The 55,873-nt window shown below is 44.1% G+C and carries 61 protein-coding genes (1 of these 61 only partly in view); 40 read left to right on the forward strand and 21 right to left on the reverse strand.

Annotated features, from left to right (window positions below; all coding sequences use genetic code 11):
• Nucleotides 1–2,032: the 5' portion of an ExeM/NucH family extracellular endonuclease gene (locus QWZ13_RS09965; RefSeq protein WP_290281641.1), read on the reverse strand. Its footprint begins 503 nt before the window's first position; the window shows 2,032 of its 2,535 coding nt (coding positions 1–2,032); its start codon is at nt 2,030–2,032; its stop codon lies beyond the left edge, outside the window.
• Here QWZ13_RS09965 and QWZ13_RS09970 point away from each other — a divergent pair.
• From QWZ13_RS09970 to QWZ13_RS10035, 14 genes are all read left to right on the forward strand, one after another.
• The gene (locus tag QWZ13_RS09970; protein ID WP_290281642.1) at nt 2,001–2,171 is read left to right on the forward strand and encodes a hypothetical protein; all 171 of its coding nucleotides are present in this window, start codon (nt 2,001–2,003) and stop codon (nt 2,169–2,171) included. The genes QWZ13_RS09965 and QWZ13_RS09970 overlap by 32 nt on opposite strands.
• Nucleotides 2,172–2,303: 132 nt before the next feature.
• Nucleotides 2,304–3,788, forward strand: a complete 1,485-nt coding sequence (locus QWZ13_RS09975) for a SulP family inorganic anion transporter (protein WP_290281643.1) — start codon at nt 2,304–2,306, stop codon at nt 3,786–3,788.
• Entirely contained in the window at nt 3,788–4,663 is an 876-nt protein-coding gene (locus QWZ13_RS09980) for a universal stress protein (protein ID WP_290281644.1), read from the forward strand. The genes QWZ13_RS09975 and QWZ13_RS09980 overlap by 1 nt, the downstream gene beginning before the upstream one ends.
• Nucleotides 4,664–4,809: 146 nt before the next feature.
• Entirely contained in the window at nt 4,810–5,295 is a 486-nt protein-coding gene (gene iscR, locus QWZ13_RS09985) for a Fe-S cluster assembly transcriptional regulator IscR (protein ID WP_290281645.1), read from the forward strand.
• On the forward strand, nt 5,295–6,446 hold the full coding sequence (locus QWZ13_RS09990; protein WP_290281646.1) for an aminotransferase class V-fold PLP-dependent enzyme: 1,152 nt from the start codon (nt 5,295–5,297) through the stop codon (nt 6,444–6,446). Before iscR ends, QWZ13_RS09990 begins: the two co-directional genes overlap by 1 nt.
• Nucleotides 6,447–6,494: 48 nt before the next feature.
• Nucleotides 6,495–7,934 carry a Fe-S cluster assembly protein SufB gene (sufB, locus tag QWZ13_RS09995; RefSeq protein ID WP_290281647.1) on the forward strand — a complete coding sequence of 480 codons (1,440 nt, stop codon included), beginning with the start codon at nt 6,495–6,497 and terminating at the stop codon, nt 7,932–7,934.
• Between the two features lie 57 nt (nt 7,935–7,991).
• Nucleotides 7,992–8,741, forward strand: a complete 750-nt coding sequence (gene sufC / locus QWZ13_RS10000; protein ID WP_215999323.1) for a Fe-S cluster assembly ATPase SufC — start codon at nt 7,992–7,994, stop codon at nt 8,739–8,741.
• On the forward strand, nt 8,742–10,019 hold the full coding sequence (gene sufD / locus QWZ13_RS10005; protein WP_290281648.1) for a Fe-S cluster assembly protein SufD: 1,278 nt from the start codon (nt 8,742–8,744) through the stop codon (nt 10,017–10,019).
• The gene (locus QWZ13_RS10010) at nt 10,016–11,233 is read left to right on the forward strand and encodes an aminotransferase class V-fold PLP-dependent enzyme (RefSeq protein ID WP_290281649.1); all 1,218 of its coding nucleotides are present in this window, start codon (nt 10,016–10,018) and stop codon (nt 11,231–11,233) included. Before sufD ends, QWZ13_RS10010 begins: the two co-directional genes overlap by 4 nt.
• Nucleotides 11,234–11,281: 48 nt before the next feature.
• Nucleotides 11,282–11,674 (forward strand): HesB/IscA family protein, encoded by a 393-nt coding sequence (locus QWZ13_RS10015; protein ID WP_290281650.1) that lies wholly within the window; start codon nt 11,282–11,284, stop codon nt 11,672–11,674.
• Complete coding sequence (gene sufT / locus QWZ13_RS10020) at nt 11,674–12,201, forward strand: putative Fe-S cluster assembly protein SufT (protein ID WP_215999327.1); 528 nt, start codon at nt 11,674–11,676, stop codon at nt 12,199–12,201. The genes QWZ13_RS10015 and sufT overlap by 1 nt, the downstream gene beginning before the upstream one ends.
• A gap of 23 nt (nt 12,202–12,224) precedes the next feature.
• On the forward strand, nt 12,225–12,647 hold the full coding sequence (locus QWZ13_RS10025; RefSeq protein WP_215999328.1) for a SufE family protein: 423 nt from the start codon (nt 12,225–12,227) through the stop codon (nt 12,645–12,647).
• A 28-nt stretch (nt 12,648–12,675) separates the two neighbouring features.
• Nucleotides 12,676–14,232: a putative bifunctional diguanylate cyclase/phosphodiesterase gene (locus QWZ13_RS10030; RefSeq protein WP_290281651.1), complete on the forward strand. Its 1,557-nt coding sequence runs from the start codon at nt 12,676–12,678 to the stop codon at nt 14,230–14,232.
• Nucleotides 14,207–14,332 carry a hypothetical protein gene (locus tag QWZ13_RS10035; protein ID WP_290281652.1) on the forward strand — a complete coding sequence of 42 codons (126 nt, stop codon included), beginning with the start codon at nt 14,207–14,209 and terminating at the stop codon, nt 14,330–14,332. Before QWZ13_RS10030 ends, QWZ13_RS10035 begins: the two co-directional genes overlap by 26 nt.
• Here QWZ13_RS10035 and QWZ13_RS10040 read toward each other — a convergent pair.
• A complete protein-coding gene (locus QWZ13_RS10040) occupies nt 14,329–14,457 on the reverse strand; it encodes a hypothetical protein (RefSeq protein WP_290281653.1) in 129 nt (42 codons plus the stop codon). The genes QWZ13_RS10035 and QWZ13_RS10040 overlap by 4 nt on opposite strands.
• 27 nt (nt 14,458–14,484) lie before the next feature.
• On the opposite strand from QWZ13_RS10040, the gene ndk reads away from it, so the two are divergent.
• The 5 genes from ndk to hisS all read left to right on the forward strand — a co-directional run bounded on the left by ndk (nt 14,485) and on the right by hisS (nt 19,405).
• Complete coding sequence (gene ndk, locus QWZ13_RS10045; RefSeq protein WP_215999330.1) at nt 14,485–14,910, forward strand: nucleoside-diphosphate kinase; 426 nt, start codon at nt 14,485–14,487, stop codon at nt 14,908–14,910.
• A gap of 142 nt (nt 14,911–15,052) precedes the next feature.
• Nucleotides 15,053–16,213 carry a dual-specificity RNA methyltransferase RlmN gene (gene rlmN / locus QWZ13_RS10050; RefSeq protein WP_215999331.1) on the forward strand — a complete coding sequence of 387 codons (1,161 nt, stop codon included), beginning with the start codon at nt 15,053–15,055 and terminating at the stop codon, nt 16,211–16,213.
• Complete coding sequence (locus QWZ13_RS10055; RefSeq protein ID WP_290281654.1) at nt 16,210–16,986, forward strand: tetratricopeptide repeat protein; 777 nt, start codon at nt 16,210–16,212, stop codon at nt 16,984–16,986. The genes rlmN and QWZ13_RS10055 overlap by 4 nt, the downstream gene beginning before the upstream one ends.
• Nucleotides 16,987–16,998: 12 nt before the next feature.
• Nucleotides 16,999–18,114 (forward strand): flavodoxin-dependent (E)-4-hydroxy-3-methylbut-2-enyl-diphosphate synthase, encoded by a 1,116-nt coding sequence (gene ispG, locus QWZ13_RS10060; protein ID WP_215999333.1) that lies wholly within the window; start codon nt 16,999–17,001, stop codon nt 18,112–18,114.
• A 40-nt stretch (nt 18,115–18,154) separates the two neighbouring features.
• Nucleotides 18,155–19,405 carry a histidine--tRNA ligase gene (gene hisS, locus QWZ13_RS10065; RefSeq protein ID WP_435407403.1) on the forward strand — a complete coding sequence of 417 codons (1,251 nt, stop codon included), beginning with the start codon at nt 18,155–18,157 and terminating at the stop codon, nt 19,403–19,405.
• Here hisS and QWZ13_RS10070 read toward each other — a convergent pair.
• A complete protein-coding gene (locus QWZ13_RS10070; RefSeq protein ID WP_290281656.1) occupies nt 19,373–19,537 on the reverse strand; it encodes a hypothetical protein in 165 nt (54 codons plus the stop codon). The two genes, hisS and QWZ13_RS10070, sit on opposite strands and share 33 nt — an antisense overlap.
• On the opposite strand from QWZ13_RS10070, the gene QWZ13_RS10075 reads away from it, so the two are divergent.
• From QWZ13_RS10075 to der, 3 genes are all read left to right on the forward strand, one after another.
• Nucleotides 19,520–20,152: a YfgM family protein gene (locus QWZ13_RS10075; protein WP_290281657.1), complete on the forward strand. Its 633-nt coding sequence runs from the start codon at nt 19,520–19,522 to the stop codon at nt 20,150–20,152. The two genes, QWZ13_RS10070 and QWZ13_RS10075, sit on opposite strands and share 18 nt — an antisense overlap.
• A complete protein-coding gene (locus QWZ13_RS10080; RefSeq protein ID WP_290281658.1) occupies nt 20,152–21,303 on the forward strand; it encodes an outer membrane protein assembly factor BamB in 1,152 nt (383 codons plus the stop codon). Before QWZ13_RS10075 ends, QWZ13_RS10080 begins: the two co-directional genes overlap by 1 nt.
• A 95-nt stretch (nt 21,304–21,398) precedes the next feature.
• Entirely contained in the window at nt 21,399–22,790 is a 1,392-nt protein-coding gene (der, locus tag QWZ13_RS10085; protein ID WP_215999336.1) for a ribosome biogenesis GTPase Der, read from the forward strand.
• Nucleotides 22,791–22,840: 50 nt separating this feature from the next.
• Here der and xseA read toward each other — a convergent pair whose 3' ends face one another.
• Together xseA and QWZ13_RS10095 are read right to left on the reverse strand one after the other, a co-directional pair.
• Nucleotides 22,841–24,181, reverse strand: coding sequence for an exodeoxyribonuclease VII large subunit (gene xseA, locus QWZ13_RS10090; RefSeq protein WP_290281659.1), 1,341 nt, complete (start codon nt 24,179–24,181; stop codon nt 22,841–22,843).
• Nucleotides 24,162–24,341 (reverse strand): hypothetical protein, encoded by a 180-nt coding sequence (locus QWZ13_RS10095; RefSeq protein ID WP_290281660.1) that lies wholly within the window; start codon nt 24,339–24,341, stop codon nt 24,162–24,164. Before QWZ13_RS10095 ends, xseA begins: the two co-directional genes overlap by 20 nt.
• A 23-nt stretch (nt 24,342–24,364) precedes the next feature.
• Here QWZ13_RS10095 and guaB point away from each other — a divergent pair, with 23 nt between their 5' ends.
• The 4 genes from guaB (at nt 24,365) to QWZ13_RS10115 (ending at nt 29,302) form a co-directional block, all read left to right on the forward strand.
• Entirely contained in the window at nt 24,365–25,834 is a 1,470-nt protein-coding gene (gene guaB / locus QWZ13_RS10100; protein ID WP_215999338.1) for an IMP dehydrogenase, read from the forward strand.
• An 87-nt stretch (nt 25,835–25,921) separates the two neighbouring features.
• Nucleotides 25,922–27,499, forward strand: a complete 1,578-nt coding sequence (gene guaA / locus QWZ13_RS10105; protein WP_215999339.1) for a glutamine-hydrolyzing GMP synthase — start codon at nt 25,922–25,924, stop codon at nt 27,497–27,499.
• A gap of 105 nt (nt 27,500–27,604) precedes the next feature.
• Nucleotides 27,605–28,069 (forward strand): tRNA adenosine(34) deaminase TadA, encoded by a 465-nt coding sequence (gene tadA / locus QWZ13_RS10110; protein WP_290281661.1) that lies wholly within the window; start codon nt 27,605–27,607, stop codon nt 28,067–28,069.
• Between the two features lie 57 nt (nt 28,070–28,126).
• Nucleotides 28,127–29,302: an MFS transporter gene (locus QWZ13_RS10115; RefSeq protein WP_290281662.1), complete on the forward strand. Its 1,176-nt coding sequence runs from the start codon at nt 28,127–28,129 to the stop codon at nt 29,300–29,302.
• 15 nt (nt 29,303–29,317) lie between these two features.
• Here QWZ13_RS10115 and QWZ13_RS10120 read toward each other — a convergent pair whose 3' ends face one another.
• Nucleotides 29,318–30,814 carry a glycogen synthase gene (locus tag QWZ13_RS10120; RefSeq protein ID WP_290281663.1) on the reverse strand — a complete coding sequence of 499 codons (1,497 nt, stop codon included), beginning with the start codon at nt 30,812–30,814 and terminating at the stop codon, nt 29,318–29,320.
• 40 nt (nt 30,815–30,854) lie between these two features.
• Nucleotides 30,855–31,028: a hypothetical protein gene (locus QWZ13_RS10125; protein WP_290281664.1), complete on the reverse strand. Its 174-nt coding sequence runs from the start codon at nt 31,026–31,028 to the stop codon at nt 30,855–30,857.
• A 200-nt stretch (nt 31,029–31,228) separates the two neighbouring features.
• On the opposite strand from QWZ13_RS10125, the gene QWZ13_RS10130 reads away from it, so the two are divergent.
• The gene (locus QWZ13_RS10130; protein ID WP_290281665.1) at nt 31,229–31,675 is read left to right on the forward strand and encodes a hypothetical protein; all 447 of its coding nucleotides are present in this window, start codon (nt 31,229–31,231) and stop codon (nt 31,673–31,675) included.
• Nucleotides 31,676–31,720: 45 nt separating this feature from the next.
• Here the strand turns inward: QWZ13_RS10130 and QWZ13_RS10135 are convergent, their stop codons facing one another.
• The 3 genes from QWZ13_RS10135 to QWZ13_RS10145 form a co-directional block, all read right to left on the reverse strand.
• Complete coding sequence (locus QWZ13_RS10135) at nt 31,721–32,503, reverse strand: hypothetical protein (RefSeq protein ID WP_215999345.1); 783 nt, start codon at nt 32,501–32,503, stop codon at nt 31,721–31,723.
• A 110-nt stretch (nt 32,504–32,613) separates the two neighbouring features.
• Complete coding sequence (locus QWZ13_RS10140; protein WP_290281666.1) at nt 32,614–32,964, reverse strand: hypothetical protein; 351 nt, start codon at nt 32,962–32,964, stop codon at nt 32,614–32,616.
• Nucleotides 32,954–33,142 carry a hypothetical protein gene (locus tag QWZ13_RS10145; RefSeq protein WP_290281667.1) on the reverse strand — a complete coding sequence of 63 codons (189 nt, stop codon included), beginning with the start codon at nt 33,140–33,142 and terminating at the stop codon, nt 32,954–32,956. The genes QWZ13_RS10140 and QWZ13_RS10145 overlap by 11 nt, the downstream gene beginning before the upstream one ends.
• Here QWZ13_RS10145 and QWZ13_RS10150 point away from each other — a divergent pair.
• The 3 genes from QWZ13_RS10150 (at nt 33,105) to QWZ13_RS10160 (ending at nt 35,667) form a co-directional block, all read left to right on the forward strand.
• A complete protein-coding gene (locus QWZ13_RS10150; RefSeq protein ID WP_290281668.1) occupies nt 33,105–33,959 on the forward strand; it encodes an esterase/lipase family protein in 855 nt (284 codons plus the stop codon). The genes QWZ13_RS10145 and QWZ13_RS10150 overlap by 38 nt on opposite strands.
• Before the next feature lie 37 nt (nt 33,960–33,996).
• Nucleotides 33,997–34,605, forward strand: coding sequence for an NUDIX hydrolase (locus tag QWZ13_RS10155; RefSeq protein ID WP_290281669.1), 609 nt, complete (start codon nt 33,997–33,999; stop codon nt 34,603–34,605).
• A 66-nt stretch (nt 34,606–34,671) separates the two neighbouring features.
• Complete coding sequence (locus tag QWZ13_RS10160; protein ID WP_290281670.1) at nt 34,672–35,667, forward strand: DUF4062 domain-containing protein; 996 nt, start codon at nt 34,672–34,674, stop codon at nt 35,665–35,667.
• Between the two features lie 12 nt (nt 35,668–35,679).
• On the opposite strand, the gene QWZ13_RS10165 is transcribed toward QWZ13_RS10160, so the two are convergent.
• The 8 genes from QWZ13_RS10165 to rsxA form a co-directional block, all read right to left on the reverse strand.
• Nucleotides 35,680–36,558: a DegV family protein gene (locus QWZ13_RS10165; protein WP_290283329.1), complete on the reverse strand. Its 879-nt coding sequence runs from the start codon at nt 36,556–36,558 to the stop codon at nt 35,680–35,682.
• A gap of 135 nt (nt 36,559–36,693) precedes the next feature.
• Nucleotides 36,694–37,329 (reverse strand): endonuclease III, encoded by a 636-nt coding sequence (gene nth / locus QWZ13_RS10170; protein ID WP_290281671.1) that lies wholly within the window; start codon nt 37,327–37,329, stop codon nt 36,694–36,696.
• 2 nt (nt 37,330–37,331) lie between these two features.
• A complete protein-coding gene (locus tag QWZ13_RS10175) occupies nt 37,332–38,042 on the reverse strand; it encodes an electron transport complex subunit E (protein ID WP_290281672.1) in 711 nt (236 codons plus the stop codon).
• Nucleotides 38,042–38,725 (reverse strand): electron transport complex subunit RsxG, encoded by a 684-nt coding sequence (gene rsxG / locus QWZ13_RS10180; protein WP_290281673.1) that lies wholly within the window; start codon nt 38,723–38,725, stop codon nt 38,042–38,044. The genes QWZ13_RS10175 and rsxG overlap by 1 nt, the downstream gene beginning before the upstream one ends.
• Complete coding sequence (locus tag QWZ13_RS10185) at nt 38,722–39,744, reverse strand: RnfABCDGE type electron transport complex subunit D (protein ID WP_290281674.1); 1,023 nt, start codon at nt 39,742–39,744, stop codon at nt 38,722–38,724. The genes rsxG and QWZ13_RS10185 overlap by 4 nt, the downstream gene beginning before the upstream one ends.
• Nucleotides 39,741–41,363 carry an electron transport complex subunit RsxC gene (gene rsxC / locus QWZ13_RS10190; protein ID WP_290281675.1) on the reverse strand — a complete coding sequence of 541 codons (1,623 nt, stop codon included), beginning with the start codon at nt 41,361–41,363 and terminating at the stop codon, nt 39,741–39,743. The genes QWZ13_RS10185 and rsxC overlap by 4 nt, the downstream gene beginning before the upstream one ends.
• The gene (gene rsxB, locus QWZ13_RS10195) at nt 41,360–41,959 is read right to left on the reverse strand and encodes an electron transport complex subunit RsxB (protein WP_290283330.1); all 600 of its coding nucleotides are present in this window, start codon (nt 41,957–41,959) and stop codon (nt 41,360–41,362) included. Before rsxB ends, rsxC begins: the two co-directional genes overlap by 4 nt.
• Before the next feature lie 2 nt (nt 41,960–41,961).
• The gene (rsxA, locus tag QWZ13_RS10200; RefSeq protein WP_215999356.1) at nt 41,962–42,543 is read right to left on the reverse strand and encodes an electron transport complex subunit RsxA; all 582 of its coding nucleotides are present in this window, start codon (nt 42,541–42,543) and stop codon (nt 41,962–41,964) included.
• A gap of 217 nt (nt 42,544–42,760) precedes the next feature.
• Between rsxA and QWZ13_RS10205 the strand changes: the two genes are divergently transcribed.
• On the forward strand, nt 42,761–42,886 hold the full coding sequence (locus tag QWZ13_RS10205) for a hypothetical protein (RefSeq protein WP_290281676.1): 126 nt from the start codon (nt 42,761–42,763) through the stop codon (nt 42,884–42,886).
• A 5-nt stretch (nt 42,887–42,891) separates the two neighbouring features.
• Here the strand turns inward: QWZ13_RS10205 and metG are convergent, their stop codons facing one another.
• Nucleotides 42,892–44,955, reverse strand: coding sequence for a methionine--tRNA ligase (gene metG, locus QWZ13_RS10210; RefSeq protein ID WP_290281677.1), 2,064 nt, complete (start codon nt 44,953–44,955; stop codon nt 42,892–42,894).
• A 185-nt stretch (nt 44,956–45,140) separates the two neighbouring features.
• Between metG and apbC the strand changes: the two genes are divergently transcribed.
• Nucleotides 45,141–45,941, forward strand: a complete 801-nt coding sequence (gene apbC, locus QWZ13_RS10215) for an iron-sulfur cluster carrier protein ApbC (RefSeq protein ID WP_290281678.1) — start codon at nt 45,141–45,143, stop codon at nt 45,939–45,941.
• On the opposite strand, the gene QWZ13_RS10220 is transcribed toward apbC, so the two are convergent.
• Entirely contained in the window at nt 45,934–46,212 is a 279-nt protein-coding gene (locus QWZ13_RS10220; protein ID WP_290281679.1) for a hypothetical protein, read from the reverse strand. The two genes, apbC and QWZ13_RS10220, sit on opposite strands and share 8 nt — an antisense overlap.
• On the opposite strand from QWZ13_RS10220, the gene QWZ13_RS10225 reads away from it, so the two are divergent.
• Nucleotides 46,205–47,608: a mannose-1-phosphate guanylyltransferase/mannose-6-phosphate isomerase gene (locus QWZ13_RS10225; RefSeq protein ID WP_290281680.1), complete on the forward strand. Its 1,404-nt coding sequence runs from the start codon at nt 46,205–46,207 to the stop codon at nt 47,606–47,608. The genes QWZ13_RS10220 and QWZ13_RS10225 overlap by 8 nt on opposite strands.
• 74 nt (nt 47,609–47,682) lie before the next feature.
• The gene (locus tag QWZ13_RS10230) at nt 47,683–47,982 is read left to right on the forward strand and encodes a hypothetical protein (RefSeq protein ID WP_290281681.1); all 300 of its coding nucleotides are present in this window, start codon (nt 47,683–47,685) and stop codon (nt 47,980–47,982) included.
• A 53-nt stretch (nt 47,983–48,035) separates the two neighbouring features.
• Here the strand turns inward: QWZ13_RS10230 and QWZ13_RS10235 are convergent, their stop codons facing one another.
• Nucleotides 48,036–48,173 carry a hypothetical protein gene (locus QWZ13_RS10235; RefSeq protein WP_290281682.1) on the reverse strand — a complete coding sequence of 46 codons (138 nt, stop codon included), beginning with the start codon at nt 48,171–48,173 and terminating at the stop codon, nt 48,036–48,038.
• On the opposite strand from QWZ13_RS10235, the gene QWZ13_RS10240 reads away from it, so the two are divergent.
• From QWZ13_RS10240 to QWZ13_RS10265, 6 genes are all read left to right on the forward strand, one after another.
• A complete protein-coding gene (locus tag QWZ13_RS10240) occupies nt 48,163–49,842 on the forward strand; it encodes a sulfatase-like hydrolase/transferase (protein WP_290281683.1) in 1,680 nt (559 codons plus the stop codon). The genes QWZ13_RS10235 and QWZ13_RS10240 overlap by 11 nt on opposite strands.
• 22 nt (nt 49,843–49,864) lie before the next feature.
• Complete coding sequence (locus QWZ13_RS10245; RefSeq protein WP_290281684.1) at nt 49,865–50,401, forward strand: 3D domain-containing protein; 537 nt, start codon at nt 49,865–49,867, stop codon at nt 50,399–50,401.
• A gap of 16 nt (nt 50,402–50,417) precedes the next feature.
• Nucleotides 50,418–53,039: a polysaccharide deacetylase family protein gene (locus tag QWZ13_RS10250; RefSeq protein ID WP_290281685.1), complete on the forward strand. Its 2,622-nt coding sequence runs from the start codon at nt 50,418–50,420 to the stop codon at nt 53,037–53,039.
• On the forward strand, nt 53,026–54,153 hold the full coding sequence (locus tag QWZ13_RS10255; protein ID WP_290281686.1) for an exo-alpha-sialidase: 1,128 nt from the start codon (nt 53,026–53,028) through the stop codon (nt 54,151–54,153). Before QWZ13_RS10250 ends, QWZ13_RS10255 begins: the two co-directional genes overlap by 14 nt.
• Complete coding sequence (locus QWZ13_RS10260) at nt 54,153–54,611, forward strand: hypothetical protein (RefSeq protein WP_290281687.1); 459 nt, start codon at nt 54,153–54,155, stop codon at nt 54,609–54,611. The genes QWZ13_RS10255 and QWZ13_RS10260 overlap by 1 nt, the downstream gene beginning before the upstream one ends.
• A 65-nt stretch (nt 54,612–54,676) precedes the next feature.
• Nucleotides 54,677–55,843 carry a nucleotide sugar dehydrogenase gene (locus QWZ13_RS10265; RefSeq protein ID WP_290281688.1) on the forward strand — a complete coding sequence of 389 codons (1,167 nt, stop codon included), beginning with the start codon at nt 54,677–54,679 and terminating at the stop codon, nt 55,841–55,843.
• The last annotated feature ends 30 nt before the right edge of the window (nt 55,844–55,873 follow it).

Raw genomic sequence — 55,873 nt, forward strand, 5'->3', positions numbered from 1 at the left:
CTGCTGACTCAATTGCGCGAATAGGGTCTTCTTTGCTGTAAGCGTTTAAATCACCCATGATCAACACTTTATCGGTCTCAACACCAGTCGGGTTGCTTTCTAACCACTGAGTTAAGGCTAGTGCGGCATTCGTACGCGTTTGGTTGTATGCACCTTGGCCTTCGTCGCAATCGGCAATGTCGCCACAGTTTCGGCTACCTTTTGACTTAAAGTGATTCACAACCATGGTGATTGCTTCCGCACCGTCTAGCGATTTAAACGTTTGTGTTAATGCCGGGCGATTACGAGAGTCATCAAATAATGGCTCACCCAATTCATTTAATGGTGAGTTAGATGAATCCAGTATGGCGGTCACACCAGCTGGTTGCACAACAGAAGGGCGGTAAATGATGCCAACGGCAATGGCATCGTCGCCAATCTGTGCCACGCCCGGGTTTATGTATTGATATTGGTTTTCGGCGCTTTGCTGCACATTAATGGCGCGAACTAAATCGGCAATGGCGCTGGTATCGGCAAAACCATCGTTTTCAATTTCCATTAAACCAATGACATCAGCATCAATGGCTGTCATGGCGGCAACGAGTTTGGCGGTTTGTCGCTCTAATTCGTATGCGTTATCGGCGCCACGAGGAGTAGGGAAACCACCACCTAGGCCATCACCATTGAAGTAGTTTAAAACGTTAAAGCTAGCAATTCGCAAATCGCTTTCCGCCACTTGCGTAGGCTCTAACGTACGAGGGTTGTCGCCATTAAAAACCGGAGCGGTGGTTGGTATTAATTTAAACTTACCGAAATTAAAATTAATAACACCGGTGAGGTTAGTTACCGTGTTGCCAATGCGCAGCGTGTTGTTGGCATCTAAAGCCGGAGCCGGGAAGATAACCGGGTCAGGGTTTTGCGTTTTAAAACCATCATCCACAATGAGCATGTTAAGGTCGTTGGCGGCGTGTATCGCATCGGCATCGGGGCCAGGTAGGGCCACGTCGGTTGGGATGCGGCGACGGCCATTGGCAACCATAAATTCGCCATAGCGACCTAATGCATATACTTCATTCACCATTAAAGGCGAGCTAGCTGTCACTCTCATGCCTTCAAGTGCTTCTAAGTCATTCTCTGAGCTAAACGGCAGGTTGAGAGTAGCCGCCATGGGCAAGCTGTTACCGCTGCTACATATAGTAATATCAGAAACACTGGTTAATTGCGTTAAGCCATAAAATTCATCGGCTTCGCCCCGCACGCGTACTTTATCGCCAACAGCGACATCGGTACTGTAGTGGTAAATAAACAAGCCTTCAGAGGTTTGAGGATCGGCATCAACATCCGTATCTAAAGATTGTACGAAGAAGCCCTTGGCTTGATTACTGGCTTGTAAGTCAGCCACGACAATCGCTTCAATATCAACTACCTGGCCTAAAATTGGCGAAGCAGAGCCATTGCCTTGTACTTCAGAAATTTTAGTCGCTGGGTCGGCGCAATTAAACGCACTCGGTGGCTCTACAGGGTCTTCACCCGGTGCCCCATTGCCTAAATAAGTAAATGTATTACTGGGATGCTCATTCCAAGAAGTCGAATAGTCAAAAGAATCGCTTGGGTTGGCATCACCTAGGGTGTCGCTTTTGCGAGTTAACGTCACATTGGCTGCAAAGGTAGTGCTATTGCCGAGTTGCCCAATGCTGTCAACGACAATGCCATTTTTCTTTAGTAAAACAACATCATTGCCATTAAAGTTTGCTACGCCATCGGTAATATCAGCAACGTTTAAAATTTGAGGCACGGCACGGCTATTGGCAACCACATAGGCCGAGTTAGGCGCTAATGCGCCCGAAAGCGTGAGAATATTAGTAGCTGTCGTTGCGCCATTGGAGTATAGCTCTATTGAATACGGGCTTAGATCTGCCGGATTAGAATCGAAATTAGTGAGCTCGAGTGCTTTATTATAACTTGAGCCCTCGATGTACTCAGTCAGCAACACATCGGCATAGGCTGCGTTTGCAAGCAGTATGCCGACTATTAACGGGGTGCGTAAGGTCATAGTGGTAATCCTAGTGTTATTTATATTTATTATTCTTGGTCTGGCCGAAGCCGACAACACCAAAAAGTTGTTTAGGTGGACAACTTATCATGCGAATATGACACTATTTTTACATGAGATCAAACGAACTACACTATGATAATTGAAATAAATTGAGCGCTGACTGTATAGGGTTAACATTGCATTGCTCGATACAGCTGTGTACCATCGCGCGCGGTCTAAATAGGTAGCTTTCATAGGCTATTCCCTCTAAATAAAAGGTTATTGTTGAATGTTGTTGGCTCAGAAAAAAGAAGATTGGTTTGGAAATATACGCGGTGATGTTTTAGCCGGTCTCGTTGTAGCGCTTGCGTTGATCCCTGAAGCCATTGCCTTTTCTATTATTGCAGGTGTAGACCCGAAGGTCGGTTTGTATGCTTCATTTTGTATTGCCGTGATTATTTCAGTGGTGGGCGGTCGTCCTGGTATGATCTCCGCTGCTACGGGTGCAATGGCATTGTTAATGGTCGATTTAGTGGCCGAACACGGCATTCAGTATTTATGGGCGGCCACACTTTTAACGGGTGTGATTCAAATAGTGGCGGGTTACCTCAAACTAGGCGAACTCATGCGGTTTGTCTCTCGCTCTGTAGTCACAGGCTTTGTAAACGCTTTGGCTATTCTAATTTTCATGGCCCAGTTGCCCGAGCTGACCAACGTCACTTGGGTCGTATATGCCATGACAGCAGCTGGCTTAGGCATCATCTACTTGTTCCCTTATATCAATAAGACCATTCCATCGCCTTTGGTGACTATTGTGGTGTTGTCGGCGATTTCGATAATTTTTGATTTTGATATACGCACCGTCGGTGACATGGGCGATTTGCCAGATACATTGCCTAACTTCTTATTTCCGGATGTACCTCTTAACTTTGCAACTCTCGCGATTATTTTACCGTACTCTGCGCCTTTAGCCGTAGTAGGGCTGTTGGAATCGTTAATGACGGCAACCATAGTTGATGACCTTACCGATACAAGTAGCGATAAAAACCGCGAGTGCAAAGGCCAAGGCATTGCCAATATTGGTGCGGGTTTAATGGGCGGGATGGCCGGTTGTGCAATGATTGGTCAGTCGGTAATTAACGTGAAGTCCGGCGGCCGTGGCCGATTATCGGCGTTTGTGGCGGGTACTGTTTTGTTGATCATGGTGGTGTTTAGCAGTGAGTGGGTAGCTAAAATCCCTATGGCAGCGTTGGTCTCTGTAATGATCATGGTCTCCATCGGAACGTTTAATTGGGGGTCTATTCGTGATCTCCGTCAATTCCCATTATCGACAAATTTAGTCATGATAGTGACAGTCGTAGTGGTTGTCTGGACGCACAACCTTGCATATGGCGTGTTTGCGGGTGTGTTACTCGCGGCCTTGTTCTTTGCTAATAAAATCAGTCACTTCATGTATGTTGACTCAGATTTGAGTGAAGACGAAGATAAGCGCAGTTATAAAGTTGTTGGTCAGGTGTTTTTTAACTCTGCCGACAAGTTCATTGCGGCTTTTGATTTCAAAGAAGCCATCAGCACCGTCGAAATCGATTTATCAAGGGCGCATTTTTGGGATATTACGGCCGTTGAATCGTTAGATAAGGTTGTGGTGAAATTTAAGCGCGAAGGCACCGATGTAAATGTTGTGGGTTTAAATGAAGCCAGTGAGACCATTGTGGATCGATTTGGTAAGCTAGGCAAACCAGAAGAAATCGATAAAGTACTAGGAGGCCACTAATGGCTGATAATAATAACAAAGAACGTACCTGGACAATCGCCTGTATTGATGGCTCTAAGTTTAACGAGGCCGTGAGTGACTACGCAATTTGGCTCACGAAAACCATTGATGCTCCATTAAAGGCGCTGCATGCCATTGAACACAATGCCATTGCTGCGGTGTCTGATTTTTCTGGTGCCATTGGCATTGGCGCTCAGGAGCACTTACTCAGTGAGCTAACCGAAGTAGAGCAGCAAAGAAATAAACTGGAAATTCAGAAAGGCAAAGATATTCTCGATACGGTTAAAGCACGAGCTAATAAAGCCGGTGTCGAAAATGCCTTTAGTACGCAACGCCACGGGCCGTTAGTCGAGGCGTTAATCGATTTAGAGCATGAAACAAGAGTAATCGTGCTAGGAATTCGAGGTGAGGCCAACGTTGGTAATACGGAAAATTTAGGGGGTCACCTTGAGACCATTGTCCGATCCGTACAACGCCCTATATTCGTCGTTAACAGAGCTTTTGAAGCGCCAAAAGCCGCCATGTTGGCGTTTGATGGCAGTGATTGCAGTCTCAAAGCATTAGATATGGTCGTCAATAGTCCTTTATTTAATGATTTACCTGTACATATTGTGAACGTTTCTAAATCCGTCAGCGCAGGTGAAGCATTAATTGCACCGGCTCAAGTAAAATTGGAAACTGCCGGAAGATCTGTTTCTTCCGCGGTATTAACTGGCGATCCAGCGCAAGCCTTATGCCAGTATCAAAAGGATCATAATATTGGTTTAACCGTGATGGGCTCGTTTAGTCACAACCGGTTACGCGACATGGTATTTGGCAGTTTTACAGCGAAAATGCTGTTGAATACAGAGCAGCCACTGTTATTGTTGCGATAATATCAAATAGCCACATTGGCCGCGTGTAAGCGGCCTTTTTATTGACTTGTAACTGTAGGCAATTTGCACGGAATGGCTCAATACTTGACTGTTTTAGTCAGGTATTTATAATGCACTCACTTTCAAGTCATCCTCAGGCTTAATGTATGAGATTAACTACCAAAGGCCGCTACGCGGTGACAGCATTGCTAGATTTAGCGCTCAATGAACATAAAGGCCCTATCAATCTAGCGGATATTTCTGAAAGACAGGGTATATCGTTGTCTTACTTAGAACAGCTGTTCTCTAAATTGAGAAAAAAGTCGCTGGTTGCATCGGTACGTGGACCTGGTGGTGGTTATTTGCTGGGCCGTGAAAAATCCGACATCAGCATCGCTTCTGTTGTAGACGCTGTCTCTGAGTCTATTGATGCCACAAAATGCCAAGGTAAAACGGGGTGTCAGCAAGGTGATATATGCTTAACGCATCACCTTTGGCAAGACTTGAGTAATCAAATCCACGATTTTCTAGATGATATAACGTTGCAGACATTAGTCGAGCGTGGCGAAATTAAAGCCGTCAGTGCCCGTCAAAATGAAAAAATGCTGCAAGCACACCCTGAAAAAACGATTCCAACAGCACAGGTTAGTTAATGCGACCGCTTTATTTTGATTATGCTGCCACAACACCGGTTGATGACCGTGTCGCTAAGGCAATGACCGATTGTTTAACCTTTAATGGTAACTTTGCGAACCCGGCCTCCCGTTCACATGCGCTAGGGTGGTTAGCCGAAGAGGCTGTTGAAGAAGCTCGCAATGATGTTGCAGATCTTCTTGGAGCCGATTCACGAGAGATTGTTTGGACCAGTGGCGCAACTGAAAGTAATAATTTGGCCATAAAAGGTGTTGCCGATAATTATGCACCGGAAGCGTGTCATATAATTACCACCAGTATCGAGCATAAGGCGGTTATAGACCCTGTTAAACATTTGCACAGTAAAGGGTATCAAACCACCTTTGTCGCACCAGGTTCAAACGGACAAGTCTCTGTCGAGAGTATTGCCGCCGAAATCACTGACAAAACTCGGTTGATCTCGGTAATGGCAGTAAACAATGAAACGGGTGTCATAAACCCTATCGCTGAAATTGGTAAACTGTGCGAACAAAAAGGCATATTTTTTCATGTTGATGCAGCACAAGCTGTCGGCAAAATAGCCGTAAACGTTGATGAGTGGAAAGTCACGTTATTGTCTTTATCGGCGCATAAATTCTATGGGCCAAAAGGTATTGGTGCTTTATACGTGCGTCGCCGAAGTCCACTTGAATTGTCTGCACAAATACATGGTGGCGGTCATGAACGTGGTATGCGTTCGGGCACTTTAGCGACCCATCAGATAGTCGGCATTGGAACAGCTGCCGCAATTTTAAATGAAGGGTTTAGCGATGAGCACGATCGTATAGAAGCATTAAAAGAGCGTCTATGGAGCGGTATTGAAACGCTCGGCGATGTAATCATTAATGGCAAAGGTTCACCTATTTCTGCAGGGCATCTGAATGTCTGTTTTAAAGGCTTAGATGGAGAGGCTCTGATGATGGGTGTACGAAACTTGGCTATTTCATCTGGATCCGCCTGTACATCAGCAACGGTAGAGCCTTCGTTTGTATTAAAAGCAATGGGCTGTAGCGATGAAGATGCTCACAGCTCATTGAGAATTAGCTTGGGTCGTTTCACTACCGAGAGTGATGTCGATCAGGCGATTGCAAGTTTCTCGCAAGCGGTTAACGCCTTGCGATCTGCCAAATAAATTTAGTTTAGCGTACGTATTTTGCGCGCAACCTATTAGGGTATCATTATGAGTCAGGAAGTTGAGAAGTATATTAAAACTGAGTACGAGGCTGGGTTTATCACTGATGTTGAATCGGCTACGATTCCACCAGGATTAAACGAAGATGTTATTCGGCTAATCTCTGCAAAGAAAAATGAGCCAGAGTGGATGACTGAATGGCGCTTAAAAGCGTTTCGTGCTTGGGAAGAAATGGAAGAGCCTGACTGGGCGCATGTAAGTTATCCTAAGCCTGATTTTCAATCGCTTTCTTATTATTCTTCACCAAAAAGTATTGAAGATGCTCGACCAAAATCGTTAGACGATGTTGATCCTGAGCTATTGGCGACATACGAAAAGCTAGGCATTCCGGTTCACGAACACGCTGCATTAGCCGGTGTCGCGGTAGATATGGTATTCGATTCCGTGTCTGTAGGAACCACTTTCCGTAAAAAGCTGGAAGAAGCCGGAATAATTTTCTGTCCAATTTCAGAGGCTGTTCATGAATACCCAGAGTTAGTGAAAAAATATTTAGGCTCTGTGGTACCGCAAAAAGACAATTACTACGCGGCGCTAAATTCGGCTGTATTCTCTGATGGTTCATTTGTTTATATTCCTAAAGGCGTTCGTAGCCCTATGGAATTATCGACCTATTTCAGAATTAACGAAGCCAACACGGGGCAGTTTGAACGTACCTTAATTATTGCCGATGTAGGTAGCCATGTTAGCTACTTAGAAGGATGCACGGCACCAATGCGCGATGAGAACCAACTACACGCTGCCGTTGTAGAGTTAGTGGTTTTAGATGATGCAGAAGTCAAGTATTCAACTGTGCAAAACTGGTACCCCGGTGATGCTGAAGGTAAAGGCGGCATTTATAACTTTGTTACCAAACGTGGAATTGCACACGAGCGCGCTAAAATTTCTTGGACACAAGTTGAAACAGGTTCGGCCGTAACTTGGAAGTATCCATCCTGTGTCTTAAAAGGCGACGACAGCGTTGGTGAATTTTACTCGGTTGCATTAACCAGTAACATGCAGCAAGCCGATACCGGCACGAAGATGATTCACATCGGAAAAAATACGCGCTCTACGATTATATCTAAAGGCATCAGCGCGATGAAAAGTGAAAACACTTATCGCGGCTTAGTCAAAATGAATCCTGGTGCCGTCGGTGCTCGTAACTTTACTCAGTGTGATTCTTTACTCATTGGTGATCAGTGTGGTGCTCATACGTTTCCTTATATAGAAAGCAAAAACCCAAGTGCCATTGTTGAGCACGAAGCCACCACCTCCAAAGTGAGCGATGATCAAATGTTTTTGTGCCAGCAACGCGGCATTGACCCTGAAAAAGCAGTCTCAATGATCGTAAATGGTTTTTGTAAAGAAGTTTTTAAAGAGCTGCCCATGGAGTTTGCCGTTGAAGCTGGCAAATTATTGGAAGTATCGCTCGAAGGCGCAGTCGGCTAAACCCGGCCCTTGTTGAAACGAAGAATTTAAAACGAATTGTGAAAAGGTTGATAGTCGATGTTAAGTATTAAGAATTTAGCCGCCAAAGTTGAAGAAAAAGACATTCTTAAAGGCTTGTCTATTGAAGTTAAGCCAGGCGAAGTGCATGCCATTATGGGGCCAAACGGTGCCGGTAAAAGTACCTTAGGTAATGTGTTGGCGGGTCGTGAAGGTTATGAAGTGACCGGCGGAAGTATTGAGTTTTTAGGCGAAAATATTCTAGATTTCGAAGCACATGAGCGTGCTTGCAAAGGCGTATTCTTAGCATTTCAATACCCAGTTGAAATTCCCGGCGTTTCAAACATGGAATTTTTAAAAGCATCGGTAGATGCCGTGCGAGAATCTCGTGGGTTAGAACCTTATAGCTCGGTTGAATTTATTAAGTTGGCGCGTGAAAAGAGTAAGGCCGTTGACCTTCCAGCCGACTTTTTAAAACGTGGCGTGAATGAAGGCTTTTCTGGCGGTGAGAAAAAGCGTAACGAATTAATGCAAATGATGTTGCTTGAACCAACCTTATGTATTTTAGATGAAACCGATTCTGGTTTAGATATTGATGCCCTGCAGGTTGTCGCTGATGGTGTCAATAAACTGCGCGATCCTAATCGTTCTTTTATCGTGGTGACGCATTATCAGCGTTTACTTGATTACATTGTTCCTGATTTTGTTCATGTATTGGCCGATGGAAAGATTGTTAAGTCCGGTGGTAAAGAGCTAGCACTTGAACTCGAAAAAGAAGGCTACGGTTGGATCGAGAAGGAGACAGTATAAGTGAGCAATCAACTTAACGTCGCTGCCGCAGCCGCGCAAGTTGCCAATGACAACAGCTATGCGAAAAGCTGGTCGCAATCGGCCGGTGAACGATTTGCGCTGCAGCCTTTGCCAACGCGAAAAACCGAACATTGGAAGTACACGCCGTTAAAATCGTTACTTGATGCTACATGGTCAAATGCTGTCAGCAGCACTAAAGCTAGCGGTGTAGCATTTGATGATTTTAACGAAGTGACTCTGACTATTGAAAATGGACAGCTAGTCGATACGCCAACTTTGCCGGAAGGTATAGTGCTTAAAAAATTATCGCAATGCGATGAAGCACAAACGGCGGAATTTATCGAGAAAGTTCAGGCTCAACAGACCGATTTTATCTTTGATTCGCTTAATGCCGCCAAGTTAGATGAAGGTTACTGGATTGTTGTTGAAGAAAATGCTCAGGTTGCTTCGCCTATCCATTTAAACTTTGTGAGCCATGGCGAGCATGTTATGGTGAATACCCAAGTACTGGTTGAAGCCAAACGCTCCTCTAACGCAGTGGTTGTTGAAACATTTACACATGATTCAGGTTCGGCATTTGTGAATCCAAACACTACCTTGTATGTAAATGAAAATGCGCAATTAACGCATTACCATTTATTGCTTGAAGAAGGTGATATTCGGCACATAGGGCGAGTAGCGGCTGTTTTAGAACGCAGCGCTAAGCTGTATTCATTTCATATGGCCGTTGGCGGTGTATTGAAACGAAAGGACATCGTTGTTCGGCATTGTGGCGAAGGCGGTGAGCTCACGTTAAATGGTGTGTACTTACCTAAAGGTAAAGAGCACATTGATTATCACACCATCTTAGAGCATGAAGTTGCCCATTGTACGAGCCAAGAGGTCTTTCGTGGCATCATCGGTGATTCTGCAACGGCCGTTTTTAATGGTCGAATTCATATTCATAAAGACGCGCAAAAATCGTTGGCAGAATTAAACAACCGAAACCTGTTATTGAATGACAAAGCAACCATCTATACAAAGCCTGAGCTTGAAATTTATGCAGACGATGTAAAGTGCGCTCACGGTGCTACGATTGCCCAGTTAGATGACAAGGAGCTTTTTTACTTTCAAGCTCGTGGTATTTCTAAGGCAGAAGCTGAAGTTATGTTGAGTTTCGGTTTTATCAATGAGCTTTTAGATGCGTTACCTCATGAGCCAGTGCAATTATTATTGCGCCCATTGTTAGCGCAAGTATTTGCAAGCAAGTCAGCGGAGCTCACGAGGCACTTGGTATGAGTTTTGATGTCGATGCGATAAAAGCTGACTTTCCAATTTTAGCGCAAGAAGTAAATGGTAAGCCTTTGGTTTATTTAGATAATGGCGCTACGACTCAAAAGCCTAATGCTGTAATCGACGCGATCACGCATTTTTATAAAACTGACAACAGTAACGTACATCGAGGTGCTCATACGCTGAGTGATCGATCTACGTTAAGTTTTGAAAAAGCCCGTTCTACCGTTCAGACTTTTCTAAATGCCGAGCAGTCGTGTGAAATCATTTGGACTAAAGGAACAACAGAAGCCGTAAACTTAGTTGCATTTAGCTGGGGGTTGCAAAACCTGAAGCAGGGCGATCAAGTGTTGGTTTCTTACATGGAACACCACGCTAATATTGTTCCTTGGCAAATGGTGTGTGAGAAAACAGGTGCGCAGCTGGTAGCGATGCCGGTAACCGATTTAGGCGACATAGACTTAAATCAATTAGACGCACTCCTAACGGAAAAAGTTAAGTTTGTTTCAGTGGGGCATGTATCGAATGCGCTAGGAACAGTTAACCCCGTTGCTGATATTATTCAAAAAGCACATAAGATTGGCGCGAAGGTACTAGTAGACGGTGCTCAGGCGGTTGCTCATTGGCCTATCGATGTTCAAGCGCTTGATTGTGATTTTTATGCCTTTTCTGGACATAAACTTTATGGCCCGACGGGCATCGGTGTTTTGTATGGGAAAGCAGATTTGCTCAATAGCATGACACCTTTTATGGGTGGCGGTGAAATGATCGAGTCGGTCACTTTTGAAAAGACAACATACAACACGCTGCCATTTAAATTTGAACCCGGCACCCCAAACATAGCAGGAGCCATCGGTTTAAGTGCAGCTATTGAATACCTTAATAGCCTTGATCGAGATGCCGTTTTAAAGCATGAAGAAGCCGTGTTGAATTATGCCGTCAGCAAAGCTAAGCAAACTGATGGATTAAAACTTGTCGGTGATGCTAGTCATCGAGCTGGTGTTTTAAGCTTTGTCATTGAAGGTACGCACCCAAACGATATCGGTACTTTGTTAGATCAACAAGGAGTCGCTGTTCGTACAGGCAGTCATTGCGCCATGCCAATTATGGAACGTATGGGTGTTCAAGGTACGGTTCGGGCGAGTTTTGCTATGTATAATAGTAAAGACGATGTTGATGCATTGTTTAATGCTATTGAAAAAATTCGAATGTTTTTTTAATTCGCATTCACCATTTTATATTTCAGGGCTGAGTATGGTCAGCTCTGAATGGAAGGAGGATTCAATATGACTGTTCAATCTTTTGATCCCAATAGTACAGCGGCCCCTAAAATCACCTTGACAGATAAGGCGAAGGCGCACTTTGATCGACAATTAGCGAATTCAGAGGCACAAGGCGTTCGGCTATTTATCGAAGAGAGTGGATGCTCTGGGTATATGTACCGAGTCGATTTGGTGCAAAACGCAAATGAAACCGATGTTAAGGTAGAAATAGATACGCCTTGGCCGCTTTATATTGCACAAGACGCTATTGCCATTTTACAAGGTACCGAAATAGATTTTAAGCGAGACGGTTTAAATGAAATGGTGAAGTTTAATAACCCAAATGTAACAGCAGAATGCGGTTGCGGTGAGAGTTTTGTCGTGGAGGGTCAGAGTTAATGGAACGCCGCATGGTTGTAACGCAGCGCGAAGTCAACGCTCGGCTAGTACCGGTTGGAACGCCTATTACCATCCCTTCAGATACCTTTGTAACTTTAACTCAATCGTTGGGTGGCAACTATACAGTGGTGCATAATGGTAATATGGCCAGGATTGATGGTACGGACGCAGACGCGTTAGGGTTTGAGCCTCAAACTTTTGAATTTGAAGCACCTGCAAACGGTGAGGTATCAACCGACCAAATTTGGGAAGTGTTAGATACGGTGTTTGACCCTGAAATACCGGTCAGTATTGTGGCGTTGGGGTTGGTGTACGATGTCACAGTTTCAGATCAAAAGGTCAGTATAACTATGACCTTAACAGCGCCTGGCTGTGGAATGGGACCCGTTTTAGTAGATGATGTTAAATATCGAGTGGCAAAAGTGCCTAATGTGAATGAAATATCTGTTGAGTTGGTGTTTGATCCGCCGTGGTCTCGAGATCGGATGAGCGAAGAAGCTCAACTTGAAACGGGAATGTTTTTTTAAAAAATTAATCTTTAAGGTGCTAAATGAGCCAGATTTTGGGTGTAGATACCACTGCTGACGATATCATTGAGACATTATCATTTTTTGATAGCTGGGAAGATCGCTACAAATATATTATTGATTTAGGTAAAGAGTTGCCTAAGTTAGATGAAGCGAATAAGGTAGAAGACTATATTGTGAAAGGCTGTCAAAGCCAGGTTTGGCTAGTTCCTAATAAGCAAGGTGACCGCTTTTTCTTTGAAGTAGATTCAGACGCCCATATAGTAAAAGGGCTCTTAGCCGTTGTTTTAGCTGCTTTTAATGGAAAAACAGCCGAATCAATCCTAAACTTCGATGTAGACAGCTATTTCGGGCAGCTAGATCTAGAGCGGCATTTAAGCCCCACCCGTGGTAACGGGCTTCGAGCAATGGTCCAGCGTATACGAGATTGTGCTGAAAATTGTTGAGATATTGAATTATTGAAAAAGGTTATATGTGACGTTAACGCCCCTTAAACTGACCATCATAAACTTAGTCGTAATGCTTGGTGTTGCTACAGTTTTCTATTTAAGTGGCATACAGGATATAACGTTATTGCTAATGCTACTGCCTGTCCTTGTTGTAGGTGAGCTAGCACGGCAGTGGAATAAAGCGAATCAACGCAAATACAACGCCCTTCAAAGTGAATTAATTCAAACTCGATCAGAAGTAACTTCCATTCGGCAATCGGTAAACCAAGACGCGCTAACAGGCCTGCACAGCTTGTCGTTTATAAAAGAGCGCCTGACTAAGCGATTGGCTGTTTCTAAATCCCGCCACAGTAAATGCGCTGTGCTTTATATAGATCTTGATTTCTTTAAAGAAATTAATGATGCACTAGGGCATGAGCTAGGAAATCAGCTATTGGTTTCTGTTGGGCACCGATTAAAAGGCCTTGTAAAGAAAGACGACTTACTCGGCTACATCCGTGGTGATGAGTTTATCGTTATTTTGCAAGAAATTGCCGACCCGATGGCTGCAGAGTTGGTGGCCAGGCGCATCCAAAATAGCATGTCGCAACCCTTTGAAATAGTCGATCATTCACTCACCGTTTCTACCAGTATTGGTATATCTATCGGCTTGAACGATGGGGTTGAGGGCGATGATTTAATTCAAAAAGCTGAGCGTGCCGTTATTCAAAGCAAGGCCAATGGGCGTAAAAGTTATACATTTTATAGTCAGGCGCTGAATCTTGTCGCGAAAGAGCGTTTAAAAATCGACCAAAATCTTCGAGGAGCCTTACAACGCGGAGAGTTTAGAATTGTTTATCAAGTCATTGTTGATGAGAAAAGCCGCAGCGTTAAAGGGTTTGAGGCTCTCATTCGTTGGCATAATGCTGAATTGGGAGAGGTTTCGCCGGCTGAGTTTATTCCTGTGGCTGAGCAGATTGGCCTAATAACAGAAATAGGCACTTGGGTGATGCGAGAGTCTTTATTGCAGTTGCAGCAGTGGCAGGGCCGGTACGGTAAAGCTCTGTTGATGTCGGTTAATGTGTCGCCAAGGCAATTCCAAGATGAATCTATTTTGCCCGCCGTAAAAACCATTCTCAAGCAGGCGGGTATTGCTTCCAGTGCCTTGCAAATAGAAGTGACAGAAGGGCTGTTCTTGTCGGCTTCAGATAACGTGATGTCTACAGTTGAAGCATTAAAATCGGCCGGCGTAAAATTAGCGTTGGATGATTTTGGTACAGGCTATTCATCATTGTCTTATCTAAATACTTTGCCTTTTGATGTACTTAAAATTGACAAATGTTTTGTTGATGGCATGCATACCAGTGAATCCGATCTCAATATGATCAAATCAATTATTTCAATTGCCCATGGTCTTAAAATGGTCACTGTTGTAGAAGGCGTAGAAACCGCCCAGCAAGCCCATATGCTACGTGAATTAGGCGCTGACTCCATTCAAGGCTTCTATTATTCGAAGCCGCTCTCCGCAAAAGAAGCGGAAATGCGCTTTTTAGCAAAAGACTCAATCACCTCGCTGGATGAGTCAATCTGGGATAATCTTTGAGGGTGTTTTAGGCTTAGAGCTTCAAGCGACGAGTTTGAAAAACTACCAACAACTTCTATCAATGACCCTCATTAATACACCGTCTAACTCGGTAAACTAATTGCTCAAACTAAGCCGATAAAACCATTCCTGTTTCTTTTGTATGCAGCCCACAGCCTGTAGCTCAAAACCGCTTTTTAACCTTTCATTCAAATCATTAACCCCGTATAATCCGCCGCCGTCCACACACTATTAACTTTCGGAGAGTGCCTAATGGCGATCGAACGTACTTTTTCTATTATCAAGCCAGATGCCGTTGCTAAAAATGCAATTGGTGCAATTTACGCTCGTTTTGAAGCTGCAAACTTAAAAATTGTTGCTTCTAAAATGATTCATATGTCTAAAGAGCAAGCAGAAGGTTTTTATGCTGAGCATAAAGAGCGTCCTTTCTTTGCTGCGCTTGTTGAGTTCATGACGTCTGGTCCTGTTACTGTTCAGGTTTTAGAAGGCGAAAACGCGATCGTTAAAAACCGTGAAATCATGGGTGCAACTAACCCAGCTGAAGCGGCTGCAGGCACTTTGCGTCATGACTTCGCAGAAAGCATCGATGCTAACGCTGTTCATGGTTCAGATGCTCCGGCTTCTGCAGCGCGTGAAATTGCATATTTCTTCGAAGATAGCGAAATCTTTTCTCGTTAATTTGAAAAAATAGCGACAAAATCGCAGTTGTTTGGCCGACTTTTCGATAGAATAGACGGCCCGTTAAAAGGGAGCCCAGAGTACTGGTCTCCCTTTTAAGTTTTCAGGTATATAAGTCTTACAGTGATAAAAAGGGTAGTTCATGACAGATGCAGTTAAAAAGGTAAATTTGCTTGGTATGGGGTTAGAGTCCATGCAAGCCTTTTTTACGGAAACATTGGGCGAAAAACGTTTTCGTGCTGTCCAAGTCTTGAAATGGATCCATCACCGTGGGGTAGACAATTTCGATGATATGACGGATGTCAGTAAGGCGCTTCGTGATAAGCTCAAAGAAGTCGCTGAAATTGTTCCTCCTGAAGTTACCTTTAAAAAGTACTCTAAAGACGGGACTCGCAAGTGGGTAATGCAAATGCCTGGTGGCAGTGCCGTTGAAACCGTTTATATTCCAGAGGGCGATCGTGGAACCTTATGTGTTTCCTCACAAATTGGTTGTGCGTTAGATTGTTCGTTTTGTTCAACGGGCAAGCAAGGCTTTAACCGTGACCTAAGCTCCGCTGAAATTATTGGTCAATTGTGGGTTGCGGCTCGCTCTTGGGATGAGCCTGGCAAAAAACGTGATCGACACGTTACCAATGTAGTCATGATGGGTATGGGTGAGCCATTACTCAATTATGATAACGTCGTAGAATCCATGAATCTTATGATGGAAGACAACGCCTACGGTTTATCTAAACGTCGGGTTACCCTAAGTACTTCCGGAGTAGTGCCCGCTATATATGAGCTAGCCAAAGTAACTGATGTCTCTCTCGCCTTGTCACTGCATGCCCCTAACGATGCGCTTCGAAACGAGCTGGTCCCAATTAATAAGAAGTATGGTATCAAAGAAACTTTGAATGCAGTGAATACCTACTTTGATCGCCTACCCGATAAACGTGTTTGCACCATTGAATATACGTTAATTGATCAGGTTAATGATCACCCTGAACATGCACAAGAGCTGGCCGAAGTATTAAAAGATACGCCGAATAAAATTAACCTTATTCCGTTTAATCCGTTTCCAAATTCTGGCTACCAGCGCCCTAGCAATAATCGAATTCATCGCTTTAGGGACATATTGCACAAAGCTGGATACAATGTAACGATACGTAAAACCCGTGGCGACGATATTGATGCAGCCTGCGGGCAATTAATTGGTCAAGTAGCCGATAAAACTAAGCGTTCCGAACGGTTCATTGATGCCGTTGAGCTTGGGCACACGGCTGCAACCGTTGCAAATAATCGTACTAATCGGACTGCAAAATGAATCTAACGTCTATCACAAAAATTCTAGTATTAATCACCGTGATTGGTTTGTCGGCTTGTGTCACTACCTCAACCGGACCCTTTGAGGGTAAGAAAGACCTCGCGAAGGCCGAAGCGACGCATGTACAAATTGGGTATAGGTTTTTTGAAAAAGAAGATTTCCAAAACGCTAAGAAATCGTTAATTACGGCGCTTGAAATCAACCCTAGATCGGCGGGTGCGCACCTAGGGTTAGCTCGTGTTTATGAACGTGAACTAGAATTTGACCTGGCCGAAAGCCACTTCAAAAAAGCCATTCGTTATAACCCAGAGTCGGAGTATCACTTCCAGTACGGTGCTTACTTGTACAATCGAGGTGAATACAAAGGTGCCTACAAGCAGTTTAATGAAGTGCTAGAAAACACCGTTTATGTTCGCAGAGCGCAAACTTTTGAGTTACAAGGCTTCGTTGCTCAACAGTTAGAAAAAGAAGATGTTGCGCTGAATATGTTTCACCGTGCGATTGCGGTAAACCCAATGTTGGCGAGTAGCTATGTCGCCTTGGCTCGAATTTATTTTGAGCGCGAAGATTTTGTAACAGGGGCTATTCAATACAAAGGTTTCGTTGATCTTGTGCGTGCAAAAGTTACTCGCCAAAACGCATCGACGGTTTGGTTGGGCTTGCAGCTTGCGCGTGCAACAAATGATCAAGACAGCTTCGCTTCTCTAGAATTGCAAATGAAAAATCAATTTGCGGATTCACCAGAATATCAAGAATACATCGCTTGGAAATAAACAAGGATAGGCATGAATAAACAACACGAGAGTCCCATTAAACGACGAGTTTCTCGGAAAATTTGGGTAGGCGATGTACCTGTTGGCGGTGATGCGCCTATCGCTGTACAATCTATGACCAATACAGAAACGACCGATGTTGCTGCAACTGTCGCCCAAATTAAGGCGCTCGAAGATGCGGGTGCTGACATCGTTCGAGTGTCTGTACCCACTATGGATGCAGCCGAAGCTTTTGGCAAAATACGCCAACAAGTGTCTGTACCGTTAATTTCTGATATCCATTTCGATCATAAAATTGCGTTGCGTGTTGCTGAGTTAGGTGTCGATTGTTTGCGCATTAACCCTGGGAATATTGGTCGTGAAGATCGTGTTCGAGAGGTGATAGCCGCAGCCCGAGATAAAAATATCCCAATCCGTATTGGTGTAAATGCTGGATCGTTAGAAAAAGATCTACAGAAAAAATACGGCGAACCTACGCCAGAAGCATTGGTTGAATCGGCCATGCGACATATCGATATTTTGGATCGATTAAACTTTCCTGATTTTAAACTAAGCCTTAAAGCGTCTGATGTGTTTATGACGGTTGCGGCTTATAGGCAAATCGCCAATCAAATTGAGCAGCCTTTACATTTAGGCATTACCGAAGCCGGTGGACTAAGAAGCGGAACCGTGAAATCAGCGGTCGGTTTAGGCATGCTACTGATGGATGGAATCGGTGATACCTTAAGAGTTTCACTCGCAGCTGATCCAGTCGAAGAGATTAAAGTAGGTTTCGATATTTTACGCAGCTTACGTTTACGTAATAAAGGCATTAATTTCATTGCATGCCCTAGCTGTTCACGTCAAAATTTTGATGTGATTGGTACGATGAATGAGCTGGAATCTCGCTTAGAAGATGTCTTGACGCCTGTAGACGTGGCCGTTATTGGTTGTGTAGTCAATGGTCCAGGAGAAGCCAAAGAAGTCGATGTCGGTGTTACCGGTGGTACGCCAAACCTAATTTATTTAAATGGTAAGCCCGATCACAAAATCACGAATGACTCCTTAGTTGATCATTTCGAATCATTAATTCGTCAAAAAGTTGCTGAAAAACAAGCGCTCGAAGACAGTATAATTGCCAAAAAATAGTAAGGAGTCTCCATTGTCTGGTTTGCAATCGTTGCGAGGCATGAATGATGTTTTGCCAAGTGAAAGTCCACTTTGGCAGTATTTAGAATCTCAAGTAAAGTCTGTTTTAGATCAATACAGCTATCGCGAAATGCGCATGCCGATCGTAGAAAGCACAGAGCTGTTTGCACGTGGTGTGGGTGAGCACACCGATGTGGTCGAAAAGGAAATGTATACCTTTTTAGATCGTAACGAAGACAGTTTAACCTTGCGTCCAGAAGGAACCGCTGGTTGCGTGCGTGCCGCATTGCAACATGGGCTCACGCACAATCAAATTCAGCGTCTTTGGTATCAAGGACCCATGTTTCGTTATGAACGACCTCAGAAAGGCCGCTACCGTCAGTTCTTTCAAATAGGTGCAGAAACTTTTGGCATAGCCAGCCCTGACATTGATGCAGAATTGATTGTCATGACGCATCGATTATTCAAAAAGCTTGGTATTTCTGATTCGTTAACGCTTCACCTAAATACGTTGGGCAGTAGCGAAGCCAGAGCGCGCTATCGCAAAGCCTTGGTTGATTATTTAGAAGGCGTAAAAGATAAGCTCGATGAAGACAGTCAGCGTCGTTTGTATGTAAACCCGATGCGAATTTTAGACAGCAAGTCTAAATCAACCCAAGCCTTGCTCGATGGTGCACCGCAATTTAAAGATTACATCGATGAAGAATCGGTTGAACATTTCGATCAATTGCGGAAACTTCTCGATGCCGCTGGCGTTGATTACGTTGTGAATCCACGCTTGGTTCGAGGGTTAGACTATTACACAAAGACAGTGTTTGAGTGGATGACCGATGCTCTTGGTGCGCAAGGAACCGTTTGCGGCGGTGGTCGTTACGATGGCTTAATTCCTTTGCTCGGCGGTAAGCCAACGCCTGGTTCTGGTTTTGCTATGGGCGTTGAGCGTTTATTGTTGTTGCTTGAAACCTTAAACGTTGTACCAGACTCTATTTACAATACTGTGGATGTTTTTATGGTGGTTGCAGGTGAACAAGCGCAATTATCGGCATTTGAATTGGCTGAGTCGGTCCGTTCATTGCCAAGTAAACCACGGTTACAAATGAATTGCGGTGGTGGCAGTTTTAAAAGTCAAATGAAAAAAGCCGATAAATCGGGCGCACAAATCGCTCTGATTCTCGGTGATGACGAAGCCAATCAAAAAATTGTTCAAGTAAAAGATTTGCGTGGCGATATGCAGCAAGAGACAGCCGCTTGGTCGGATTTAGCTGAAATCTTCGCTAAGTTCAGTATATAATCGCGGTCTTTGAATTTTTACCACAAGATCAAACATAATAATGTAAGTCAGCATGGCTGGCTTACGCATAAAGATAGCTAATAACCGATAAACTCGGTGAAATGGAGTAGAAGCGTGTACGATACCGATCAAGAACAAATAGAAGCGATTAAAGCCTGGTGGAGCGCCAATGCGAATTGGGTTATTGCCAGTGTATTAGTGTTTATTTTTGCATTCGCAGGCTGGAATTGGTACCAAGTGGATCAGCTAAACCATAAAGAAGAAGCATCTCGTTTATATGACCGCTTATTGGTGAATGTCTCAGCATCTGAGGCAGACTTAGACGAGCGCGCCAGTATGATAAGTGCGCTTAAAACAGACTATGCCGATTTAGGTTATGCTGTTATGGCAGCGCTGTTCGAAGCTAAAGATTCAGTCGAAGCCAAAGAATATAGCGCGGCGCTTAGTAGTTTAGAGTTTGCCTACGATCACGCTGACGAGTCTCTTCATGGTGTTATTTTGTATCGTAAAGCATTGGTGCAATTTGGTATGGGTGAACTCGACGCGGCATTGGCTACATTAGATGCTATAACTGGGGAAGGGCACCAAGCACTTACCTTTGAGCTTAAAGGCGATATATACCTAGCTCAAGGCAATGAAAGTGCCGCTCGCGATGCTTATCAATCAGCTGTCGATTTGAGCTCAGATCAAGGCATTAACAACCCTTACTTAGCCGTAAAATTAAATGATTTGGCTGTTGCTGAGTAATGAAAGTCCTTCAACTTTTTATCGCGGTCGGCTTTGTCGCGTTATTTGCTTCTTGCTCTTCGAGTTCTATTAAAGAGCAAGCCGCAGTCTTGCCAGAAACATTACCCAGCGAAGTAGATGTTGAGGTGCAGTGGTGGCAGGTTTTAGGTGATGAGACGGCAGATGATCGCTTTGGTAAATTAGCACCAACGGTTTTTAATAACCATGTGTTCGTACCGTTAGCCAATGGTGAAATCGTTGAGCTGAATGAGCAAGGTAAAGAGCTTAAGCGCATTAATGTAGGTGTGCCTATTAGCGCACCCATTGCTATGAGTGAAGACTTTAGCATTGCCTTAGATTTAAAAGGCAATGTAAGCGCCTTTGATAAAGAATTCAGTTTGCTTTGGAAAACACCCTTAAAAGCCATTGCAACTCGCTCGGCGGTGTTTTCAGGCGATCGAGTATTTATCCAAACAATTGATGGCCGTGTTACCGCATTAGAGCGTTTAACTGGGCGCTTACTTTGGAGTTATCAAGACGCCGAACCGTCGCTAACTTTGACAGGAACGGCTCAGCCGATTTTAGTACCCACAGCTCAAGGTGAAATATTAGCAACAGGGTTGGCAAACGGTAAGTTTATTGCGATAGAAACGCTCACCGGTAATCTTGCTTGGGAATATAGAATTGCAAAAGCCAGCGGAAAGACAGAAATGAGCCGTTTGGTCGATGTGGATTCGACCGTCGCTATAATCGATGGCTTGATAGTCGTGACAGGGTATCAAGGTGGGCTCGTCATCATAAACCCAGAAAATGGACAAATGATTGCTAATAAGCCTTTTTCCTCTTACCGTGGTGTCGCCATTGATGGCCCATTAGTATTCGGAGTGCTAGATAACAGCCACATCGTTGCCTTAGAGACAAACACCTTGGCTGAGGCTTGGGTGAACCATGATTTTGAATATCGACAAGTAAGTGAGGTTGTAGTGCTTGGTCAGTATCTGGTTATGTCCGATATAGAAGGCTACTTACACGTGCTTGATAAGAAAACGGGTCAATGGCTGGGTTCTCGTCACATCGATTGGCAAGGTTCAAATAGTTTTCCTGTACGTTTTAACGATGGAGTTCTCTTGCAGGGCTACAGTAGCCGCATAAAATACGTTACAATCCCCTAGTTCATGACGGAGGGTTCTCTCCGTCATTTATTGCTTGATTCAAATCTTCAACTAAAGTTAGCCTATATTTACTTCCACTGAGACTGTTCAAAAAGATGACACCTGTAATTGCATTAGTTGGTCGCCCCAACGTTGGAAAATCGACACTGTTTAATCGTTTCACTCGTTCAAGAGACGCATTAGTCGCCGACTTTTCCGGATTGACCCGTGACCGCAAATACGGTGATGGAAAGTTAGAAGACCGCCCATTTATTGTAATTGACACCGGTGGCGTCAGTGGCTTTGAAGAAGGCTTAGATGCCGCCATGGCCGAACAAAGCTTTGCGGCTATTGACGAAGCCGATGCGGTTTTGTTTCTAGTAGATGGTGTTACTGGCTTAACCGGCGCAGATGCCTTTTTAGCGGAACATTTGCGTAAGCAAAATAAGAAAATTTGGTTGGTTGTTAATAAAACCGATGGTCGTGACCCCGATGTTGCCATGGCAGACTTCCACGAAATGGGGTTAGGCGAACCGATTCCTATCGCGGCCACGCACAATAGAGGCGTGTTATCGCTGCTGGAGAGCGTTTTAGAAGCGTTCCCTGATGACGAAGAACGCATTGACCCAATGACCGATGACTCCATCCGAATGGCGATCATCGGTCGACCTAATGTAGGAAAATCTACATTAGTGAACAGAATGCTCGGGGAAGATAGAGTCGTTGTGTACGATCAGCCAGGCACCACCATGGATTCTATTTATATTCCATTTGAGCGCTTTGAAAAGAAGTACACCATCATCGATACAGCGGGTGTGCGTCGCCGGAAAAACATTAAAGAGGCCGTTGAGAAATTTTCGATTGTGAAGACCTTGCAGGCAATTCAAGACGCTAACGTGGTAGTGCTGGTGGTAGATGCACAAACTGGGTTAGTCGATCAAGATATGCATATGTTAGGTTTTGCCCTTGATTCTGGACGTGCGATGGTTATAGCGATCAACAAATGGGATGGCTTAGATCCATACATGAAAGACCAAGTAAAAGAAGCCATTGATCGTAAAATGCCTTTTATGGACTGGGCCGATATGCACTTTATTTCGGCAAAGCATGGCACCAACGTTGGTCATCTGTACGAATCTATTGATACGGCTTACAGTGGTGCGCGATCAAAATGGAGTACTAACCAGCTCACCAACATTATGCAAGGTGTTGTAGAAATGCATCAACCGCCGATGATTGGCGGACGCCGTATTAAACTGCGCTATGCCCACCAAGGCGGTTCAAACCCACCTGTTGTTGTTATTCACGGCAATAAGCTCGATAAGTTACCTGGCAGTTATAAGCGCTACTTAGAAAATGCTTTCCGAAAAGCGCTTAAAGTTAGAGGCACACCAATACGATTCGAATTCAAAGTAGGGGATAACCCTTACGATGACGAAGCGAAAGGTCGTCGCGCAATTAAACGGACCGATAAAGAGCGCAAGAAAAAAGGCCGTTACAGCAAATAAGCGTATTAAAAAAGCACCTCTAATTAGGTGCTTTTTTTATGCCTATCAGATTAAGAGCGGTCGGTTGTGTTAGATACGGTAGAATGAACAATGCCATTTTGTAATCGAGTTTCCAGCGTATCGCCTATGTTTAATTGCTTGGCATTGGTCACTACGTGGTTGTTTGCGAGGGTAATAGAGTAGCCGCGTTCCAATGTTGAGAGAGGTGAAAGTACATTGAGTTTAGCGATGGCTTCGGCAAAACGGGCTTGTTTTGGTTGAAGACTGGCTTGAATGGCTTTGTTAAGTCTTAAGGTGGTCTGCTTTAATTGTTTTTGATCTGAGGCAATTTGCACCATTGGGCTGGCACGGTGCAAGCGTTTTTCTAATGCCGTTAAACGCTCAGACTTTTGAGTAATAACAGAAACAGCTGCTTTGGTATTCTGACTCGAAAGCTTGACCAATGATTTGCGCCACTCTAACACTATGTTTAGAGGGCTGCGCAGCCGCTTCTTTATATGATCCAAAGAAGATTTGTGGTGGTTAATGATCATTGGCATTAATTGTTTTAAGCGAACATCGATCGCATCAAATCGTTGAATCAGTTCATACTGGTCAGGGCTCACTAGTTCAGCAGCCTGGGAGGGCGTTGCGGCACGAACATCGGCCACAAAATCTGAAATCGAGGTGTCCACTTCATGCCCAACCGCGGAAATTATCGGTAACGACGATTGGTAGATGGCACGAGCAACCGCTTCAGTATTAAAGCACCATAAGTCTTCTAATGAACCTCCGCCTCGGCCAACAATTAGAACATCGACCTCATTGCGTCGATTCGCCGTTGCAATGGCTTCAACGATCGTCGCCGTGGCTTCTTTACCTTGTACCTGAGAAGGGTAAAGCACCAACTCAATGAGGGGGTATCTGCGCTTTAAAACACTAATAACATCATGAAGGGCGGCACCCGTAGACGAAGTCACTAAGCCTACAGTTTTGATGGCCTTAGGTAATGGCTGTTTATTTGTTTCATCAAATAGGCCTTCTTGGCTGAGCTTTTCCTTTAATTGGAAAAATGCGGCTTGCAAAGCCCCTTCACCACGGGGTTGCATAGAGCTTACGATGAGCTGGTAATCACCTCGGCCTTCATAGAGGCTTAAGCGCCCGTACACTAGCACTTCATCACCAACTTTCGGCTTGTAAGTGTTTTTCGCCAACGAACCTTTAAACATAGCGCAGCGAATTTGGGCCTGGCTGTCTTTTAGTGTGAAATAAATATGTCCCGATGCTGGCTTGCTCAGAGTTGATATTTCACCTTGGACAGGAACCATTGGGTATTGGCTTTCGAGCAATTGTTTAACTTGACGGTTGAGGGCAAAAACCGTGAGTGGTGCGCTAGGTTGGTACTGGCTCATAGCAAGATGTCAGGTTTGTAGGTGTTGGTTTTATTTGACCCGCGAAAAGGCACGGTATAGAAGTACATAATAGTGCCATAAAACTTTGCGTTTTGCCAAAAATAGTTATAATGCGCCGCCAACTTGATTCAGAGATCTTTCTGAATCCCAACTGTTCCACTCCACCTTTGAGGGAAACTAAAGATGTTGCGCATTGCCCAAACCGCTTTAACCTACGATGATGTATTACTTGTCCCTGGCTATTCAGAAGTCCTACCAAAAGAAGTCTCACTAAAAACACGTTTAAGCCGCAACATTTCGTTGAATATGCCATTGGTTTCGGCCGCGATGGATACGGTAACCGAAGCTCGTCTGGCCATTGCCATGGCGCAAGAAGGCGGTATCGGTATTATTCATAAGAATATGACGCCTGAACAACAAGCACACCAAGTGCGCTTAGTGAAAAAATTTGAATCAGGTGTTGTCCGCGATCCAGTTACTATTTCGCCAAATGCAACCATTCGAGAATTGCTTGCATTGATATCTGAACACAGCTTCTCGGGTGTGCCGGTAACGTCTGGTGATGATCTTGTTGGTATCGTTACGAGCCGTGACGTGCGATTCGAGAAGAATTTGGATGCTGTAGTTTCCAGTATTATGACGGGCAAAGATAAGCTGGTGACTGTAAAAGAAGGTGAGAGCCAAGAAAAAGTTCGTGAGCTGTTGCATGAGCATCGAATCGAAAAAGTTTTGGTGGTAGATGATGCCTTTAAATTAACGGGTATGATGACCGTTAAAGATATCAATAAAGCTAAATCTTACCCACTTGCCAGTAAAGATGAATTTGGCCGACTGCGTTGCGGCGCTGCCGTTGGCACGGGTGCAGACACAGCCGACCGGGTTGAAGCTCTCGTGAATGCTGGGGTTGATGTCGTTATTGTTGATACAGCCCATGGACACAGTAAAGGCGTTATTGATCGGGTACGTTGGGTTAAAGAGAACTTCCCACAGGTAGACGTTATTGGTGGAAACATCGCCACGGCTGATGCCGCCATTGCACTTGTCGAGGCAGGCGCCGATGGCGTTAAAGTAGGAATTGGTCCTGGCTCAATCTGCACTACTCGAATCGTTGCTGGCGTAGGGGTTCCTCAAATCAGCGCCATTGCAAATGTATCCGCGGCACTAGAATCTTATGATGTGCCTCTTATAGCCGACGGCGGCATCCGTTACTCAGGCGATATTTCAAAGGCGATCGTTGCCGGAGCATCGTCAATTATGGCGGGTGGTATGTTTGCAGGTACCGATGAATCACCCGGTGAAGTCGAATTGTTCCAAGGGCGAGCTTATAAGAGCTATCGTGGAATGGGTTCAATGGGAGCGATGTCTCAATCTCAAGGTTCAAGCGATCGATACTTTCAGACAGTCGAAAGCGGCGTAGAAAAACTGGTACCAGAAGGTGTAGAAGGGCGTATAGCCGTTAAAGGGCCTATCTCATCAGTGATACACCAAATGATGGGTGGTTTGCGAGCATCGATGGGCTACACGGGCTGTAAAACAATCGAAGAGATGAGAACGAAGCCTGAGTTTGTTCAAATTACAGGTGCTGGCATGACGGAATCGCATGTTCACGATATTCAGGTTACAAAAGAAGCACCTAATTACCGCATGGGTTAAGTGCATCATCTATAGTTATTCTTATCAATAAATACCGCGCTGAAATGGCGCGGTTAATTATTTAGCCCTCTATTAAAAGGTTAGGTTATGAGCCAGGTTAATATTCATCAGCACAAAATACTGATTTTGGATTTCGGTTCGCAATACACGCAGCTGATAGCACGCCGTGTACGTGAACTAGGCGTATTTTGTGAAATTCGTGCTTATGATATGTCCGATGAAGACATTAAAGCGTTCGCGCCTAAAGGTATTATCTTATCAGGTGGACCAGAGTCTGTCGGCGCGGCTGACAGCCCACGCGCTCCAGAAATTGTTTTTAACTTAGGGTTGCCGGTATTGGGGATATGCTACGGCATGCAAACCATGGCTGAGCAACTTGGTGGTGCAGTAAGCACTTCTAACGAGCAAGAATTTGGATACGCTGAAGTTAAGGTAGAGCCCGCTGGCAAATTGTTAGCCGATCTTAAAGATCGCGAAACCTTGGGTGATTCGTTCTTAGATGTTTGGATGAGTCACGGAGATAAAGTTTCTGTGATGCCTGAAGGATTTGAATTAATGGCATCGACGCCTAGTTGCCCGATAGCCGCGATGGCAAATGATGAAAAGCAATTTTATGGCGTTCAATTTCATCCAGAAGTTACGCATACGTTGCAAGGATTAGAAATTCTTGAGCGTTTTGTGCGTACCTTGGCCGATTGCGATGCATTGTGGACTCCAGCGAATATTATTGAAGATCAAATAGAAACAGTTCGACAGCAAGTGGGCGACCGAAAGGTATTGCTGGGTCTTTCTGGTGGCGTCGATTCTTCAGTGGTTGCGGCTTTGTTGCACAAGGCCATAGGCGATCAATTAACCTGTGTGTTTGTAGATAATGGTTTGCTTCGACTCAATGAAGGCGACCAAGTCATGAAGCTTTTTGCCGATAACATGGGCGTGAAGGTTATTAGAGCCAATGCTCAATCGCGTTTTTTAAATGCGTTAAAAGGTGAATCTGATCCAGAGGCAAAACGTAAAATCATTGGTCGTGAATTTATCAGTGTATTTGATGAAGAAGCCAGCAAAATTAAAGATGTAGACTTTTTGGCACAGGGTACTATTTACCCTGATGTTATTGAATCGGCTGCCTCTAAAACCGGGAAAGCGCATGTTATTAAGTCGCACCATAATGTGGGCGGTTTACCCGATGATATGAAAATGGATTTGGTTGAACCCTTGCGTGAGTTATTCAAAGACGAAGTTCGCAAAATTGGGTTAGAGTTGGGCTTACCTTACGATATGGTTTATCGTCATCCGTTCCCAGGGCCTGGCCTAGGGGTTCGTATTTTAGGCGAGGTAAAAGAAGAGTACGCTGATATTCTTCGATTGGCGGATGCTATTTTCATGGAAGAGTTGCATAAAGCCGATTGGTACCATAAAACTTCTCAGGCCTTTGCTGTATTTATGCCAGTGAAATCGGTCGGGGTTGTCGGAGATGCACGTCGTTATGAGTGGGTGATTGGAATTAGAGCGGTTGAGACAGTCGACTTTATGACGGCACATTGGGCGCACCTTCCTTATGAATTATTAGGCCGAGTCAGTAATCGAATCATTAACGAGATTAAAGGCGTGTCACGCGTGGTTTATGATATCTCCGGGAAGCCGCCTGCAACCATTGAATGGGAATAACGATCTTCATTGTTTAATGCCCAGGGCCTGCATAAAGACTTGTAGGCCCATTTTTAACTCTAAACCCTAAGTTGAGCTCTTGTGAACAGTAAGCACGAACTTTACATGCAACGCGCGTTGGCATTGGCGCAACAAGCCGCCAGCGAAGGCGAAATTCCTATTGGTGCCGTTGTTGTTATAGAAGATCGTATCGTCGGCGAAGGCTATAATCAAACCATTCAACGCAGTGACCCAAGTGCTCATGCTGAGATGGTCGCTATTCGTGCTGCGGCGACACATATAAATAATCACCGATTGGTCAATTCTACGCTGTATGTCACCATTGAACCCTGTACAATGTGCGCCGGATTGTTGGTTCATAGTCGAATTGAACAGCTAGTTTTTGGGGCGAGAGAACCTAAGGCTGGTGCCGTTTGTTCTGCGATGAATGTTAACGACCAGACTCACTTCAATCACAATTTTCAAGTGATCGAAGGTGTTCTCGCTCAAGATTGCGCCCATGTTATGTCGAGCTTTTTTAAAGCCCGACGTCAACAGAAAAAAGCCTTAAAACAAAAGGGCACACTTTAAGCGCATTTCTTGTTGGGCGAGCCAAATTAACGATCTTTATGATGAAATGAGGTTTTCTTGAGCACGCATACACTGACGTTTAAGCAAAAATCGTTGCGCCTTTCTCCAATGTATTTGTTCTTTTTTACATTGTGGGGGGTATTTTTACCTTACTTGGGTCGATTTTTGTTGGCCCAAGGTCTATCAGAACAAGAAGTGAGCATTATCGCCGCCGTCGTGACGGGCGTGAACATGTTTGCCCCGTTCATGTTCAGTTACTTTTCTGACATGCTAGGCCGGCGTATGATTTTTATCCGGGCCGGTTATGTTATTTCCGGTGTTATGTATGCCGCAACGCTTTATGGCGAAGGTTTTTGGTATTTTTTAACGGTATTTGGCTTGTTAGCGACATTCTTAAGTGCCGTATTACCTCAAATGGAGGCCATTGCTTTAGATGTTTTAGGCTCTGAGAAAAGCCGTTATGGTCAAGTTAGGTTATGGGGGAGTGCGGGTTTTGTCATCATTGTTTGGTTACTGGGAATTCTGTTAACTACCTATTCTGTGCGTATCTTACCGATCATTGGATGCAGCTTAACGGTGTTGATGTTTGCCTCCACCTTTTTTATCAAAGAAAAGCCTCGTAAAACCAAAGAGCAGCAAGCCGAAGATGCTACTTCTAACAGGGCTTTCAAAGTCGATTGGTGGCAAGTGGTTGTATTATTGTTGGTGCTGATTTTTTGGCAGTTTGGCATGGCTCCTTACAATACGTTTTTCGATATTTATTTACAGCAGTTTGGTTATCCTGCCAGTACAATCGGGTTTCTGATGAGTTTTGGTGCCTTATGTGAAATTGCCGTGTTCTTTTTTATTGCCTCTTTCTTTAGGCGTTTCAGTGAACGCAGCCTAATGACAGTCGCTTTGGCATTAACGGTTATCAGATGGCTAATGACCTATGCGTTGCCTGAATCTTTTATCGCATTAGTGTTCGCCCAGACGTTGCACGCGGCCACTTTTGGCGTGGTTCATTCTGTTGCTATTCATCGAATTGGGCATTTGTTTCCTGATAGCAAGGCTGGTTTAGGGCAGGGGCTATATGTTGCCATTGGCACAGGTTTTGGGTTATCAGTTGGTAATGTCTTAGCTGGGCTTATTTGGACAGGCAGTGGGGTTGTCTTTATTCAAGGCGCGATATGGGCGGTACTGGCTACATTGCTGACTTGGTTTGGGTTTAAAGACAATGAGCGCGCCAATTAAGTCGCGCTTTTTTGTTTAAATCAATGGATGGCTACGCTTAGGTTTAGCCAAAGTATCACAATACATTTTTATATAGTGTTTTACTGATTTACTCCAAAGAAAACGTTGAGCCATGGCATTTGTTTGCATTTGCTGCCATAACATAGGCTTCTCATGATATACATTCAAAAGCCTCATCGTTTCTTTCAGTAAGGCTTGCTCTGTGGGTTCTTCAAAGCAAAAGCCTGTTGCCGATTTAACATTGCGTTGTGCAGCCGACAACGGTGTTACCGAGTCTTTTAGACCGCCTGTGCTTCGTACTAGTGGCAATGTGCCATATCGCAGGCTATAAATTTGATTCAGTCCGCACGGTTCAAAAATAGAAGGCATCAAAAAAGCATCACCGCCAGCTTCCATTCGATGCGAAAGACCCACGTTATAGCCGTTTATAAATCGAACTTGATCGGGATATCGATGCTGGAGACGGTCGAGCTCATCGGCCAATTTTTTATCACCTGACCCAAGAATTGCGACTTGGCATTTGGAGAATTGAAGTAAATTCCAAAGCATGGGTATAAGAAGGTGAATGCCTTTTTGGTCGGTTAAACGGCATATAGCGACCAATAATGGCGTTTCTGAACTTTCTTCTAGCCCTAATTCCTTTTGCAAATTCGCTTTGTTAGCGCTTTTACCTGGGTCAGTCGGGGTGGCGTAATGATGATTCAAATGAGAGTCTTGTTCTGGATCCCATTGACTGTAATCGCACCCGTTTAAAATGCCCGTTAACTGAGGTAACGCAGAAAACTTGAAATGAAGCCCATGGCCGCCTTCGGGAGTTATCAACTCAGCCGCATAGCCTGGACTGACAGTGCTTACTGTGTCGGCAAAGCTTAACGCGCCTTTCAGCAGGTTAATTTGGCCGTGATCTTCAAAATCTTCTTGTTGGTAAAAACGCTCATGAATGCCCACCGTCTGATGCCAATGTGCTTGAGCATGGCCCTGATAGGCTGCATTGTGCAGTGTTAACACAGATCGGGTGTCTTTAAAAAAGTCGTCTCCTTTAAAGTGCTCCGCGAGATAAAACATAGCCATGGCAGATTGCCAATCATTGCCATGAACAATATCGGGTTGCCATTGTTCTGATTTAGCATAATGTAACGCGGCTTTTGATAAGATTGAAAACCTTAAAATGTTGTCATCATAGCCATGTTGGCCATCGTCATAGATGCCTAGGCGTTTAAAAGTAGGGTGCTCAATGGCAATGGTCGGTATAGAGTCGTGCTGACCCGCTCGGAAACTTATTTCACAGTCGTAAAAGGCGCTGAGTTCTAAATGGAGTTGAGTGCTTGGCCAAGATTCCCAATGCGTTTTAGTTGTTTCATAGGCGGGCATAACAATGCGGACATCGTGACCTAATGAAATAAGCGTTTTTGGCAACGCATAGGCAACATCGGCTAACCCACCGGTTTTAATTAAACCTTCAACTTCAGAAGCAATAAATAAAATCTTTAACGGTTGGCTAGATTTACTCACGGTAACTCCTAGTGTCGAGCTGCAATAGGTAAGTGAAAATTTATAAAATAATGGTGTCGGTGTGTGAAACAGTGATGCTTGTTAGAGCGTTTGGGTCTACGGCACTAAAGAATACGCCAGAATCCCATGGCTGGTCACGATTCATGTCATACATTACCGCCATGATGACTAATAAAATTACAATGGTCAGAAATAGAAAAAGTTTTAACTTCATAACTCTTTTTAAAATAATTAATGAACCTGAAAGGATACGCAACTCAGGCGTTAAATCAAAGCAGTAATTTTTATACTTAAATGGGCGCTCAAAGTGCGAATTTACTTAAAAACGATGGTTAAATCGGTAATAAATTCTATAACCCATTAATGGGTGTCTGGTATTATATAGACTGTTTTTATTAGGGTAGAGGGTTTGTAATGTCTAGCAGAAGTTTAACGGCTGTTGTACTGGGTTTAGGGTTGTGTTCGGTGGTTGCAGCAGAGAATATCGTCTATTCAGCAACGGTTAAACAATTAAACGCACACGTATTATTTGATCAAACTCTCGAAGGTTCTGGTCTGGTAACGGTCAAGCCAGACTCATTTACGCAGGCATCGGGCGATGTCGATGCGCTCAAACAGTGTTTATGGTCTGTTAATGTTAATCTCGAAGCTGAAAAGCCAGTGTTTAGCCCCGGAAAAATGATCTGTATTGGTCCCAAGCAAGAGGTTTTAGAAGCCATTCCTCAAGGAACCGTTGAAATGGAAGGCCAATGCCTTACGGATTCATGCAGTCAGTTTGAAGTTGCTGAAAATACCGCGGTCAGGTTAACTTTTAGCGCGCCTTTAGGCTTATCACTCCAACCCAGAAACGAACGTAAATAGTTTCCTGTTTACTAACAAGCACTTTGAGTGTCACTTAAGTGCTTGTTAATCGTAAGATTGCTTCTTTTTCCAACTGTCTTGATCATCCACCATATGTTCCATTTGATCGGCCAGTTTTGCCGTACTTTGTTTAGAGGACTCTTCTCTGGATTCTCGCCAATCTTCTATTAATTTATTTTGGCTGCTTTGAATGACTACCTGTTGCTGCTTAAATTGGTCTTTATGTTTAGATTCATCAATAGTTGAAAGGGCCTTTTGATAAGCGTTCTTTGCTTCGCGATACCTTTTTTCTTTAAGAAACGCTTTGGCGCTGAGTTCAAAAAACTCAACCGCCGTTTCATCCAGTTTAATTTCAACTTGCTGAAGCATTTTTTCAGCGTGGGCTTTATTTAATCGGCCGGTTTGGTAATTGCCCTTTACAAATTGATATAAAGATTTTAATAAACCTCGATAAATACTGGTTTGATCCGGCGTCAATAACACACTGGGAGCCTTTACCGGTCGGCTTTTTACTTGTTGTCGTTCAGTCGTAAGCTCATCAATTTCAAGCTGCAATTCTTCAGTTTTATAAGTTGAAATTGTCAGTTGGGTTTTTAAATTCTGAATAATAGCTTGGTAGAGGAAATCGCGTAATTCAGCTGAAAGGTAGTTGCCAGGCAATGTTCGCAATAGGTTGTTCAGGCGCTTCTTTTGAAGCACCAAAGAGCGAGCCCGATTATTTTTAGATTCCAAGGCACGATGACGTGCTTGAGATACCATCATTGCGATAATGATCATTGAAAATACGGCAATAATGCCTACGGCAATGATGGTTGTTGTACTGTCCATGCGTTTGCATTGCTCTTTATGTTAATACATAAGAGTTTAGCGGCTGATACTACGTAAAGTGAACAGTGAAAGGCAAAAAAAAGAAAATAACCGTTTAAAATGCTCGAAATTTATTCATTCACCACGTTTAAATGCGGCGTAGCCTCCGTATTATCTTCAGATTGAGGACCATTTTGAGTTAGGTCGATCATAGTTTGACGTAATGCATCGAGTGCTTCACGTAATGACGACTCCTCTAATGTGAGCTTTTGGTGTTTTTCAGAGAGCTTGGATCCTTCCGTAACCTTAAGCTTAGCTTCCTCCCAATTGTCTTGCTCTAATAATTCAATGACTGAACTTTTAAGGTCTTCTAAAGACTCAGTTTCAACCAGTTTATCGAGTACGGCATCTAATTTTGAATTGAGCTTGAGCATTTCTTTGGATGCGTTAGCCATTTGCTCTCCTAGTGCTTTATAATTCATTGTCATCTCTCGCGTTATTGAGTGGTAAATTATACTGTATATTCATACAGCTAATTTCGCAAGCGCTAATATTTTTTTGTCTTCTGGGTGGTAAATTTATGCGATTAAGCCAATTAAAAGCCCCCAGTCTTTCAGTTCGAATGTCTTTATGGCTATGGCTTCTCGCCGAAATATCCATTATTTACTTAATAACAAATCAAATTATTTGGGTTGTGATTGTTTTTTTCATGGGACCGCTAATAGCGATTGGCGCTTTGTCTATTGTTTCTGGCTTTATCATTAACCCGATAAAACTTAATCTTAAATCGTTTCTGATGATGTGGTTTGGCGAATGGCTGAGCTTTATGGTGCTGTTTCGTGGGTTACAATTACTGCCTAAAAGGTGTCATATAAAGTCTAACGAAGTGGCGCATCGGCACGTTATTTTTGTGCACGGTTTTTTTTGTAATGCAGGCATGTGGGCTCCATTGGCGAGAAAATGTGAACGACTCCAATTCTCAACTTCGTTTGTCGAGATGACACAATTAACAGGCTCACTTGAAATGCTGGCCGATGAGTTACAAGTTGAAGTTAAGCGACTAAAAGATAAACATCCAAATACTGAAGTTTCCGTCGTTGCTTTCAGTATGGGTGGGCTTGCCGCTCGAGCTTGCCTGTTACGGTTTGAGCATATCCCATTCAGGCTTATTACGGTTCATTCCCCCCACAAAGGGACTCATTTAGCTTGGTTTTTCGCCCTGTTAGGCGCAAAAAATGCTCAGCAAATGGTACCGGGGTCAAAATGGCTAACGCAGTTAGAAAGTAAAGATGCAGCGCGAGGCTACCCCTTTAATGTACTATGGTCAAAGCATGACACGATTGTGATGCCGGCGAAGTTAGCAGATTATGGGCTTTCTAAAGATGAAGAAGAGGGCAAAGGGCATTTATTTGCGGCTATAGACTCTGAGTGTCATCAAATAATAGTTGAGACATTGTTAACCGGTTCAACTTACTAAAATCATTTTATTTACCGAAGTAACCAAGCCATAAATCATGACAAGCGACGATTTTGATCAAAAAGTTAAAAAACAAATGGCAGGCCATAAGCCAACGCTCCTAGAAACTGAAAAAAAGCATGCCGCTGTGTTATTGCCCGTGTCATTAAGTGGTGAGCCTTCCGTTATCTTAACGATTCGAGCCGCGCATTTAAAAAGCCACCCTGGTGATGTTTCTTTTCCTGGCGGTATGGTCGAATCGTTTGATGGCAGTATTGAGGCCGCTGCCTTACGAGAAACTCACGAAGAAATAAACTTAAAGCCTGATGATTTTCAAGTTCATGGCCGGCTATCATCCGCGTTATCTAAAAATGGAGTGGTTGTTCACCCTGTGGTTGGCACTATTAAAGATGCCAGCAGCTATTTAGCGAGTCCTGATGAAATTGCGAAAATATTTGAGGTACCTTGGCAGTTTTTTGCTGAAACGACGCCTGAGTTAACGCCTTTTAATCGTCACGGAATAGAAATTCAAGTGCCTCATTTTTATTATGAAGGTCATCACATCTGGGGGCTAACGGCGATGATTTTACTGGAATTTATTAATATTGTAGAAGGAACGCAATGGCCACTCCCGCCTTTTCATCAGTCAAAAGTGTATAGTCGCTAGTGGTTGAATTGACCCTATGTTAAGATTTATTGACGAAAGGATTGTGGCAATGGCAATAGAGAGTTTATGCAAACGAATCGCGTAATGGTCATGGTCGCTTCATTTGAGCGACATCTCGAAGCAGAAAGAAAAGTAATATACGAAGCTATAGTAGGCCAAAGAGGGCTTCCTGTTGGTTTGTCTTTTCCTTCTATGCCCGCTAATTACTTATTAAAGCTGAATGCACAATGCCTTGCCGATGCTGACTACTTATTTCTCCTTTTAGGTAAAGAATACGGTCCAGTCACTGAAAAAGGTACCAGCCATTTACATCAAATCTATGCCGCTGCTCAGGCCGCTCGTAAGCCCATCATCAGCTTTGTTTATCAAGGCGAACATATCATGGGTGTTGACCCATTTGATCAAAAGCGCCGTGAGGGGTTTATTGCTTCCTTGCAAAAAGGCGATGTATTTTATTGGTCCAATAACGATGAACTTCGTGATGCAATAGAGCGAGGGCTCGAGCTGGTGCAAGAAAACCACCCGTCTCCAGGTTGGTCAAAAGCCGCGGAGGTGGCTCAAACCGAACCCAATAGAAAAGTCGATCAAGATATTATTGGTAAGCTTAAAGCGCAAATAGATCATTTAAAGCATAAAATAGAAAAAGCGACCAGCCCGTTTCAACACAAAGCCCTAGATTTCGATGTTGATCGTACGCCTTGGCTTGCCGAATACAGTTGTAATGCCTTTCGCGAAGGGCGATTAAAACAATTTAACGGTACCTTAAGATACGATATTACCGAAGTGTTTGATTGGCTATCGGCTGCGCTGTTATCGCCTATCTCCGAGGTTCGTGTTCAAGCTTTACTGGCGCGCAACATTCACTCGGATGTATTAAACGAGGCGAAAAGCACGTGGCGAGGGTGTCATGCCGTTTCCGATGTGAAAGTAGACCAAGTTTGCGTAGATAAATTAAAGAAGCGGTTAAGGCTAATGGGTATTGTTGTGTTCGATGATAATGGTCGTTGGCGCTTAACCCAAGCCGCCGAAACCTATGCATTGATGCAATCTGAAAGCCGATAACGGGCAAGAATTCTAATAGATAGTACGCTTTGGTTCACAGGCAAAACTGACGCTCACTGCACCTTTTCCAAGGTTGAAGGCCGCCGTTTGGCTCATCATTGAATGCACTAGCTTTCCCCCACGATCTTTCACTTCCTGATGAAAGTTATCAAACCCTTGTAATATTCTTAATTGCGATAAAGAGCCCGCATAGCTGATGTTCACGATATGATTGGTTAGCTTCGTGTGGCTCAGTTGCTCAAATAGAAAATCGAAGTAATCATGGTGGCGATCTTTTATATCGACCATTCGACCAATGGTGACTTCTTCGGGGTGGAAATATAACACGGGGTGCTTACCCGATATTTTCAGTTTCTTGAGTTCTAACCAGCTGAGGCGGAAAGGGGCTCGCACAAGCTCTGGGTGTTTCTTCCCAGGCAGCATAAAGGTTTTAATATTTGTTTTGAATTCATCTAGATGTTGTTTAACTTGGTCTGCACTTTGAGCTTTTTCATGCCTTAATCTTAATGCTTCATATAAGCTCACACCATAGCCCGTGAGTACCTGCTTTGATTCGACAACCCTAACTTTAAAAGGCGTATAAATGCTGGCCTTTTCTCGACGCTGTTTAATTTCATGGTGAAACTCAAAAAGCGATTCTCTAATGATGTGTAAGCTATCGCTAAAGCTTTCATCTGGAGCAATGATTATTAAATGGTCAAACTCGTAAATAAGCTTGTTGCAGACGACGTCGATAAAATTTTGTCGAGAGATGCCAATTTTCTCACAGTAAAATGGCTGTTGTTCCGTATAAAAATGAGAAAGCTCTAAGATTGAGCGATTAACAAGTTTCACCCCGCTAGAGTCTGAAACCTCTACCGGCAAAACGGTTACTTTATAGTTTTCCAGCATGGAAGCTGGTAGATCGCAACTGGCCGTTACTACGAAGCCAACGTTTTTCATAAAGCTCTCTAAATATGGGTATAAATGATGTTGAGAGAATCATACCACTAAGTTAAGAAAAGTGTGAATGAGCGAAGCAGGGGGCTAATCGGTAGTCTTTTGAGAGTATTCACATAAGTCTTCAATGATGCAGCTTCCGCATTTAGGTTTGCGGGCAACACAGGTATAGCGCCCATGTAGAATGAGCCAATGGTGGGCATCTAGTAGAAATTCTTTCGGTATTAGCCGTATAAGTCGTTTTTCAACTTCAACAACGTTTTTACCCGGCGCTATTTTTGTTCGGTTACTGACTCTAAAAATATGGGTGTCTACGGCCATGGTAAGTTGACCAAAGGCGGTATTGAGAACCACATTGGCCGTTTTTCGACCAACACCAGGCAGTGCTTCTAAAGCCTCTCTTGTTTGCGGTACCTCACTGTTGTGCTGCTCAATCAGCATTTTGCACAGCTTATGAACGTTTTCCGCTTTTGCATTATAAAGACCAATGGTTTTTATGTACTCTTTCAATCCATCGACACCCAGCGCATAAATAGCTTCAGGGGTATTGGCGACAGGGAAAAGTTTATCCGTGGCTTTGTTCACGCCTTTGTCCGTTGATTGAGCCGACAATACAACAGCAACTAGCAATTCAAATGGATTTCTGTAATTAAGCTCAGTTTCAGGGTTCGGGTTTTGTGCTTTTAACCGAGTAAATATCTCGGTGCGTTTTAACTTATTCATAACTAGGCAATGGTACCTGTCACTCTAACTCGTTTACTGCCCGCAACAATGGCATCGGCTTGCGCAGCACGTTTCTTTTCACGCCTATCATCAATGTAATTTTTGACCGCGATTATGAGCCCTAAGCCAACAAAAGCGCCAGGCGGAAGCACAGCAAATAAGAAATCGGTGTAACCTGGAAATAATTCAATTTGCCAGCTTCGAGCGGTTTCACCAAATATGAGGTGCATATTAGTGAACAAAGTTCCCTGGCCGATAATTTCTCGCATGGCGCCCAATACAAGTAACACGGCTAAAAAACCGAGTGACATAAACAACCCATCTAGGAACGAGGGTAGCAGAGGGTTTTTTCTTGCAAAGGCTTCAGCTCGGCCCAAAATAGTGCAATTTGTCACAATCAGCGGAATAAATATGCCCAAAACCTGGTAGAGCTCGTAGGTATAAGCCTGCATTAGAAGCTCTGCGCAGGTGGTAAACGAGGCAATGATCATTACGAATGCGGGCAACCGAATGGCGTCAGAAACGTAGTTGCGAATGAGCGAAACTGCGATATTAGAACCTATTAAAACCACCATTGTCGCTAGGCCTAAGCCAAGGGCATTCACAACCGTACCCGTTACGGCCAGCAGTGGGCATAAGCCAAGAATTTGTACTAACGCAGCGTTATTGGACCAAAGCCCATTTTCGGCAATGGTTTTTACAGAGACTGTCATTATTTAGACTCCGATGAATCGGGTTGCATGGCGAGCAATGAGTCTTTGTTTTGTTCAAAAAATAAAAGGGCTTTATAAACAGCTTTAACAATCGCTCGCGGTGTTATTGTAGCTCCCGTCATTTGATCAAACGCGCCACCATCTTTTTTAACTTTCCAACCAGTTTCCATCGGGTTCATTAAACTGGTTTGCTCGAAGTTGAGAATCCACTGCGATTTTTCAATCTCAATTTGATCGCCTAAGCCGGGCGTTTCTTTGTGTTTGGTTACTCGAACACCTGTAATAACGCCTTTTTTATCGATTCCTACAATAAGACGGATACCTTCAGTGTACCCGTCAGGGGCGATAACAGGAATAATAATGCTTTGAACTTCGTTATTGGCCTTCACTTGATAAAACGACTGCTCGTTTTCAACATTTAATAATAAAGTATCGCTAATGCCTGCTTGTTGAAATGACTGTGCGCTCTCCAAAAGATTGTCAGCATCGATTCCATCAGGGAGTAGCGATAACAGTAAGCGAGCTTCGAAAGCCTTTTCGTTTTCTACAATAGTGGTTTTAGTCAACGTTTGCGTTACGGCAATTATACCCGCGGTGAAAAGTGCAAATATCGCTAAGCCAATGGCCGCTTTTCGAATCGATTGAGAAAGCGTAATTTTAGTTTCTAATTCGGTGTCGCTCATTTTTTGTATCCTTTTACAGCATCGGAATGGCCGTAAACGCGTGGTCGAGAGTAGTGATCAATCAACGGGGCTGCAAAATTCATAATTAATATCGCAAAAGCGGTGGCATCAGGGTAGTTACCCCAAGTTCGAATCGTGTAAATGAGAACGCCAATGCCCGCGCCATATATTAGCTTCCCTTTGTTGCTGGTAGCCGCGCTGACTGGGTCTGTGGCAATAAAGAATGCCGCTAACATTGTTGAGCCGGCCAACAAATGTAAGTGGAAAGGCACTCTTAAATCGGCGTCGGTGCTAAATAAAACGGCCATTAGCGCGAGCGCACCTAAAACACCGAGGGGGATATGCCAAGTGATAATTTTTCGGTACCAAAGCCAAACGCCCCCCAGTAAAAAAACGATATTGACGGGTGTCCAGCCTGGAGCACCAAAGCTTGATAATAATGGGCTTGATAAAACTTCACTGGCGGTCAGTCTTTCAATGTTGAGTTTGTAGTAATCCAGAGGCGTCGCGCCGGTAAACCCATCGACTGACTCTAAATTAATTCCAAAAATAATCGACATACTTTCAAGGAACCCGCTTGGGCTTTCAATGCTAGCCCAGCGCGTAGTCATAAATACTGGAAGAGAGATTAACACCATGGCGTATGCAACCATTGCAGGGTTAAATGGATTCTGACCCAGCCCGCCAAACAGGTGTTTACCAAAAATTGCTGCTACCGCACCGGCAATGACTGTCACCCACCAAGGGGCTAACGGGGGCAGTGCAACTGCCAATAAAGCGGCGGTGACAATGATTGAACCATCTTTAAGAAAGAATAGTACCGGTCGTTTGCGCAGCGCTAGAATGACAGCTTCAACACTCAAAGACGTGATTAGTAGAAGTAGCAGGTTAATGGCGTAGCCAGCGCTGAAGTAATAAACCAAACACGCAAGGCCCGGAATAATAGCGATAAAAACAGAGAGCATAACTTTGCTGACGCTGTTTTGGCCTACAGTGTGTGGTGAAGATAGTGACATCATGATTCATTATCCTTTGCTTGCGCCGCTTCTTTTGCTTTACGTTTAGCGGCCGCACGCTCAAGCGCGGCTTTAATTGGGTCGTCTTTTGCTGTTTTGGCGCTAGCGTCCGCTACTTCAGGTGCTTTTTCTTGTGCCGCTTTTTTTGCAGCCAGTGCTTTTGCCGCGGCTTCAGCACGTGCTTTTCGGCGCACTTCTTTTTCAAGCTTCTCGCGTTCAAGACGAGCTTGTCGTGCTTCAAAGCGCATGCGAGCACGTTCACTTTGGGCATGATCTGCGGCTTCTTGGCGAATCTCGCCTTTGGCATAACGGTAATATTGCACCAAAGGAATCCGGCTTGGGCAAACATAAGCGCAAGCTCCACATTCTATGCAATCATTAATATTGTGAAGCTCGGCGGATTCTAATTCTCGATTCTTGGCCGCCCATAAAAGTTGCTGCGGTAATAACCCAGCAGGGCAGGCTTGTTCACACATTCCGCATCGAATGCAGGGGTTATCTGGCATCGGCGCAGGCAATTCTTTAGCAGTTGGTGCGAGCAAGCAGTTAGTCGTTTTAATCACCGGAGCTTTTGTGCTTGGTACGGCAAAACCCATCATAGGACCACCCATGATAATGCGATCAGCCTGTTTTAGGTTTACACCGGCATAAGATAATACATCGTCAATAGAGGTGCCGATGAGTACTTCATAATTGCCTGGTCGTTTTGCAGCTTGGCCTGTAACCGTCGTGATGCGAGAAATCAGAGGTTCGTCTAAAACGACTGCTTTATAGAGTTGATAAAGTGTTCCCACGTTTTGACACAAAAGACCAAGGTCACTGGGTAGGCCGCCGTGAGGGACTTCTTGGCCTGTTGTTAACTGAATCAGTTGTTTTTCACCACCTGAGGGATATTTAGTGGGGACGACAGCAATAGCTATAGTTAAGTTTAAGTCGTTAGCGGCTTGTTCAAGTGCTTTAATGGCCTCGGGCTTGTTGTCTTCGATACCAACAATGATGTTGTCGGCTTCGAGTAGCCATGCTGAAATTTGTGCACCCCTTAGAATGTCGATGGCTCTTTCTTGCATTAAGCGGTCATCGGAAGTGATATAGGGCTCACATTCAGCCGCGTTCACTAAGAGCGTATGGATAGGCGTATGTTTATTGCGGTATTTGATATCCGTAGGGAAACCGGCGCCACCCATGCCCGCCAAACCGGCTTCACGAACCCGAACCAGAACTTCATCAATGGATCTCTCTTGCCAGTTAGGCCATGGGTCTTGGTCTCGCCAAGCGTCTAAACCATCGGCCTCTATTTGAATGGTCAACCTTGGTAAACCGGATTCATGGGCAAAATCATGGTCTTTAATAGAGGTAATTCGTCCAGAAGTTGGGGCGTGTACATTGGCAGAAACGCCTGATTGTGCCTTGGCGATGAGTTGGCCTTTGCGCACGGTATCGCCTAGTTTCACAATGGGTTCAGCTTCTGCACCAATGTGCATACTTACCGGAACCCACAGTTGTGATGGAACCGGCATGACCTCTATAGGTGTCTGATTCGATTCATTTTTGTGCTGTTCTGGGTGAATGCCGCCCGGAATAGCCCAAACGCTGCTGCGCGCAATGATTGCCGACTGGGTCATGCTGCTTCACCTGTGTTGGTTTGTTGTGCGGATGGCGATGTTTTATCGGTGGCAATAATTTCCAGTGAGCTGAACGGTTTTTCAATATGCCAGTTATTAGGCGTAACAGCGACCGGAACCATATCAATACAATCGACCGGACAAGGCTCAACACAAAGGTCACAGCCGGTGCATTCACTTTCTATGACCGAATGCATTTGCTTGGCCGCGCCCAAAATGGCATCAACAGGGCAGGCTTGTATGCATTTTGTGCAGCCAATACATTCCAGCTCGCGAATAACGGCGACCATTTTCGTTTTTTCTTCACCATGCTCTGCATCTAATGGCATGGGCTCAACATCGAGTAAATCGGCTAATGCGTGGATGGTGGCTTCACCACCCGGCGGACATTTGTTGATGTCTTCTCCGTTGGCTATGCCTTCTGCATAGGGTCGGCACCCGGGGTGTCCACATTGGCCACACTGAGTTTGCGGCAATATGTTGTCTATTTCGTCAACAATTGGATTGCCTTCAGGCTTAAATTTAACCGCGGCAAAGCCTAACAATGCGCCAAATATGGCCGCCAAAATAAGTAGCGTTAAAACTGCAGTAATCATCATTAGCTAGCCACCAACCCGGCAAAGCCCATAAATGCGAGCGACATAATGCCAGCTGAAATCAAACCTATGGCGGCACCTTTAAACGGAGTGGGAACATCCGCAAGATTGATTCGTTCTCTCATGGCCGCAAATAAAACTAATACCAGCGAAAAGCCTAATGCAGCACCAAAGCCGTATAAAAAGCTCTCGATTAACGAATTTTGTTTGCTGATGTTCAACAGTGCAACGCCTAGAACCGCGCAGTTAGTAGTAATTAAAGGTAGGAAAATACCCAATACTCGGTACAGCAACGGGCTGGTTTTTCGTACCAGCATTTCGGTGAACTGCACCATAAACGCTATGACCAAAATAAAACTGATGGTTTTTAGATAAGTTAATTCAAGGGGTAGCAGCAGGTAGGTGTAGACCACGTAGCTCGCAACACTCGACAAGGTTAAAACAAAAGTAGTGGCCGCAGACATACCAACCGCTGTTTCAAGTTTATTTGAGACACCCATAAAAGGGCATAAACCCAAAAATTGCACTAGTACAAAATTATTGACCAGTACGGTACCTACTAATAACAGAATGTAATCGCTCATCAAGACAGGCTACGTATAAAAAGACGGCGCTATTATCGTGAGTTTTGATATGTCAAACAAGGGGTTAAGTCAAATGTTTATATGGTTTTTTGGAATAAGGACAGGTTAAAAGAACGGCTGCCCGAAAGGGCAGTCCGTTAACTTCTAGTTTTGAGCTGCAAGCTGCAAGCTACAAGTGAACAGAAGGAGTTTAAGCCTAAGCTTTCAGTAGTGACCCATGGAGAAAGCTCCTAATACTGATTCTGCTTGCAGCTTGCAGCTTGCAGCTTGCAGCTTGCAGCTTGCAGCTTGCAGCTTGCAGCTTGCAGCTTGCAGCTTGCAGCTTGCAGCTACTAACTTCTAACTTTATTAAGAAACTTTCGTTCCTGGTGGAATTTCGCTATTGCCTTCTAGTATCCACAAGTCCTTGCCTTCGCCTGCCGCTAGAACCATGCCTTCACTCATGCCAAAGCGCATTTTTCTTGGTTTTAGGTTGTACACGAGAACTAGGTTTTTGCCGACTAGGTCTTCAGGTTGGTAGTGACTTTTAATGCCACTGAACACCTGACGGGTTTCACCGTTGCCAACATCGAGCTGTAATTGCAGCAGTTTATCAGCGCCTTCAACATGATCGGCTGCGATCACTTTAGCAACGCGCAGATCTACTGTGGCAAAATCATCGAATTCAATTGTACCGTCATTAGTGGATGGCTTATCTGCTTTTTTAGCTTTAGGCTCTGGTTTTTTCTCCGCTTTAGCTTCTGGCTTTTTGCCTGATTCAATAGCGGCATCAGCTTTGCTGGCATCAATAAGCTGCTCAATTTGCGTCATTTCAATACGGGTCAATAGTGGTTTGAACTTGTTGATGCTGTGTTCGGTTAACACCGTTTCTCGATCGGTAAAGTTTAGGCTGTTTACGTTTAAGAATGAGCAAACTTTGCCATTCAGTTCCGGCAAAATAGGACCTAAGTAGATCGCAATTAAGCGGAATAGATGAATGCCCATTGAACAAACATCAAGTACTTCTTGTGCTTTGCCTTCTTCTTTAGCCATGGCCCACGGTGCTTTGGCTTGAATATATTCATTGGCTTTATCAGCCAAAGCGATAGTCTCACGCACCGCTTTACTGTATTCACGTTTTTCGAATAAATTCGAAATGGTGCTGCCAGCGGCGATAAATTCTTTTAGCATTTCGGGTTCGGCGACATTGGCCGATAACTGACCGCCTGCTTTTTTTACAAAGCCGGCACAGCGGCTGGCAATGTTGACGACTTTGTTTACTAGATCGGTATTTACCCGTTGGGCAAAGTCTTCAAGGTTTAAATCAATATCTTCCACACCAGAGCCTAATTTAGCAGCGTAATAATAACGAAGGTATTCTGGGTTTAAATGCTTTAAATAGCTGCTAGCCTGAATGAAGGTACCGCGCGACTTCGACATTTTTTCACCATTAACGGTGATATAGCCGTGAGCGAACACGCCATCAGGTGTTTTGAAGTTTGCACTTGAAAGTGTTGCCGGCCAAAACAACGCGTGGAAATTGATAATGTCTTTACCAATAAAGTGATAAAGCTCGGCTTTGCTGTCTTTAGCCCAGTAGTCATCGAACTTTAAGCCTTCGGTGCGGTCACACAGGTTTTTAAAGCTGGCCATATAGCCGATAGGTGCATCGAGCCACACGTAAAAATACTTGCCCGTAGTACCAGGAATTTCGAAGCCAAAGTAAGGTGCGTCTCGGCTGATATCCCAAGCTTTTAGACCAGAATCTAACCACTCTGAAAGTTTATTGGCGACGCTGTCTTGTAAAGTGCCTGAGCGTGTCCACTCTTGTAAAAAGTCTTGGAATTGTGGCAAATCAAAAAAGTAGTGCTCGGAGTCTTTTTCAATAGGTGTAGCACCTGAATAAGCCGATTTAGGGTCAATTAGCTCGTTGGGCTCGTAAGTGGCGCTGCACACTTCGCAAGCATCGCCATACTGGTCTTCTGCCTTGCATTTAGGGCAGGTGCCTTTAACGAATCGATCGGCCAAGAACATTTCTTTAACAGGGTCGTACAATTGGCGAATGGTTTTAACTTGAATATGGCCGTTTTCTTTTAAGCGTCCATAAATTAGTTCAGATAACGCTTTGTTTTCTGGTGAGTGCGTACTGTAGTAGTTATCGTGACCAATCAAAAAGCCTTGGGCGTCGGCCAGGTGATCTGCATGCATTTTTTCAATCCATTGCTCTGCAGTCATGCCTTCTTTTTCGGCGCGCAACATAACGGCTGTGCCATGCGTGTCATCTGCACAAACATAGTAGCAGTTATGCCCCATACTCTTTTGGAACCGCACCCAGATATCGGTTTGAATTTGTTCCATCATATGCCCAAGGTGCAATTGACCATTGGCATAAGGAAGGGCGCTGGTGACAAGAATGTTGCGTGGTTCGCTCATGAGTATGTGCTGTCCTGTTAGTTGTGGGTAAAAATCCGAAATGATGGGTTTTTAAAGCCGAATTGCTGATTCTACTGAAATTCGCGTTAATGACAACGGCAATTGACCTTAGAGCAAATAATCCTTGTAAAGCCGTAACTTAGCCTCATATAAAGGGCTAATTGGCATTTTAAAAGGTTCGCTTCATGGAAAACGTTAAACGCATTATTGCGGTCGCATCTGGCAAGGGTGGTGTTGGTAAAAGTACAACCGCTGTTAACTTAGCTTTAGCCTTAAAAGCTAAAGGCCATTCTGTAGGTTTGCTCGATGCTGATATATATGGTCCTTCAATTGGGCTAATGCTGGGTGTAGCAGAAGGTACTAAGCCGAATGTCCATGAAGGCAATAATTTTGAACCTATAATTGCGCATGGCTTGCAAACGATGTCTATGGCCTACTTAGTAACCGATAAAACGCCCATGGTATGGCGCGGACCAATGGCCTCAGGCGCACTGCAGCAAATATTGAATCAAACCCGTTGGGATAACCTAGATTACTTAGTTATCGATATGCCGCCTGGCACGGGTGATATTCAGCTCACGTTGGCACAAAAAGCCAAAGTAGACGGCGCGGTCATTGTGACAACTCCACAAGATTTAGCGTTGCTGGATGCTCAAAAAGGCATCGAAATGTTCCAAAAGGTTAAGGTGCCGGTGCTAGGTATTGTTGAAAATATGGCTGTTCATGTGTGTAGCCAATGTGGGCATGAAGAGCACATATTTGGTCAGCAAGGTGGGCAAAAATTAGCGGATAAATATGAAGCGACTATTTTGGGTCAACTTCCGCTCGACATAAATATTCGCACAGAAACCGATAATGGCATACCCACAGTGGCCGCAAGTACCAACTCGAAGAACCGAGACCACTATCTAAGCATGGCCGACAACGTAATAGCCGAGTTAGCTAATATCGACAATGATGATGGCCCGGTTATTACCTTTAGCTAATTGAACAAAGGGCACCCGTTTTAAAGTAGAGATAAGAAGTCGCAAGGCGCACACAAGTAAGATAAACGAAAGTGCGCTTAACCAACTTGACAACAACAAGTGAGTCTAGAATTTTTTTTTGCTTGCAGCTTGCAGCTTGCAGCTTGCAGCTTGCAGCTTGCAGCTTGCAGCTTGCAGCTTGCAGCTTGCAGCTTAAAACTTCTTTTTCCTTCCCAAGCTCACTGCTACAATAGAGACAATCACTTCGTTTAAGGAAAAACACTTTGATCATCCCCGTATTATTAGCTGGAGGCGTTGGTAGTCGATTGTGGCCACTGTCTCGAGAGCTGTTCCCAAAGCAATGCATTAATCTAGTTGATGTAAACGAAAGTTTAATTCAACAAACGGCCTTGCGAACACAGCATATTGGCTTGTCGGAAAACCCTATTGTAGTGTGCAATGACGAGCACCGCTTTATGATTGCTCAGCAAATGGCCGAGTGCGGAACGCAAGCTGATTTAATTCTTGAGCCAGAAGGCAAAAATACAGCACCCGCTATTGCATTGGCGGCTTTTCAGGCTATAGAGCGCGATGCCAGTGCCATTATGCTGGTATTACCGGCCGATCATGTCATTAAAAATGAGCAGTTATTTGGTGAAGCTATAGAAAAAGCGATTGAACAGGCAAAAGCCGGTAAAATCGTAACTTTTGGAGTGCAACCCGCTTACCCAGAAACAGGTTATGGTTATATTCAAGCCGCTTCTAAAAACGAAGTTAGTGATGTTAAAGCCTTCAAAGAAAAGCCCGATTTAGCCACTGCAGAATCCTACTTAAAAGAAGGCGGCTACTATTGGAATAGCGGTATGTTTGTGTTTTCAGCTCAAACCTACTTAGACGAGCTTAAAGCATTGCAGCCAAATATTTTCAATGCCGTTAAAGCCGCATACTCAGGTAAGCAACTCGATTTAGATTTTATTCGAGTTAACGCCGAAGCTTTTGCAAAATCGCCCGCCGATTCTATCGATTACGCGGTTATGGAAAAAACCGATAAAGCGGTCGTTGTGCCATATACAGGTGATTGGAACGACATTGGCGCGTGGGCGGCCCTATATGATTTAGGCGAAAAAGACGCAAGTAACAATGTACTGACGGGCGATGTATTAACCCACGAAGCAAAAGGTAACTTAATTCGTGCCGAAAGCCGTTTAGTAGCCGCGGTTGGGGTTGATGATTTAGTTATCATCGAAACAGCCGATGCTGTTGCCGTTATGCCAAGAGAAAAAGCACAAGATATTAAACATATCGTAAACCAGTTAAAAGACTCTGGCCGAACCGAGCACCAAACCCACGTAAAGGTTTATCGCCCGTGGGGCAGTTATCAGGGCGTCGACAGCGGTGAGCGCCATCAGGTGAAAAACATCACCGTAAAACCTGGTGAAAAACTCTCGGTACAAATGCACCATCACCGAGCCGAGCACTGGATAGTAGTAAAAGGCACTGCAAACGTTACGATAGGTGAAAACACTCGACTAGTGAGCGAAAACGAATCGGTGTATATCCCCATAGGCGCAACTCACGCCCTAGAAAACCCTGGGAAAATCCCGTTAGAGTTGATAGAAGTGCAAACAGGCTCTTATTTAGGTGAAGATGATATTGTGAGATTCACTGATCGGTATGGGCGGAAGTAGAAGGGCAGAACGGCGCCCTTACGGGCGTCCGCGAGTTTCAAGCTTCAAGCTGCAAGTAAATTCAAAAGCAAAAGATGCACCCCCCGTATTTCGTAGGAGTCTTCGGAGCTTGCGGAGAGACGAAAGGGTTAAGCAGAACGGCGCCCTTTGGGCGTCCGCGAGCTTCGGGCTGCGAGCTGCGAGTAAGTTCAAAAGCAAAAGATGCACCTCTGTATTTCGTAGGAGTCTTCGGAGCTTGCGGAGAGACGAAAAGTTTTACTTGCAAACAAAACCAAACAATCCGTAAAATTTGCCCGCAGCCCGCAGCCCGCAGCCCGCAGCCCGCAGCCCGCAGCCCGCAGCCCGCAGCCCGCAGCCCGCAGCCCGCAGCCTAAAACTCTGTTATCGACATCCCCCCCATAAGCAAGGATAATACCCACCTTTAACTCTATCGAATCATAAAGGGTAGTATGGCGCGTAAATTTAAGGCCTTTTTCGGGCTGCTTGTTCTGTTTGTAGTGGTCTGCAGTGCCATAATGGCTTTGAACTTGGCAACTGGCTCACCTGGAGAGGGCTTGTTAGCCAAAATATACATTCCTTTAGCGTTTATTAGCCAAGCCTTTGCCTTTTCACTATTGCTAGCCGTGGTACTACTGCCATTCTTACTTTTACCCTTGCCTTTTGTTATTTCTCTATACGCAATTTTGGCAGGTACTACTTGGTTGCTGTTAGCCGTAGATGCTTGGGTGTTCAGCGTGTATCGGTTTCATATAAATGCCTTCTTTATAAAGATGTTATTTGTTGACCGTGCCGGTATGGGCGTGGGCAATGGAATTCTGCTGGTGGGGTTTGTTGCTTGGTTTGCTTTTATGGGGTTCACCTATTGGTTAGCGACGAAAGCTTTAGTTATATTAAGCAGGTTAAGAACAGGGCTTATCTTTAGTTTTTTGGCCGTGTTGTTAGTTATTGGGCAGGGTATACATGCGTGGGGATATGCCCACAACATGGGCGCTATTGTCAGTCTTACGCATACAGTGCCGTGGTATACGCCGTTAACGGCGACCACTAAATTAAAACAATTAGGCTGGTTTAATGAAGCCTTGGTAGAAGACAACCTCGTGCTTAAAGAGGGCAAGGTGAGTGGTTTTAACTACCCCGCAGAGCCCATTCAGTGCGTGGCAGAGAACACGCCAAATATCGTCATAGTTTCAGTAGAAAGCCTTCGATTCGATAGATACACCCCTGAAATTATGCCAAATATCACTGAAATTGGCCGAGAGTCGCTCTATTTTAGCAACCATTTAAGTACGGGGACGGTAACCGACAGAGGCGTATTCGGGTTAATCTATAGTCTGTCTCCAGTGTTCTTTAACAGTGCTATGGGTGCTGGCAAGCAACCGGCTTTAATAGAAAGCACTCAACAATTGGGTTACCAACATTGGGTGTTAGCCAACCAAGATATAGAAGTAAATAAACTCGATACGTTGTTGTTTAATGGTATTGAACCGTTACAAAGCCAAGGTAAAGGCGCAGTTTATGAAGGTGATGCCAATTTAATTAAACAATTTAAAAAGCAGCTCGAAGCTAACCCAGAAGGCCAGCCGTTTTTCAGCTTTCTATTATTTAACGGGTCACATTTCCCATACTGGACGCCACCCAATTACCCAAGCCCGTTTTTACCGGCTGAGCAGCTTCGTATTTCAAAAGTAAAGGATGACACCGAACCAAAGCCCTACCTAAACCAATACTCAAACTCTATTCATTACTTAGATACTTTGGTAGGCGAGTTAAAAGCAACGCTGCAAGCGAATAACCAGTGGGAAAACACCATAGTTGTGATCACCGGCGACCATGGCGAAGAATTTAAAGACCAAAACGAACCCTATTGGGGGCATGGCAGCAACTTTACCCAATACCAAACCCAAGTGCCGCTCGTTATTCATTGGCCGGGCAAGCAGCAAGAAGTTAATTACCGAACTTCTCATGAAGATATTGCCGCCACCTTGGTGACCGAAGCACTAAGCTGTGATGTAGCGTTTGAAAGCATCTCAACCGGCGAATCTCTATTCAGCGATGCTCAACGAGTGAATATAGTGGCCAGTTATGTAAACCAAGCCATCATAGTGGATGATTCGGTGAATGAGTTATTACCTGGCTTTGTAAAAAGCTACAGTTTGAAAAGCGTAGATGACAAAGTAGAAACACCAGTTTCTGCAATTAAAGGTGTTCAGAAAATCTATCAATATTTTAGATAAGGGCTAGTTGCAAAAATCAGATATGAATATTCGTTTGATAAACATAATAGCGTTCATGCTAGTGGCCACGCAATCTTGTGCGAGCAACGCGCAACTGAACAGTGCCTGCTCAACTAATTGGAAAATAACGGGCTACTACACGCCTGTAGAAAGTGAATATAATGGCAAAAATGCAACCATAACCGTAACAGGCATAGGCACATTATCTTTTAATCAAAGTTTTCTAAAAGATGTAAAAATGGAAGGCTGGGGTAAAACCCGGCATGATTGGTACTTAGGCTATTATGGCCAGCGTTGGCATAAAAGCAATAAGCCCCTAAACGCTTTAGGGCAAGCGCTGGTAATTGGTACTGCCGCAACAGACCATAAATATATAGGCAGTGGCCAGCAGTTTTATGTTAATTCTAGCGCTGAGCTATTACAGAAACAGGTGTTTAAAGCGGGAGATGTTGGTCAAAAAATCAGAAAAAAGCATGTCGATATTTATACGGGTGAAGGCAGCCTAGCAAAGATTCAAACTTGGGAATTAACAGGCGAAGGAACCATTTGCCTCATATAATTAGAAAGGATCATTGATGTTAGCAAGTAGATTAAAAAACACAGTAATAAGGCTTCTGTTGAGTGTTTCTCTAACGAGTTTTGCGCTCCCAGTGTTGAGTAGTGAAGTAGGGCGCTATGAGCAAATAGTAGAGCTTAATCGCAAGGTGTTGTTTCTGTTGTCTTCCGGTGCCGATAACGCCGTGGCGACACAACGGGACACCTTCATCTCACGCAATTACTATTACTATAAACAGCAATTGTTAGAGCAAGCATTAGATGATTTTCTAACCTTGCCTGCCAATGAGCGTGCCATTAAAGTAAATCAATTTTATAGCTTCTTACACAGCGACCAAGTAAGAGCAGCCGATGCTATAAGTTTTATCGATCTTATCGATAATCTATTGTTAGAGCACAGCCAAGCACCTTATTTAAGCCAAACAGAGCTGCGGCAGCTTCGCCAGTTAGAACAGCAAATTTTAGTCATCCAAGATACCTATCAAACAGATATTACAGAGCTAACCAGCGCATTGGTTACACGAGGGTTAGAGTTAGAACCTTGGCAAAATTATTTAGATTTCTTGCAAACGCAATATACACGCAACGATATTTATGAAGAGTTTAATCAGCAAGCACCTGCCTTAGAGCAACCCGCCGTTCGTGGTGCTGAAGATAACAGTAAATCGGATTTAGTATGGGGTTATGGCATTCCAGATAAAACCGTGGTCTTAACTTTTGATGACGGTCCACACAACCGCAACACCGCTGCAATATTAGATACGCTAAAAGAGTTCAATGTAAAAGCCTATTTTTTTGCAGTAGGTAAAAACGTAGGCTCGGTTAACGGTGATGCTGTGAAACTGAGTAAAAGTTCAGCGCAACTGCAAAGAGCGTTAAGTGAAGGTCATATATTAGCGAACCACAGCTTTAGCCACCCCGTACTAACAAAGCTTTCTGATGATAAACAAAAGAAAGAGCTAGAAGACACCAATACATTGCTTAAAACGGTCTCGGGTATAGATGTGACCAGTTTCCGACCGCCTTATGGAGCTAAAAACGATCAGCTCGTTCAGCTTTCGCGAGAAACGGGCATGCGCTCTATTATGTGGAATATAGATTCAAAGGACTGGGCAGACCCAATGCCAGAATCTATCGTAAAAAGAGTTATGGCCGATCTCGCCACAAAAAAGAAAGGCATATTACTGTTTCACGATATACATAAACAAACTGTTCAAGCCTTACCTGAACTGTTAAAAGCCTTAGACGAAGAAGGCTATAAAGTAGTCGATATTGACGGTAACCCATTCGACTCTGTTAATAATAAAAAGCCAGCCGAACAACCTACCGCAGCCCCTGTGGCCAGCCAGCTTTACGGTAACAGTTGGGCGTTAGTTATAGGCGTTAACAAGTATCGATATTGGCCGCAGTTAAGCTATGCGGTAAACGATGCACATGGCGTAAAAGAAGTGCTACAAAATAAGTATGGCTTCGAAGAGGAACGTATTTTTACCTTACTGGATGAAAACGCCAGCCGAGAAAATATAACTGAGCATTTAGCCAATATTTTATCCGACCCAGACCGTGTAAAACCAAACGACAGAGTGTTTATTTTTTACGCTGGCCACGGTATGACCCGAGTATTACCTTCGGGGCGCAACCTTGGGTATATCATCCCATTTGATGCTGAGCTGGATAAATTTCACAGCAAAGCTATTTCAATGACACACCTACAAGACTTCTCAGATATGATCCCAGCGAAGCACGTTTACTTTGTGATGGACTCTTGTTACAGCGGAATAGCCTTAACTCGAAGTGGTGGTCGAGCTGCGCGCTCTAAATATTTAGAAGAAATTGCATCAAGACAAGCTCGACAAATTCTAACCGCAGGCGGTGCCGATCAAGAAGTGGCCGATGGCGGTGCAAATGGGCATTCAGTATTTACGGGGATGTTACTACAAGGGCTGGAAGGCGCTGCCGATTTAGACCAAAATAATATAATTACCGCCTCTGAGCTAGGTGCCTACGTTTCTCCACGAGTATCTGAAAACTCTAACCAAACACCGGCCTTTGGTAACCTGGTGGGCAGCGAAGGAGGTGAGTTTCTATTTGAACTCGCACCTGTGAATATTTCAGATGCCTCTTTAAGCGAAGAAGAACGATTAAAAGCTGAAATATTAAAGCTCGAAAAAGAAAACATCATTTTAAAACGACAAATTGCCGAACTTTCTAATACTCAAATTGCGCATAACTTAGTGCGCGGCAGTTTAGAAGACATTAGCCAGTTATCGCTTACCCAACGCAAATTAAAAGCCAATGAACACCATGGCAAGGGGTTAAAGTTCTATACAGAAAAAGATTACAAAAATGCCTTAAGCGAACTGCATACCGCTTTAATGTATAACCCTAGTAACCCAGGCATAACCAACGATTACGGCTTTGTGTTGTTTAGAGATAAGCAATATAAACAAGCCCTTTTTTGGTTAGAAAAAACCATCGAGTTAGATGCCAAGCGTATACCAGTCTATTTAAACATTGCCGATACCCTAGTAGCGTTAAACCAATTGAGCGAAGCGGTGCCATATTATCAGTACTACTTAGAGGTATATCCAGACAGTCCATTGAAAGATCGAGTAGATGAGTTTTTAAATGCGCGTGGATAAAGCTTTGCAAAAAACCAGCGGAGTACAAGCCCTGTTGGCATTGCTGTTCATAGTACTTGTAAGCTTAAGCGTATTAAGCAAACCGATTCAGCCATCGGTTGAGTTTAAAGCGCCGGCTTTGCCTGACCTGGCGGTGCAAAAAACCATGCAATCATTAGCGCTACCTTCAGAAACAAAAATGGTACACGCCTCTTATATTGAGCAACTACCCAATAACCGGCAGCTACTTTACTGGTTTGGAGGCAGCCGAGAAGGGCATAAAGATGTGCAAATTTACCGTGCAGTTGTGCAAAATGGTGAAATTGTAGAGCCGGTGAGTGCTGTGCTATCGGCCCCCATGCTCAGTGAGTTATCAGGCCGTTACATTAAAAAATTGGGCAACCCAGTGGCTAAACACCACAACGGCAAGCTTTATGTGTGGGTAGTTAGCGTAAGCGTGGGTGGCTGGGCAACCGCTAAAGTAGATATGTTGATTTCTGAAGATGAAGGCAAAACCTTTGTGTACGGAGAAAAGCTAAATACTTCGCCGTTTTTTAACATCAGCAACCTAGTGCGCAACCCACCTGTAGCCACAAGCCAAGGCTTTATATTACCAGCCTACTTTGAACTTAACCGTTTAGACCCGCTTTTCATTCACTTAGACACAAACATGCGCATGCAGCACGCTCAAACTTTGCCGATGAACGCTATTCAACCCATTTTGATTCCAAATATAAAAGATAACACCGCCAAAATATTTGCAAGACCAATTGAGCAAAAAAACATACAGGGCGGATTATGGAATCCAGACGGTAGCCGTTGGGAGGTTAGCGGAATAGAAAGCCTGCCTAATGATTCAGCCGATTCGGCCGTAGTGCAAATAGGCGAAGATAAATTATTAATGGTACATAACGGCGGCAACGGGCGAGGGCAGCTGTATTTGAGCATTTCAGAAGATGGGGGTGAGCATTGGCAGATTGCGAAAACCCTAGAAGACCAACCAGGTGAACGCTTTGCATACCCATCAATGATAATTGGCAGTGATGGCATGATTCATATTAGCTACACCTATAAGCGCCAGCACATTCAGTACATTCGCGCCACAATACCTGCTTTATTAGCGGAGGCTCAATAATGCTCGCTTACTTATATGCCGTGTTCGATTTACCTTCGGTAACAATTCTTGCGCTAATCGCCATTAACTGCCTACCAAAAAAAGCTCAAGCACTTTTAGGTGTATCCCAGCAAACAAAGCTAATAGCGTGGCACTATTTTGGGTTGCTTAGCCTAGTGGTTATAGTCAGTTACTTAATGGGTGCAACGGCATTGTATGAGTTGGGTTATAACTATGTAGTAATAGTATTCTTGCTACCTATTCTGGTGTTTGCTATCGCAACGACCAATTTAGCATTAACCGCGCTTATAATAGTTCAAGTCGGGGTGTGGCTGATATTCAGCCAAAGTTACTTAAATTTATGGGATGCATTGGTTGGCGAGCTGTTGTTGATTGGCTATTTGGCGATTCTAATTACAAAGCTTTTGAAACTTTCGATAAATACCGTAAAAACCTATTTGAAATTAGAAAAGCCCTGATTTCAGCTACGCCATCAAGGTGTTAACATGCAGCCATTAAATCGTTTTAAATTAAAGGAGTAACAATGAAAATAGCAATAGCAGGGACAGGCTATGTTGGGCTTTCTAACGCTATGTTGTTAGCACAACATAACGAAGTGGTAGCGGTAGATATTATCGAAGAAAAGGTTGCGATGCTGAATAAAAAGCAATCACCGATCGAAGATGTAGAAATAAGCGATTTTTTAACCAATAAAAAGTTAAATTTTACGGCAACACTCGATAAACAGGCCGCCTATGCAGACGCCGATTACGTAGTGATAGCCACCCCGACTGATTACGATCCAGAAACCAATTACTTCAACACCAAAAGTGTTGAGTCTGTCGTTGCGGATGTTATGGCCATTAACCCAGCAGCAACCATGGTTATAAAATCGACCGTTCCCGTGGGTTATACACGGCAATTAGTTGAAAAAACAGGCAATAAAAATATTATATTTTCGCCTGAGTTTTTACGTGAAGGAAAGGCTCTGCACGATAACCTATACCCAAGCCGAATAATTGTAGGTGAGCAAAGCGAGCGAGCTGAGAAATTTGCCGAATTGTTAAAGCAAGGCGCTGTTAAGCAAGATATATCGGTGCTGTTTACAAATAGCACAGAAGCAGAAGCCGTAAAGCTGTTTTCTAACACCTACCTAGCCATGCGCGTAGCCTATTTTAACGAGCTAGACTCTTATGCAGAAACTCACGGCTTAGACTCAAAGCAAATTATTGAAGGCGTAGGGCTAGACCCGCGCATAGGCAACCACTACAACAACCCAAGCTTCGGTTACGGCGGTTATTGCCTACCAAAAGATACCAAGCAACTGTTAGCCAACTTCCAAGACGTACCTAACAACATTATCGGTGGCATAGTAGACGCCAACACAACCCGTAAAGACTTCATCGCAAACGCCATATTAAAGCGTAACCCAAAAGTAGTGGGTATTTACCGCCTAGTAATGAAAACAGGCTCCGACAACTTCCGAGCATCGGCCATACAAGGCGTAATGAAGCGTTTAAAAGCCAAAGGTATAGAAGTTATCATCTTCGAACCAGCTTTTAAGGAAAATAATTTTTACAACTCTAAAGTGTATACCGACCTAAGCGCATTCAAAACCGCTTCCGATGTAATCGTAGCCAACCGCCGTTCGGAAGACCTACTAGACGTAGCCGATAAAATATACACAAGAGACCTATTTGGCAGCGATTAAACCAATACACTAATTACCAAGTAGGAGTCT

This window comes from Reinekea marina (assembly GCF_030409715.1).
In the GTDB taxonomy this organism is placed as follows: Bacteria; Pseudomonadota; Gammaproteobacteria; order Pseudomonadales; family Natronospirillaceae; genus Reinekea; species Reinekea marina.

Excerpts from the sequence above, each read along its gene's own strand:
- QWZ13_RS10140 (WP_290281666.1), bottom strand. The coding sequence starts at position 32,964 with ATGAATTATAAAGCACTAGGAGAGCAAATGGCTAACGCATCCAAAGAA.
- sufC (WP_215999323.1), top strand. The coding sequence starts at position 7,992 with ATGTTAAGTATTAAGAATTTAGCCGCCAAAGTTGAAGAAAAAGACATT.
- QWZ13_RS10035 (WP_290281652.1), top strand. The coding sequence starts at position 14,207 with ATGAGTCAATCTGGGATAATCTTTGAGGGTGTTTTAGGCTTAGAGCTT.
- sufB (WP_290281647.1), top strand. The coding sequence starts at position 6,495 with ATGAGTCAGGAAGTTGAGAAGTATATTAAAACTGAGTACGAGGCTGGG.
- QWZ13_RS10135 (WP_215999345.1), bottom strand. The coding sequence starts at position 32,503 with ATGGACAGTACAACAACCATCATTGCCGTAGGCATTATTGCCGTATTT.
- QWZ13_RS10265 (WP_290281688.1), top strand. The coding sequence starts at position 54,677 with ATGAAAATAGCAATAGCAGGGACAGGCTATGTTGGGCTTTCTAACGCT.
- QWZ13_RS10185 (WP_290281674.1), bottom strand. The coding sequence starts at position 39,744 with ATGATGTCACTATCTTCACCACACACTGTAGGCCAAAACAGCGTCAGC.
- QWZ13_RS10230 (WP_290281681.1), top strand. The coding sequence starts at position 47,683 with ATGCACCCCCCGTATTTCGTAGGAGTCTTCGGAGCTTGCGGAGAGACG.
- QWZ13_RS10130 (WP_290281665.1), top strand. The coding sequence starts at position 31,229 with ATGTCTAGCAGAAGTTTAACGGCTGTTGTACTGGGTTTAGGGTTGTGT.
- rsxB (WP_290283330.1), bottom strand. The coding sequence starts at position 41,959 with ATGATTACTGCAGTTTTAACGCTACTTATTTTGGCGGCCATATTTGGC.
- QWZ13_RS10150 (WP_290281668.1), top strand. The coding sequence starts at position 33,105 with ATGTCTTTATGGCTATGGCTTCTCGCCGAAATATCCATTATTTACTTA.
- guaA (WP_215999339.1), top strand. The coding sequence starts at position 25,922 with ATGAGCCAGGTTAATATTCATCAGCACAAAATACTGATTTTGGATTTC.
- QWZ13_RS10155 (WP_290281669.1), top strand. The coding sequence starts at position 33,997 with ATGACAAGCGACGATTTTGATCAAAAAGTTAAAAAACAAATGGCAGGC.
- QWZ13_RS09975 (WP_290281643.1), top strand. The coding sequence starts at position 2,304 with ATGTTGTTGGCTCAGAAAAAAGAAGATTGGTTTGGAAATATACGCGGT.
- guaB (WP_215999338.1), top strand. The coding sequence starts at position 24,365 with ATGTTGCGCATTGCCCAAACCGCTTTAACCTACGATGATGTATTACTT.
- QWZ13_RS10055 (WP_290281654.1), top strand. The coding sequence starts at position 16,210 with ATGAATCTAACGTCTATCACAAAAATTCTAGTATTAATCACCGTGATT.
- rsxC (WP_290281675.1), bottom strand. The coding sequence starts at position 41,363 with ATGACCCAGTCGGCAATCATTGCGCGCAGCAGCGTTTGGGCTATTCCG.
- QWZ13_RS10260 (WP_290281687.1), top strand. The coding sequence starts at position 54,153 with ATGCTCGCTTACTTATATGCCGTGTTCGATTTACCTTCGGTAACAATT.
- QWZ13_RS10205 (WP_290281676.1), top strand. The coding sequence starts at position 42,761 with ATGGAGAAAGCTCCTAATACTGATTCTGCTTGCAGCTTGCAGCTTGCA.
- nth (WP_290281671.1), bottom strand. The coding sequence starts at position 37,329 with ATGAATAAGTTAAAACGCACCGAGATATTTACTCGGTTAAAAGCACAA.
- QWZ13_RS10250 (WP_290281685.1), top strand. The coding sequence starts at position 50,418 with ATGTTAGCAAGTAGATTAAAAAACACAGTAATAAGGCTTCTGTTGAGT.
- QWZ13_RS10015 (WP_290281650.1), top strand. The coding sequence starts at position 11,282 with ATGGAAGGAGGATTCAATATGACTGTTCAATCTTTTGATCCCAATAGT.
- QWZ13_RS10255 (WP_290281686.1), top strand. The coding sequence starts at position 53,026 with ATGCGCGTGGATAAAGCTTTGCAAAAAACCAGCGGAGTACAAGCCCTG.
- QWZ13_RS10165 (WP_290283329.1), bottom strand. The coding sequence starts at position 36,558 with ATGCTGGAAAACTATAAAGTAACCGTTTTGCCGGTAGAGGTTTCAGAC.
- QWZ13_RS10025 (WP_215999328.1), top strand. The coding sequence starts at position 12,225 with ATGAGCCAGATTTTGGGTGTAGATACCACTGCTGACGATATCATTGAG.
- rsxG (WP_290281673.1), bottom strand. The coding sequence starts at position 38,725 with ATGAGCGACACCGAATTAGAAACTAAAATTACGCTTTCTCAATCGATT.
- ndk (WP_215999330.1), top strand. The coding sequence starts at position 14,485 with ATGGCGATCGAACGTACTTTTTCTATTATCAAGCCAGATGCCGTTGCT.
- hisS (WP_435407403.1), top strand. The coding sequence starts at position 18,155 with ATGAATGATGTTTTGCCAAGTGAAAGTCCACTTTGGCAGTATTTAGAA.
- QWZ13_RS10245 (WP_290281684.1), top strand. The coding sequence starts at position 49,865 with ATGAATATTCGTTTGATAAACATAATAGCGTTCATGCTAGTGGCCACG.
- QWZ13_RS10220 (WP_290281679.1), bottom strand. The coding sequence starts at position 46,212 with ATGATCAAAGTGTTTTTCCTTAAACGAAGTGATTGTCTCTATTGTAGC.
- QWZ13_RS10080 (WP_290281658.1), top strand. The coding sequence starts at position 20,152 with ATGAAAGTCCTTCAACTTTTTATCGCGGTCGGCTTTGTCGCGTTATTT.
- QWZ13_RS09970 (WP_290281642.1), top strand. The coding sequence starts at position 2,001 with ATGCCGACTATTAACGGGGTGCGTAAGGTCATAGTGGTAATCCTAGTG.
- QWZ13_RS10175 (WP_290281672.1), bottom strand. The coding sequence starts at position 38,042 with ATGACAGTCTCTGTAAAAACCATTGCCGAAAATGGGCTTTGGTCCAAT.
- QWZ13_RS10160 (WP_290281670.1), top strand. The coding sequence starts at position 34,672 with ATGCAAACGAATCGCGTAATGGTCATGGTCGCTTCATTTGAGCGACAT.
- rsxA (WP_215999356.1), bottom strand. The coding sequence starts at position 42,543 with ATGAGCGATTACATTCTGTTATTAGTAGGTACCGTACTGGTCAATAAT.
- QWZ13_RS10145 (WP_290281667.1), bottom strand. The coding sequence starts at position 33,142 with ATGGATATTTCGGCGAGAAGCCATAGCCATAAAGACATTCGAACTGAA.
- QWZ13_RS09990 (WP_290281646.1), top strand. The coding sequence starts at position 5,295 with ATGCGACCGCTTTATTTTGATTATGCTGCCACAACACCGGTTGATGAC.
- tadA (WP_290281661.1), top strand. The coding sequence starts at position 27,605 with ATGCAACGCGCGTTGGCATTGGCGCAACAAGCCGCCAGCGAAGGCGAA.
- rlmN (WP_215999331.1), top strand. The coding sequence starts at position 15,053 with ATGACAGATGCAGTTAAAAAGGTAAATTTGCTTGGTATGGGGTTAGAG.
- iscR (WP_290281645.1), top strand. The coding sequence starts at position 4,810 with ATGAGATTAACTACCAAAGGCCGCTACGCGGTGACAGCATTGCTAGAT.
- QWZ13_RS09980 (WP_290281644.1), top strand. The coding sequence starts at position 3,788 with ATGGCTGATAATAATAACAAAGAACGTACCTGGACAATCGCCTGTATT.
- sufT (WP_215999327.1), top strand. The coding sequence starts at position 11,674 with ATGGAACGCCGCATGGTTGTAACGCAGCGCGAAGTCAACGCTCGGCTA.
- apbC (WP_290281678.1), top strand. The coding sequence starts at position 45,141 with ATGGAAAACGTTAAACGCATTATTGCGGTCGCATCTGGCAAGGGTGGT.
- QWZ13_RS10010 (WP_290281649.1), top strand. The coding sequence starts at position 10,016 with ATGAGTTTTGATGTCGATGCGATAAAAGCTGACTTTCCAATTTTAGCG.
- der (WP_215999336.1), top strand. The coding sequence starts at position 21,399 with ATGACACCTGTAATTGCATTAGTTGGTCGCCCCAACGTTGGAAAATCG.
- xseA (WP_290281659.1), bottom strand. The coding sequence starts at position 24,181 with ATGAGCCAGTACCAACCTAGCGCACCACTCACGGTTTTTGCCCTCAAC.
- metG (WP_290281677.1), bottom strand. The coding sequence starts at position 44,955 with ATGAGCGAACCACGCAACATTCTTGTCACCAGCGCCCTTCCTTATGCC.
- QWZ13_RS10125 (WP_290281664.1), bottom strand. The coding sequence starts at position 31,028 with ATGAAGTTAAAACTTTTTCTATTTCTGACCATTGTAATTTTATTAGTC.
- ispG (WP_215999333.1), top strand. The coding sequence starts at position 16,999 with ATGAATAAACAACACGAGAGTCCCATTAAACGACGAGTTTCTCGGAAA.